Annotated in this window: 48 protein-coding genes (2 of these 48 running past the window's edge); 18 read left to right on the forward strand and 30 right to left on the reverse strand. The window is 70.2% G+C overall.

The window, feature by feature from the left end:
* From EHO50_RS18105 to EHO50_RS18150, 10 genes are all read right to left on the reverse strand, one after another.
* Window positions 1–7 carry the beginning of an aliphatic sulfonate ABC transporter substrate-binding protein gene (locus EHO50_RS18105; RefSeq protein WP_128431169.1) on the reverse strand. The gene continues 1094 nt to the left of window position 1, outside the view, so the window shows 7 of its 1101 coding nt (coding positions 1–7); the start codon lies at window positions 5–7; its stop codon lies beyond the left edge, outside the window.
* A 208-nt stretch (window positions 8–215) separates the two neighbouring features.
* Window positions 216–1550, reverse strand: coding sequence for a sulfate adenylyltransferase subunit 1 (locus EHO50_RS18115; RefSeq protein ID WP_128431171.1), 1335 nt, complete (start codon window positions 1548–1550; stop codon window positions 216–218).
* Between the two features lie 2 nt (window positions 1551–1552).
* The gene (cysD, locus tag EHO50_RS18120) at window positions 1553–2500 is read right to left on the reverse strand and encodes a sulfate adenylyltransferase subunit CysD (RefSeq protein ID WP_128431172.1); all 948 of its coding nucleotides are present in this window, start codon (window positions 2498–2500) and stop codon (window positions 1553–1555) included.
* Window positions 2497–3033, reverse strand: a complete 537-nt coding sequence (cysC, locus tag EHO50_RS18125; protein WP_128431173.1) for an adenylyl-sulfate kinase — start codon at window positions 3031–3033, stop codon at window positions 2497–2499. The genes cysD and cysC overlap by 4 nt, the downstream gene beginning before the upstream one ends.
* 51 nt (window positions 3034–3084) lie before the next feature.
* Entirely contained in the window at window positions 3085–3795 is a 711-nt protein-coding gene (locus EHO50_RS18130; protein WP_128431174.1) for a phosphoadenylyl-sulfate reductase, read from the reverse strand.
* Window positions 3792–3980 carry a hypothetical protein gene (locus tag EHO50_RS18135; protein ID WP_128431175.1) on the reverse strand — a complete coding sequence of 63 codons (189 nt, stop codon included), beginning with the start codon at window positions 3978–3980 and terminating at the stop codon, window positions 3792–3794. The genes EHO50_RS18130 and EHO50_RS18135 overlap by 4 nt, the downstream gene beginning before the upstream one ends.
* Window positions 3977–5674: a nitrite/sulfite reductase gene (locus EHO50_RS18140; protein ID WP_128431176.1), complete on the reverse strand. Its 1698-nt coding sequence runs from the start codon at window positions 5672–5674 to the stop codon at window positions 3977–3979. The genes EHO50_RS18135 and EHO50_RS18140 overlap by 4 nt, the downstream gene beginning before the upstream one ends.
* A gap of 129 nt (window positions 5675–5803) precedes the next feature.
* Complete coding sequence (locus EHO50_RS45860) at window positions 5804–5887, reverse strand: putative leader peptide (RefSeq protein WP_310591794.1); 84 nt, start codon at window positions 5885–5887, stop codon at window positions 5804–5806.
* A 126-nt stretch (window positions 5888–6013) separates the two neighbouring features.
* The gene (locus EHO50_RS18145; protein WP_128431177.1) at window positions 6014–6586 is read right to left on the reverse strand and encodes a GNAT family N-acetyltransferase; all 573 of its coding nucleotides are present in this window, start codon (window positions 6584–6586) and stop codon (window positions 6014–6016) included.
* A 72-nt stretch (window positions 6587–6658) separates the two neighbouring features.
* Window positions 6659–7993, reverse strand: coding sequence for a hypothetical protein (locus tag EHO50_RS18150; protein WP_128431178.1), 1335 nt, complete (start codon window positions 7991–7993; stop codon window positions 6659–6661).
* 320 nt (window positions 7994–8313) lie between these two features.
* Between EHO50_RS18150 and EHO50_RS18155 the strand changes: the two genes are divergently transcribed.
* The gene (locus tag EHO50_RS18155) at window positions 8314–8919 is read left to right on the forward strand and encodes a dihydrofolate reductase family protein (protein ID WP_128431179.1); all 606 of its coding nucleotides are present in this window, start codon (window positions 8314–8316) and stop codon (window positions 8917–8919) included.
* A gap of 161 nt (window positions 8920–9080) precedes the next feature.
* Here the strand turns inward: EHO50_RS18155 and EHO50_RS18160 are convergent, their stop codons facing one another.
* Together EHO50_RS18160 and EHO50_RS18165 are read right to left on the reverse strand one after the other, a co-directional pair.
* A complete protein-coding gene (locus EHO50_RS18160) occupies window positions 9081–10370 on the reverse strand; it encodes a GAF domain-containing protein (RefSeq protein WP_128431293.1) in 1290 nt (429 codons plus the stop codon).
* A gap of 351 nt (window positions 10371–10721) precedes the next feature.
* The gene (locus EHO50_RS18165; protein ID WP_128431180.1) at window positions 10722–12356 is read right to left on the reverse strand and encodes an acyl-CoA dehydrogenase family protein; all 1635 of its coding nucleotides are present in this window, start codon (window positions 12354–12356) and stop codon (window positions 10722–10724) included.
* Between the two features lie 136 nt (window positions 12357–12492).
* Here EHO50_RS18165 and EHO50_RS18170 point away from each other — a divergent pair, with 136 nt between their 5' ends.
* On the forward strand, window positions 12493–13653 hold the full coding sequence (locus EHO50_RS18170; RefSeq protein WP_128431181.1) for a YihY/virulence factor BrkB family protein: 1161 nt from the start codon (window positions 12493–12495) through the stop codon (window positions 13651–13653).
* Window positions 13654–13789: 136 nt separating this feature from the next.
* On the opposite strand, the gene EHO50_RS18175 is transcribed toward EHO50_RS18170, so the two are convergent.
* The gene (locus EHO50_RS18175) at window positions 13790–14641 is read right to left on the reverse strand and encodes a Rossmann-fold NAD(P)-binding domain-containing protein (RefSeq protein ID WP_128431182.1); all 852 of its coding nucleotides are present in this window, start codon (window positions 14639–14641) and stop codon (window positions 13790–13792) included.
* Between the two features lie 80 nt (window positions 14642–14721).
* Between EHO50_RS18175 and EHO50_RS18180 the strand changes: the two genes are divergently transcribed.
* Together EHO50_RS18180 and EHO50_RS18185 are read left to right on the forward strand one after the other, a co-directional pair.
* Window positions 14722–15702 carry a helix-turn-helix transcriptional regulator gene (locus tag EHO50_RS18180; RefSeq protein WP_128431183.1) on the forward strand — a complete coding sequence of 327 codons (981 nt, stop codon included), beginning with the start codon at window positions 14722–14724 and terminating at the stop codon, window positions 15700–15702.
* A gap of 10 nt (window positions 15703–15712) precedes the next feature.
* The gene (locus EHO50_RS18185) at window positions 15713–16405 is read left to right on the forward strand and encodes a helix-turn-helix transcriptional regulator (protein ID WP_128431184.1); all 693 of its coding nucleotides are present in this window, start codon (window positions 15713–15715) and stop codon (window positions 16403–16405) included.
* Here EHO50_RS18185 and EHO50_RS18190 read toward each other — a convergent pair.
* From EHO50_RS18190 to EHO50_RS18200, 3 genes are all read right to left on the reverse strand, one after another.
* The gene (locus EHO50_RS18190) at window positions 16382–16789 is read right to left on the reverse strand and encodes a VOC family protein (protein WP_128431185.1); all 408 of its coding nucleotides are present in this window, start codon (window positions 16787–16789) and stop codon (window positions 16382–16384) included. The two genes, EHO50_RS18185 and EHO50_RS18190, sit on opposite strands and share 24 nt — an antisense overlap.
* 137 nt (window positions 16790–16926) lie before the next feature.
* Entirely contained in the window at window positions 16927–17559 is a 633-nt protein-coding gene (locus tag EHO50_RS18195; protein WP_128431186.1) for a VOC family protein, read from the reverse strand.
* Window positions 17560–17626: 67 nt separating this feature from the next.
* Window positions 17627–18652 (reverse strand): DUF5954 family protein, encoded by a 1026-nt coding sequence (locus EHO50_RS18200; protein WP_128431187.1) that lies wholly within the window; start codon window positions 18650–18652, stop codon window positions 17627–17629.
* Window positions 18653–18795: 143 nt separating this feature from the next.
* Here EHO50_RS18200 and EHO50_RS18205 point away from each other — a divergent pair, with 143 nt between their 5' ends.
* The gene (locus tag EHO50_RS18205; protein ID WP_128431188.1) at window positions 18796–19449 is read left to right on the forward strand and encodes a ThuA domain-containing protein; all 654 of its coding nucleotides are present in this window, start codon (window positions 18796–18798) and stop codon (window positions 19447–19449) included.
* Window positions 19449–20258, forward strand: coding sequence for a class I SAM-dependent methyltransferase (locus EHO50_RS18210; RefSeq protein ID WP_128431189.1), 810 nt, complete (start codon window positions 19449–19451; stop codon window positions 20256–20258). Before EHO50_RS18205 ends, EHO50_RS18210 begins: the two co-directional genes overlap by 1 nt.
* A gap of 93 nt (window positions 20259–20351) precedes the next feature.
* Here EHO50_RS18210 and EHO50_RS18215 read toward each other — a convergent pair whose 3' ends face one another.
* The 9 genes from EHO50_RS18215 to EHO50_RS18260 form a co-directional block, all read right to left on the reverse strand.
* On the reverse strand, window positions 20352–21503 hold the full coding sequence (locus EHO50_RS18215; RefSeq protein ID WP_128431190.1) for a ferritin-like domain-containing protein: 1152 nt from the start codon (window positions 21501–21503) through the stop codon (window positions 20352–20354).
* Window positions 21504–21667: 164 nt separating this feature from the next.
* Window positions 21668–22582, reverse strand: a complete 915-nt coding sequence (locus EHO50_RS18220; RefSeq protein WP_128431191.1) for a hypothetical protein — start codon at window positions 22580–22582, stop codon at window positions 21668–21670.
* 609 nt (window positions 22583–23191) lie between these two features.
* Window positions 23192–24247 carry a LacI family DNA-binding transcriptional regulator gene (locus EHO50_RS18230; protein ID WP_128431192.1) on the reverse strand — a complete coding sequence of 352 codons (1056 nt, stop codon included), beginning with the start codon at window positions 24245–24247 and terminating at the stop codon, window positions 23192–23194.
* Between the two features lie 191 nt (window positions 24248–24438).
* Window positions 24439–26028, reverse strand: a complete 1590-nt coding sequence (locus tag EHO50_RS18235) for a glycoside hydrolase family 43 protein (protein ID WP_128431193.1) — start codon at window positions 26026–26028, stop codon at window positions 24439–24441.
* Window positions 26029–26050: 22 nt separating this feature from the next.
* Window positions 26051–26989 carry a carbohydrate ABC transporter permease gene (locus EHO50_RS18240; protein WP_246101215.1) on the reverse strand — a complete coding sequence of 313 codons (939 nt, stop codon included), beginning with the start codon at window positions 26987–26989 and terminating at the stop codon, window positions 26051–26053.
* Window positions 26989–27873, reverse strand: a complete 885-nt coding sequence (locus EHO50_RS18245) for a carbohydrate ABC transporter permease (RefSeq protein WP_128431194.1) — start codon at window positions 27871–27873, stop codon at window positions 26989–26991. The genes EHO50_RS18240 and EHO50_RS18245 overlap by 1 nt, the downstream gene beginning before the upstream one ends.
* Window positions 27874–27883: 10 nt before the next feature.
* Window positions 27884–29227, reverse strand: a complete 1344-nt coding sequence (locus EHO50_RS18250) for an ABC transporter substrate-binding protein (protein WP_128431195.1) — start codon at window positions 29225–29227, stop codon at window positions 27884–27886.
* 434 nt (window positions 29228–29661) lie between these two features.
* Window positions 29662–30750 carry a LacI family DNA-binding transcriptional regulator gene (locus tag EHO50_RS18255; protein ID WP_128431196.1) on the reverse strand — a complete coding sequence of 363 codons (1089 nt, stop codon included), beginning with the start codon at window positions 30748–30750 and terminating at the stop codon, window positions 29662–29664.
* A gap of 426 nt (window positions 30751–31176) precedes the next feature.
* Entirely contained in the window at window positions 31177–32190 is a 1014-nt protein-coding gene (locus tag EHO50_RS18260; protein ID WP_181449644.1) for a hydroxyacid dehydrogenase, read from the reverse strand.
* A 632-nt stretch (window positions 32191–32822) separates the two neighbouring features.
* On the opposite strand from EHO50_RS18260, the gene EHO50_RS18265 reads away from it, so the two are divergent.
* The 7 genes from EHO50_RS18265 to EHO50_RS18295 all read left to right on the forward strand — a co-directional run bounded on the left by EHO50_RS18265 (window position 32823) and on the right by EHO50_RS18295 (window position 44242).
* Window positions 32823–34172: an extracellular solute-binding protein gene (locus EHO50_RS18265; protein WP_128431197.1), complete on the forward strand. Its 1350-nt coding sequence runs from the start codon at window positions 32823–32825 to the stop codon at window positions 34170–34172.
* Window positions 34169–35161, forward strand: coding sequence for a carbohydrate ABC transporter permease (locus EHO50_RS18270; protein WP_128431198.1), 993 nt, complete (start codon window positions 34169–34171; stop codon window positions 35159–35161). Before EHO50_RS18265 ends, EHO50_RS18270 begins: the two co-directional genes overlap by 4 nt.
* The gene (locus EHO50_RS18275; protein WP_128431199.1) at window positions 35158–36015 is read left to right on the forward strand and encodes a carbohydrate ABC transporter permease; all 858 of its coding nucleotides are present in this window, start codon (window positions 35158–35160) and stop codon (window positions 36013–36015) included. The genes EHO50_RS18270 and EHO50_RS18275 overlap by 4 nt, the downstream gene beginning before the upstream one ends.
* A 74-nt stretch (window positions 36016–36089) precedes the next feature.
* Window positions 36090–37874 (forward strand): Ig domain-containing protein, encoded by a 1785-nt coding sequence (locus EHO50_RS18280; RefSeq protein WP_128431200.1) that lies wholly within the window; start codon window positions 36090–36092, stop codon window positions 37872–37874.
* A gap of 18 nt (window positions 37875–37892) precedes the next feature.
* Window positions 37893–41234: an alginate lyase family protein gene (locus EHO50_RS18285; protein WP_128431201.1), complete on the forward strand. Its 3342-nt coding sequence runs from the start codon at window positions 37893–37895 to the stop codon at window positions 41232–41234.
* A gap of 27 nt (window positions 41235–41261) precedes the next feature.
* Window positions 41262–42536, forward strand: coding sequence for an alginate lyase family protein (locus EHO50_RS18290; RefSeq protein ID WP_128431202.1), 1275 nt, complete (start codon window positions 41262–41264; stop codon window positions 42534–42536).
* A 110-nt stretch (window positions 42537–42646) separates the two neighbouring features.
* Entirely contained in the window at window positions 42647–44242 is a 1596-nt protein-coding gene (locus tag EHO50_RS18295) for a carboxylesterase/lipase family protein (protein ID WP_181449645.1), read from the forward strand.
* 55 nt (window positions 44243–44297) lie between these two features.
* Here the strand turns inward: EHO50_RS18295 and EHO50_RS18300 are convergent, their stop codons facing one another.
* The 3 genes from EHO50_RS18300 to mmuM all read right to left on the reverse strand — a co-directional run bounded on the left by EHO50_RS18300 (window position 44298) and on the right by mmuM (window position 47069).
* Window positions 44298–45353 (reverse strand): LacI family DNA-binding transcriptional regulator, encoded by a 1056-nt coding sequence (locus tag EHO50_RS18300; protein ID WP_128431203.1) that lies wholly within the window; start codon window positions 45351–45353, stop codon window positions 44298–44300.
* Window positions 45354–45509: 156 nt separating this feature from the next.
* Entirely contained in the window at window positions 45510–46058 is a 549-nt protein-coding gene (locus EHO50_RS18305; protein WP_128431204.1) for a GNAT family N-acetyltransferase, read from the reverse strand.
* Between the two features lie 87 nt (window positions 46059–46145).
* Complete coding sequence (gene mmuM / locus EHO50_RS18310) at window positions 46146–47069, reverse strand: homocysteine S-methyltransferase (protein WP_128431205.1); 924 nt, start codon at window positions 47067–47069, stop codon at window positions 46146–46148.
* A gap of 147 nt (window positions 47070–47216) precedes the next feature.
* Here mmuM and EHO50_RS18315 point away from each other — a divergent pair, with 147 nt between their 5' ends.
* The gene (locus EHO50_RS18315) at window positions 47217–48329 is read left to right on the forward strand and encodes an aminoglycoside phosphotransferase (RefSeq protein WP_128431206.1); all 1113 of its coding nucleotides are present in this window, start codon (window positions 47217–47219) and stop codon (window positions 48327–48329) included.
* Between the two features lie 15 nt (window positions 48330–48344).
* Here the strand turns inward: EHO50_RS18315 and EHO50_RS18320 are convergent, their stop codons facing one another.
* Window positions 48345–50459 (reverse strand): autotransporter-associated beta strand repeat-containing protein, encoded by a 2115-nt coding sequence (locus EHO50_RS18320; protein ID WP_128431207.1) that lies wholly within the window; start codon window positions 50457–50459, stop codon window positions 48345–48347.
* A 188-nt stretch (window positions 50460–50647) separates the two neighbouring features.
* On the opposite strand from EHO50_RS18320, the gene EHO50_RS18325 reads away from it, so the two are divergent.
* Entirely contained in the window at window positions 50648–51769 is a 1122-nt protein-coding gene (locus EHO50_RS18325; protein ID WP_128431208.1) for a glycoside hydrolase family 43 protein, read from the forward strand.
* A gap of 2 nt (window positions 51770–51771) precedes the next feature.
* On the forward strand, window positions 51772–53184 hold the full coding sequence (locus EHO50_RS18330; protein WP_128431298.1) for an RICIN domain-containing protein: 1413 nt from the start codon (window positions 51772–51774) through the stop codon (window positions 53182–53184).
* Between the two features lie 7 nt (window positions 53185–53191).
* Here the strand turns inward: EHO50_RS18330 and EHO50_RS18335 are convergent, their stop codons facing one another.
* Window positions 53192–54856, reverse strand: a complete 1665-nt coding sequence (locus tag EHO50_RS18335; protein ID WP_128431209.1) for a rhamnogalacturonan lyase B N-terminal domain-containing protein — start codon at window positions 54854–54856, stop codon at window positions 53192–53194.
* Between the two features lie 196 nt (window positions 54857–55052).
* Between EHO50_RS18335 and EHO50_RS18340 the strand changes: the two genes are divergently transcribed.
* Together EHO50_RS18340 and EHO50_RS18345 are read left to right on the forward strand one after the other, a co-directional pair.
* Window positions 55053–56114 (forward strand): rhamnogalacturonan acetylesterase, encoded by a 1062-nt coding sequence (locus EHO50_RS18340; protein WP_128431210.1) that lies wholly within the window; start codon window positions 55053–55055, stop codon window positions 56112–56114.
* A gap of 69 nt (window positions 56115–56183) precedes the next feature.
* Window positions 56184–57671, forward strand: the 5' portion of a protein-coding gene (locus EHO50_RS18345) for a DUF2264 domain-containing protein (protein ID WP_128431211.1). It continues 225 nt past the right edge of the window; only the first 1488 of its 1713 coding nucleotides appear in the window; it begins with the start codon at window positions 56184–56186; its stop codon lies beyond the right edge, outside the window.

Below are 57671 nucleotides of genomic sequence, written 5' to 3' on the forward strand. Positions count from 1 at the left end.
CAGGCACGGGAGGGGTTCCTCTCGGTGGCCCGGCGCTCACGCCCGTGTCAGGTCGTGGCCGGGGAGTCGGCGGATTCGTGCGGAACGGCACGCATGCGGTGCGCGCAGGTCAGCGCACACATCGCGCCACTCCGCCCTGCCCGCTACCCACGGCGCCGCTGCCGACGCGGCCACCCTCCTTCGCGAACGTGGAGAAGTAGTCCCGGGTCTTCATGTCAGAAGTCCCACCCGTCGTCCTCGGCCTCGTCCTTGACAGGCTCCGGCGAGGCGAAGGACTCGCCGACCATGCCCGCGGTGAGCGTGGTGCCGTCGTTCGGGTCGATCAGGATGAAGGAGCCCGTGCGGCGCGAGTCGGCGTAGGAGTCGACCGGCAGCGGCTCGGCGGTGCGGATCTTCACCCGGCCGATGTCGTTGGCGACGAGCTGTCCCGGGTGCGGGTGCAGGGACAGGTCGTCGAGCGTGAGCCGGGAGGGGATGTCCTTGACGATCGCCTTGACCGTGCGGGTGCCGTGCTTGAGCAGCACACGGTGGCCGACGGTCAGCGGGGCGTCGGCGACATGGCAGACGGTGGCCTCGATGTCCTGCGTGGTCGCGGGCGCGTCCTTGGTCGGCACGATCAGGTCGCCGCGCGAGATGTCGATGTCGTCCTCGAGGAGGACGGTCACCGACTGGGTGGTCCACGCGATGCCGACCGGCTCGCCCAGCAGGTCGATGCCGGAGATCTTCGACGTACGGCCCGACGGCAGCACGGTGATCGACTCGCCGACGCGGAAGGAACCGGCGGCGATCTGGCCGGCGTAACCCCGGTAGTCGGGGTGCTCGGCGGTCTGCGGGCGGATCACGTACTGCACGGGCAGCCGGGCGTGGCAGTGGCTCAGGTCGTGGGTGACCGGGACCGTCTCCAGGTGCTCCAGGAAGGTCGGGCCGCCGTACCAGTCCATGTTCGCGGACGGGTCCACCACGTTGTCGCCGGCCAGCGCCGAGATCGGGATCGCGGTGATCTCCGGGACGCCCAGCTCCAGCGCGTACGCCGTGAACTCCTCGGCGATGGCGGCGAACACGGACTCCTGGTAGTCGACCAGGTCCATCTTGTTCACGGCCAGCACCACGTGCGGGACCCGCAGCAGGGCCGCGATGGCCGCGTGCCGGCGGGTCTGCTCGACGACGCCGTTGCGGGCGTCGACCAGGATCACCGTCAGCTCGGCCGTCGAAGCGCCCGTGACCATGTTGCGGGTGTACTGCACATGGCCGGGCGTGTCGGCGAGGATGAAGCGGCGCCGGGGCGTGGCGAAGTAACGGTACGCCACGTCGATCGTGATGCCCTGCTCGCGCTCGGCACGCAGGCCGTCCGTCAGCAGCGCCAGGTCCGGGGCCTCCTGGCCACGGCTCGCCGAGGCGCGCTCGACGGCCTCCAGCTGGTCGGTGAGGATCGACTTGGAGTCGTGCAGCAGCCGGCCGACGAGGGTGGACTTGCCGTCGTCGACGGAGCCCGCGGTGGCGAACCGCAGCAGGGTGGTGGCCGAGAGCTCCTCGGTCGTGGTCGTGCTCATGCTTAGAAGTACCCCTCGCGCTTGCGGTCTTCCATCGCGGCCTCGGACATCTTGTCGTCGGCGCGGGTCGCGCCGCGCTCGGTGAGCCGGGAGGCGGCGATCTCGGTGATGACCTGCTCCAGGCTCACCGCGTCCGAGTCGACGGCACCGGTGCAGGACATGTCGCCCACGGTCCGGTAGCGGACGAGCCGCTTCTCGACCGTCTCGCCGTCCTTCGGCCCGCCCCACTCACCTGCGGTCAGCCACATGCCGGCCCGCTTGAAGACCTCGCGCTCGTGCGCGAAGTAGATCTCCGGCAGCTCGATGCCCTCGCGGGCGATGTACTGCCAGACGTCCAGCTCGGTCCAGTTGGACAGCGGGAACACGCGGACGTGCTCGCCGGGCGCGTGGCGGCCGTTGTAGAGGTTCCACAGCTCGGGCCGCTGCCGGCGCGGATCCCACTGCGAGAACTCGTCCCGCAGCGAGAAGACGCGCTCCTTGGCCCGCGCCTTCTCCTCGTCCCGGCGCCCACCGCCGAACACCGCGTCGAACTTCTCGCTCTGGATCTTCTCCGTCAGCGGCAGCGTCTGCAGCGGGTTACGGGTACCGTCCGGGCGCTCCTTGAGCACACCCCGGTCGATGTAGTCCTGCACCGACGCGACATGCAGCCGCAGCCCGTGCTTGGCGACCGTGCGGTCCCGGTACTCGAGGACCTCGGGGAAGTTGTGCCCGGTGTCCACGTGCAGCAGCGAGAAGGGGATCGCGGCCGGGGCGAACGCCTTCAGCGCCAGGTGCAGCATGACGATGGAGTCCTTGCCGCCGGAGAACAGGATCACCGGCCGCTCGAACTCGCCCGCCACCTCGCGGAAGATGTGCACCGCCTCGGACTCCAGCGCGTCCAGGTGGGAGAGGGCGTACGGGGAATCCGTACCGTCCTCGCCCCCCTTCACCGTGGCGACGGTCGTCGTCATGCCAGTCCCCTTTCGCTGAGCAGGGCGTACACCGACGCCGCGGACTCCTGCACGGTCTGGTTCTGGGACTCGATGCGCAGATCGGGCGACTCGGGCTGCTCGTACGGGTCGTCGACCCCGGTCAGTCCGGTCAGCTCGCCCGCGGCCTGCTTGGCGTACAGACCCTTCACATCGCGTACGGAGCACACCTCGACCGGAGTCGCCACATGGATCTCCAGGTACGGCGCCCCGCTCTCCTGGTGGCGCTTGCGCACCGCGTCACGGCTGTCGGCGTAGGGCGCGATCACCGGGACGAGCGCCTTGACGCCGTTACGGGCGAGCAGTTCGGCCAGGAAGCCGATGCGCTGCACGTTGGTGTGCCGGTCCTCGCGGCTGAAGCCGAGGCCCGCCGAGATGAACTCGCGGATCTCGTCGCCGTCGAGCACCTCGACGCGGTGGCCCTCCTCGCGGAGCCGGCCGGCCAGCTCGTAGGCGATGGTGGTCTTGCCGGCGCTCGGCAGACCCGTGAGCCAGACGGTGGCTCCGCTCGTCACGTGGTTCTCCAAATTCGCAGACGCGGGAAACGTAGAAGACTCGGTCATGGGTCAGCCGTGCAGCCCGCACTCGGTCTTGGCGCGGCCCGCCCAACGGCCGGCGCGCGCGTCCTCGCCCTCCAGTACCCGGCGGGTGCAGGGCGCGCAGCCGACGGAGGCGTAGCCGTCCATCAGCAGCGGGTTGGTGAGGACGCCGTGCTCGGCGACGTAGGCGTCCACGTCGTCCTGGGTCCAGCGGGCGATCGGGGAGACCTTGACCTTCTGGCGCTTGTCGTCCCAGCCGACGACCGGGGTGTTCGCCCGGGTCGGGGACTCGTCACGGCGCAGACCCGTCGCCCAGGCCACATAGCCCTTGAGGCCCCGCTCCAGCGGCTCGACCTTGCGCAGCTTGCAGCACAGGTCGGGGTCGCGGTCGTGCAGCTTCGGGCCGTACTCGGCGTCCTGCTCGGCGACCGTCTGGCGCGGGGTGAGCGTGATGACGTTGACGTCCATCACGGCCTCGACCGCGTCGCGGGTGCCGATGGTCTCCTCGAAGTGGTAGCCGGTGTCCAGGAACACGACGTCCACGCCGGGCATCGCCCGGGAGGCGAGGTGGGCGACCACCGCGTCCTCCATCGACGAGGTCACGCAGAAGCGCTTGCCGAACGTGTCGGTCGCCCACTGGAGGATCTCCAGCGCGGAGGCGTCCTCCAGGTCACGGCCCGCCTGCTCGGCGAGCGCCTTCAGGTCCTCGGTCGTGCGCTCTTCCTGAATCGCAGTCATATCCGGTCTCCCCCTGCGTCGTTTTGCTGAAGGCCCCGGGCGAGCAGCCCGAGGAACTTCAACTGGAATGCGCGGTTGCACGCCGCGCATTCCCATGCGCCGTGGCTGCCCTCCGAGGCTTCACTGGGCCGGAGGTCCTCGTCGCCGCAGTAGGGGCAGTAGAAGGGGGCGGCCCGCTCGCTCATGAGAGGGCCTCCTCGGATGCGCGCGCGGCCCAGGTGGCGAACCGCTCGCCGTCCTCGCGCTCCTCCTGGAACCGCTTGAGGACCCGCTCGACGTAGTCGGGCAGCTCGTCGGAGGTGACCTTCAGGCCACGCACCTTGCGGCCGAACCCGGCCTCCAGGCCGAGCGCGCCGCCCAGGTGCACCTGGTAGCCCTCGACCTGCTCGCCCTGGTCGTTGAGGACCAGCTGGCCCTTGAGACCGATGTCCGCCACCTGGATACGGGCGCAGGCGTTCGGGCAGCCGTTGAGGTTGATGGTGATCGGCTCGTCGAAGTCCGGGATCCGGCGCTCCAGCTCGTCGATCAGCGAGGCGCCGCGCGCCTTGGTCTCGACGATGGCGAGCTTGCAGTACTCGATGCCGGTGCAGGCCATGGTGCCGCGCCGGAACGGGGAGGGCTTGGCGGTCAGGTCCAGCGCCTCGAGGGCCTCGACCAGCGACTCGACCTGCGCCTCCTCGACATCGAGGACGATCATCTTCTGCTCGACGGTGGTACGGACCCGGCCCGAGCCGTGCGCCTCGGCCAGCTCCGCGATCTTCGTGAGGGTGGCGCCGTCGACGCGGCCGACGCGCGGGGCGAAACCGACGTAGAAACGGCCGTCGTTCTGCCGGTGCACACCGACGTGGTCGCGCCAGCGCTCCACGGGCTGGGCGGGCGCGGGGCCGTCGACGAGCTTCCGCTTGAGGTACTCGTCCTCGAGCACCTGACGGAACTTTTCTGCACCCCAGTCGGCGACGAGGAACTTCAGGCGGGCGCGGGTGCGCAGCCGCCGGTAGCCGTAGTCGCGGAAGATCGAGATGACGCCCTCGTAGACGTCGGGGACCTCGTCCAGCGGCACCCAGGCGCCGAGCCGGACGCCGATCTTGGGGTTGGTGGACAGGCCGCCGCCGACCCACAGGTCGAAGCCGGGGCCGTGCTCGGGGTGGTTCACACCGACGAAGGCCACGTCGTTGATCTCGTGCGCCACGTCCAGCAGCGGCGAGCCGGAGATCGCGGACTTGAACTTGCGGGGCAGGTTCGAGAACGCCTTGTTGCCGATGATGCGGCGCTGGATCTCGTCGATGGCGGGGGTGCCGTCGATGATCTCGTCCGCGGCGATCCCGGCGACGGGCGAGCCGAGGACCACGCGGGGCGTGTCACCGCAGGCCTCGGTGGTGGACAGCCCGACGGCCTCCAGGCGGTTCCAGATCTCGGGCACGTCCTCGATCCGGATCCAGTGGTACTGGACGTTCTGCCGGTCGGTGATGTCCGCGGTGCCGCGCGCGAACTCCTGCGAGATCTCGCCGATGACACGCAGCTGCTGGGTGGTCAGCCGACCGCCGTCGATCCGCACCCGCAGCATGAAGTAGGAGTCGTCGAGCTCCTCCGGCTCCAGGATCGCGGTCTTGCCGCCGTCGATCCCGGGCTTGCGCTGGGTGTAGAGCCCCCACCAGCGCATACGGCCACGGAGATCGTTCGGGTCGATGGAGTCGAAGCCGCGCTTGGAGTAGATCGTCTCAATGCGTGTCCGCACATTGAGACCGTCGTCGTCCTTCTTGAACTGTTCGTTGCCGTTGAGCGGGGTGAAGTGCCCCGCGGCCCACTGACCCTCACCGCGGTGACGGCTCACCTTGCGGCGGGGAGTCGCGGCGGCAGGCTTCTGCGGGGTGGCGGCCATGGTTGATACGTCCTTCGGGACAGGCGGGAAAGCGGCTCTGACCTGCGCATACGCGCGCGCGGGCAGACCTGCGCGTCCTTGCGCGGGAATGAAGCGAAAAGAGGGGGGATGTCGGGCGCTGCGGGGCTGTCAGCGCGCCGGACAGATGGCGCTGGACATGCGGCCGAGGTCGACGTGGCGTCGACTCACCAAGGCAATTCCAGTTCCAGACATGACGGAAGCGTGTCACGGCGATCTGGACACAGTCCAGCTTCGTCCATTATGCGGACACCCTTGTCTCGTAGAGCAAGACAAGGGTGTTGTCGGTCACATGGCCCATTTGGGCCGTTTCTGTCCAGGTCAGCCAGGGTACGCCCCTGGCCACGGACCGGTCGGCGCCGCCGCGGCCTCCTCCTCGACCTTGGTGTCGAAGAGCTTGAAGCCACGGCGCAGATAGTTGTCCATGGCGTGCTCCCCGTCCTTGCTGCACGTGTGCAGCCACACCCGCTTCGTCCGCCCCAGCCCCGGCCAGCGCTCCGCGAGGTCCCAGGCGCGGGCGGCGCCGTACGCCAGCAGGTGCCCGCCGATCCGGCGTCCGCGGAAGGCCGGAATCAGGCCGAAGTAGACGATCTCCACGACCCCGTCGTCCTGCGGCTCCAGCTCCACATACCCCGCCGGCGTCCCCCGGTCGTAGGCGACCCATGTCTCGACACCCGGACGCGCCAGGTGCTCCTGCCACTGCGCGTACGTCCAGCCGAGCCGGTCCAGCCAGAGGATGTCCCCGCCCACGGAGGCGTACAGGAACCGGCTGAACTCGGGCGAGGGCACCTCGGCCCGCACGATCCGCACGTCCCCCTCCGGGGCGGCGGCCGGCAGGGCGTCGGTGGGGGAGGTCTGCTCCAGGGACCAGGTGGTCACGGGGATGTTGGTCATGGCGGCCAGGGAATCATCCGAGTGGCCGATCTGTCGATCGGTGTCCGTGACCGCCGGCCCGGCGCCCCGCTGTCAGTCCAGCGCCCTGTCGATCGACTCCAGCGGCACGGCGAACAGCATCTGGCCCGACTGGGACCAGACCTCGCCGGTCGCCTCCCAGTACGACAGGGGGCCGGCCTGGAGGCCCCAGCAGCGTGGGGCGTTCTCCGAGCCGCAGCGGGTCGCCTCGGCGCCCTCGGTGTCCTGGCGCCAGAGGCTGCCGTGCCGGTCGGTGGCGCCCGGGGCGCGGCCGAGGTACCAGTCGGAGCGGTCCGTCCCGGTCGTCCGGTGCGACAGCAGGCCCCTGATGCCGGACGCCTCCGTCTCGTACGCCTCGACCGCGTGCGCGGAGCCGGTGGCGTCGGTGGCCGGCAGGCCGGGGCGGGCCGGGTCCGTGTCGAAGTCGTAGCGCCACAGCCGGGCATGCCGGTCACTGTCGGCCGCGGTCCGTTCGCCCGCCACCAGGCTGTCGGGTGCCGTGCTGCGGTCGAGGGAGATGGTGCCGAGTCGGGGAGCGGCGCTCCCGCCGGTCAGGCGGTACGAGCCGACGGCCGGCAGGACGAAGCGGTGGCCGTGCGCCGACCAGCCGTCCGCGACGCGGCCCACCGCGGCGCTGTCGACGGTGGTGCGCTGGACGCGGTTCATGTCGTAGACGTACAGGCCGTCGGCGGTGGTGACCAGCAGCTTGTCCTGGTACCAGACCATGCCGGAGAGGCGGGAGGACAGGGCGCGGTAGTCGCGTCCGCCGTCCACCGGGACGACGAGGAGGGCCGAGGCGTACCTGAGGCGGGTCAGGTCGTTCGCGTCGACGAAGGAGACCCGGGCGAGGCCGCGGTCGGCGGTGCTCTGGGCGCTGGTGCTCCGGTCGGCGGTGCTCTGGTCGGTGGTGCCCCGGCTCCAGCCGGCCAGGAGTACCCGGTTGTCCTTCCACCAGCCGTCGTCGTCGGCGTCCCCCGAGGTGGTGACCGCCCCCGCCTGCCAGCCCCGGGTGTCGGCGGCGTCCCAGCAGTACGCGCGCGTGGCGGCCGGGGCGACCGGCAGCGCGGTGCGCTCGGTGGCCGTACAGCCGGCCGCGCCACGCAGGCTGCGGTCGGCGCTCTGCAGGACGGCACTGACACCGACCGGCTTGCCCATCCCGGATGCGAGTTCGTCGAGCGTGGCCTGCGGGACCAGCTGCTCGTGGAGGCTGAGCGCACCGGTGTCGGCGGCCCTGGTGAGAGGCTCCAGCGCCCCGGGGTTGTCGCCGACCGTGGCCTGCGAGGCGCTGATCATCGTGGCGGCCGCGGTGAGCGCGAGGGCGGTTCCGGCCAGGAACGCGCGCACGGCGCGGCCCTGCTTACGTCGACGGTGTCTGCCGCGGTGCTTCATCAAACCTCCCGAGGCGAGCCAACTGCGGCTATTGGTCTGCGTGTTGACCAAAAGAGCAGGTGGGGTGGCTCGTAGAGGGATGCTACGGCAGTGAGGCACGCTTGCGGACGAAGACCCTGCAAATATGCGGAAGATGCCACTCGGGCAGGGCGGACTCAGAACCCGTCTTTGCACCGGCCCTCCGGGCCCTCCGAAGCAGTGCCGCTCCGCCGACCTGATCGGCTGCAGCGTCATGGCTTTCTCGTTACTCCACAGCGCGGCCGATGAGTTTGTGGCTCCCGGCGGGTCCAAACTCATGACACCTAGGAAAGGACACCGCCATGTCGGAGCTTCTCGTCGACTTCATCACCTCCCTCGATGGCTACGCATCGGGAGAGGGATGGCCCGGGTTCTGGGGCCTCGAGGGCCCGGAGTACCTCGCATGGCTCGGCGAACAGCCCGAGGCCACCTACCTGATGGGAGCGAACACCTACCGCCTGATGTCGGGCTTCGCCGCAGGCGAGGTCCCGGATGGCCAAGACGAGTTCAGGCCCGAAGAAGAGGCGTCCGTCGACGAGCTCACGCAAGCGTCCAAGGTGGTGTTCTCCTCCTCACTCGAGGAGCCACTGACGTGGGCCAACTCCACGCTCGTCCGCGACGACGCCGTCGAGGCGGTCCGCGCCATGAAGTCGAGTGGCTCGGGGCTCCTCAGCACGATCGGCAGCCTCAGCCTGTGCCGGTCCCTGCTACGAGCCGGACTCGTCGACCGCTTCCGGGTCGTGATGTTCCCGGTGATCACCGGGGCCACGGGCGAAGAACGCATCTACGACGGCTATCCGGACGTTGCCCTCGAGATGATCGAGCACCGCACCTTCGACGGCCGCATCCAGCTGGTCGAGTACAAGCCCCGCGTGCTCGAGCACCCGCCGCTCGTCGTCCCTGCGTGACGTCGCCCGATCCGCCGGTCTGGACGGCCGCCAGGCCGGCGCCGGCGGGCGCGGAGCATGACCTGATAGGGGGCGAACGGCCAACGTCAGGACGCCCGGTCCATGTCGTGGCGCGGTTGAGGGAGACAGGGTTCCTTTCGCACCCGGAGAAAGATGGGTTCTCAGGGCAGATCGGCCGAGATCCGCCCCCGCACCACCGCCGGTGCCGTCGAATGCGGCAGCAAGTCGCGCGGGTCGCCCGGCAGCAGCACCTCGACCTCCGCGTCCTCGCGGAAGCGGTACGGCCGATGCTCCAGGAACACCCCGAGATAGCGCCGTACCCGCGACATCTCGGCGCGCACCGTCACCGTGCGCCCCGCGTCGCCGAACATGTCCTCGGCCAGCCCTGCCGCGCTGCGGCCGGTGCGGTGCACGGCCAGCAGATACAGCAACTCGGCGTGCCGAGGGCTCAGTTCATGGCTCCAGGAGCCCGCGCTGCCGGACACCGTCACCGACCAGCGGCGCGCCTGCGTCAGGTCCAGCGCGATCCGCGTCGCCCCGGCCGGCACCGGTTCGTCGGCGGCCCGCAGCAGCCAGCCGCCGGCCAGCGGCTCCACCGAGCACACGCCGAGCGGGGGCAGCCACCGTCGGCCCGGCGACAGGGACTTGGGCAGCGCGATCCGGTGTGCGTACGGCATCCCGGTCACCGCGGCCGTCCAGCCGTCCCGGTCCACCACCAGGGCCCGTCCCGACAGCCGGGCCAGCACCGGCGCCGCCACCGCGCGCAGCCGCTCCAGCGAGGTCAGATGCAGCTCCCGCAGCCGGGCCTCGGCGAGCTTGGCCACCGAGTCGACCCAGGCGAGCGTGGCCGGGTGCATGGTCTCCAGCGGTCCGCTGATGTCCACCACGCCGACCAGCCGGCCGTCCCGCGGATCCGTGATGGGGGCGCCGGTGCAGGTCCAGGAGGTCTGCGAGCGCTGGAAGTGCTCGGAGGCGAAGACCTGCACCGGCCGGCGCACCACCGCCGGAGTGCCCACCCCGTTCGTGCCGACCACGCTCTCCCGCCAGTCGGCGCCGAGTTCGAAGCCGAGGCCGTCGGCCTTGCGCAGCACGGAGGAGTTGCCCTCCCGCCACAGCACCCGGCCCTCGTCGTCGGCGACGACCATGATGTGGTGGGCGATGTCCGCGACCGACAGCAGGCCCTCGCGCAACACCGGCAGCACATGTCTGAGCGTGGTGGTCTCCCGGCGCCGCTGCACCTCCTCGCGGGACAGCAGCCCGGACCGGAAGTCGTGGTCCGGATCGACACCGCTGCGCAGCATGCGTGACCAGGACTGCTCGATCACCGGGCGCGGCGCCACGGGCGCGCGTCGGCCGGAGAGCGTGGCGGAGCGGACGTCGCTGAGTACACGCGCCGCCCGCGCCGAGTCCACGGCGGCGAGCTGCGTCACGTCCGTCGGCGAGAGCGCCACGGGTTCCTCCCGGTTCGACTCGTACAGACCGTGCGTCTCATAGTGCCGTCCGTCGCTCGCGGAGGGATGCACTCCGCACTCAGACGCCAACAAGTTGCAACCCCTTGCAACCCTGGTGGACCGTCCTGACCTGATTGAAACTTGAGCAACGCCGTCCCGAGCGGCGTTCGCGGCCTCGAACGGGCCATGGCGGGGGTGGTGCCGTGTCGGCGCAGCACCACCCCCTGCCTCCGGCGGTTGGGCCGCTTGCGCGACGGGGGTGCCGATTGATGTTTCGTCGGCGACTGCGGGCCGGTTGTGGCTGGTCGCGCAGTTCCCCGCGCCCCTAGGTCGGCCGGTGTGCTGGACGTGTCAGGGCACCGGGCGGGCCCGGTCCACGATCGACGCCAGGTCCAGACTGTGGGGCAGGGTGCCGAAGGCCGCGCCCCCGTCGCCTCCCAATCGTGAGGCGCAGAACGCGTCCGCGACCTCCGGGGGCGCGAAGCGGACGAGCAGCGATCCCTGTAGGACCAGCGCGAGCCGCTCCGTCAGGCGTCGGGCCCGGGCCTCGATGCCCTCCAGGTCGGCCAGTTCGGTCAGCAGGCCCTTGATCGCCGCGTCCAGGCGGTGGTCGGCGCCGCGGGCCTTGCCGACCTCCTGCAGATAGGCGTTGAGCGCCAGGGGCTCCCGCTGCAACACCCGCAACACGTCCAGCGCCTGGACGTTGCCCGCGCCCTCCCAGATCGAGTTCAGCGGTGACTCGCGCACCAGGCGGGGCATCCCGGACTCCTCGACGTACCCGTTGCCGCCCAGGCACTCGGCCGCCTCGACCGTCAGCGGCGCACACCGCTTGGTCACCCAGTACTTGGCGGCCGGCACCGCGATCCGCAGCAGTGCCCGCTCCTGCTCGCCGCCGTCGTCGTAGGCGGCCGCGAGCCGCAGTGCGAGGGTGGCGGCCGCCTCGGACTCGACGGCCAGGTCGGCCAGGACGTTGCGCATGAGCGGCTTGTCGACGAGCTTCCCGCCGAACGCCTCGCGGTGGTCACAGTGGTGGATCGCCTGCGCGACCGCCTGCCGCATCAGACCCGCAGAGCCCAGCACACAGTCGAGCCTGGTCGCGGCCACCATCTCGATGATGGTGCGCACCCCGTGCCCCTGGTCACCGACCCGGCGCGCCCACGTCCCGTCGAACTCGACCTCACTGGAGGCGTTCGAGCGGTTGCCCAGCTTGTCCTTGAGCCGCTGGATCAGGAACACGTTGCGGGTGCCGTCCTCCAGCACGCGCGGCACGAGGAAACAGGAGAGCCCGCCCGGAGCCTGCGCCAGCACGAGGAACCCGTCCGACATGGGTGCCGAGCAGAACCACTTGTGCCCGGTCAGCTCGTACGACTCGCCGTCGGGGAGCGGGCGCGCGACCGTCGCGTTGGCGCGTACGTCGCTGCCGCCCTGCTTCTCCGTCATGCCCATTCCGAACAGGGCCCCGGCCTTGAGCCGCGCGGGCCGCAGCTCATGTTCGTAGATCATGGATGTCAGCCGCGGCTCCCACTCGGCGGCGAGGTCGGGCTCCGTGCGCAGGGCGGGTACGGCCGCATGGGTCATGGAGAGCGGGCAGCCGATGCCGGCCTCGACCTGCGTCCACATGAGGAAGGCCGCGGCCCGCCGCACATGCCCGCCCGGCCGTACCCAGGCCGCGGTGAGCCCCGCCGCGACGCCCTTGCCGAGCAGCCGGTGCCAGGACGGATGGAACTCGACCTCGTCGATACGGTGGCCGTAGCGGTCGTGCGTGCGCAGCCGCGGCGGATTCGCGTTCGCCAGCGCCCCCCACTCTTGCACCTGCGCCGATCCGCAGGTCCGCCCGAGCCCCGACAGCTCGCTTCGGACCTCGTCCAGCAGCTCCGGGGCGAGGTGACGTTCGACGGCTGCGGTCAGGGCCCGGTCGGCGGTGTAGACGTCGTATCCGACCAGGGGCGGGGGCTGGTTGGTCACGGTGTGCGTGCTGCCTGCCATACCTGTGAACCTATCCCTGAGTGGGGCGGTGGTCTCCACCCTGACACGGCACCGGCGCGGGGGATCGGGCAGGTCGCGAGGGTGCGCACCCGGCGCCGCGATGAGTGCGCCCCCGCACGGCGGATACCTTTAGGTCGTGCAGCCAGTAAGTGAATCCCCCCAGCGGCCCTCCGGCCGTCTCCACCGCGCGCGTGTCCTCTACCGGAACGTCTCGAAGCGCAGGACCGCCTGGCTGTTGCTCAAGGACACCGTCAACTCCTGCATCGAGTACCGCATCCTGGGCCTCGCCGCCGAGGCCGCGTTCTTCACGCTGCTGTCCGTGCCGCCGCTGCTGCTCAGCATGATCGGCCTCCTCGGCTACGTCGACGACTGGACCGGCACCGACACCATCAGCAGCCTGGAGGCCAACCTCATCGAGGCCTCGCGCACCGTCCTGTCCGACAAGGGGGTGCGCCAGATCGCCCAGCCGATCCTGGACGACGTGATGCACGGCGGCCGCCCCGACGTCATCTCCGTCGGCTTCCTGTTCGCCCTGTGGTCGGGGTCGCGGGCGGTGAACGTCTTCATAGACACCATCACCGTGATGTACGGCCTCGACGGCGTCCGGGGCATCGTCAAGACCCGGCTGGTGGCGTTCCTGCTGTTCATCGCCGCCCTGCTGATCGGCTCGGTGGCACTGCCGCTGATGGTGGCCGGGCCGGACGCGGTCGTACGGATCGTGCCGTGGTCGGAGACCCTGGTGCAGGTCCTGTACTGGCCCGTCGTGATCGTCCTGTCGATCGCGTTCCTGACCACGCTCTACCACGTGTCCGTGCCGGTCCGCTCCCCCTGGATCGAGGACGTGCCCGGCGCGCTGGTCGCCCTCGGCATGTGGGTGCTGGGCAGCTTCCTGCTGCGCATCTACCTGACGAACACGATCGAGGGCGCGTCGATCTACGGCTCCCTCGCCGCCGCCGTCGCCGTGATGCTGTGGATCGGTGTGTCCGCGTTCGCCGTGCTCGTCGGGGCCGCGGTCAACGCGGCGATCGACCGGGTCTGGCCGGCCGCCGCGACGGCCGCGGCCCGCGCCGCCAACGAGCGGTTGCGCGAGGCCCAGGTCGCCGAGTACGTCGCCCGCCACGCCGCCGGCCGCGAGCCCGGGCTCGACGACCCCGACGACCCCGACATGCCGTCGGAGTTCCCCGAGCGGTGGTCCCGCTTCCTGCCGCCGGAGGACGTGTCGTCCCGGCTGCGGACCCATGTGAAGAGCACGCACACGCACCCCCCGCACAAGCCGGAGGACCACGGCAGGGACTGAGAGGGCCGACGGCCGGCGCGGCCCTGACGGCCGAGGGCTCTGGCGTTCGGCACTGTCCGACTCCGCCGTCGAGGCCGGGTGGCGTAGCCTGCGAGCCGTCGGCCTCGGTCCACACCGGGCGACAGAGGCCGACCGCTCACGCCTTCCACGCCCCCGCCGCCGCAGCCTCCCGCGCGAAGTCGCCGAAGTCACGCGGCTCCCGGCCCAGCACCTCGCGGACGTCGTCGGTGACGTGGGCGTTGCGGCCGTCCATCAGGGCTTCGAAGACCTCCATCAAGAGGTCCACCTCCTCGGGCGGGACGCCGAAGCCGGTCAGCGCCTCGCCGTAGGCACGCACCGGGACGGGCGTGTACGTGATCGTGCCGCCCGTCGCCTCGGAGATCTCCGCGACCGCCGAACGCCAGGACAGCAGCCGCGGCCCGGTCAGCTCCAGCGTCCGGCCCACATGGCGATCCCCGGCCGTCAGCACGGCCACCACGACGTCCGCGATGTCCCGCACGTCGACGAACGGCTCCTCCACCTCACCCGCAGGAAACACCAGCTCTCCGTGGACCATCCCCTCCACCAGCGGCCCCTCGCTGAAATTCTGCGAGAACCACGCCGCCCGTACGATCGTCCAGTCCGCGCCGGACGACTTCAGCGCCTCCTCGGCCGGCCGCGCCTGGTCCTCACCGCGCGCCGACAGCAGCACCAGCCACCGTACGCCGAGCCCGACCGCCTCCCGGGCGAGCGCGCCGATGCCCTCGGCCGCCGCCGGGGAGCCGATGTCGGACGGGTACATCAGATACGCCGCGTCCGCGTCCCGCAGGCTCTGCGCCCATGTCGTCGGGTCCTCCCAGTCGAAGCCCCGCGCCCGGGACGCGGCCCGCACCGCGAGGCCCGCCCCGCGCGCGGCCTGGGCCACCCGGCTCCCCGTACGACCGGAGGCACCGGTCACCACTACCGTCATCCGCTGCGTGTTCGCCGTGTCGGCTGCGTTTTCCGTCATGCCTCCAGTCAACGGTCGCGCGCCCCAACAGCCCATCGCTGAACGGCTCATTCCCATGCGCGGACGTCTACGCTGACGGCATGGACGCCCTTGCAGGCCTGTTGGAGGGTCCACGCGCGCGTGGCGCCTTCATGATCCGCGCGTGTTTCGAGCCGCCGTGGTCGATTCGCGTCGAGGACCGCGCCCCACTCACGGTCATGGTCATGGTCCGCGGCGACGCCTGGGTGATCCCGGACCAGGGCGAGCGAAGCGAGACGGGGGTCCCCCCGGCCGAAGGCCGGGGGAGGATCCGGCTGCGCCCCGGCGACCTCGCCATCGCCCGCGGCCCCGACCCCTACACCTGCGCCGACGACCCCGCCACCGCCCCCCAGGCCCTGATCCTGCCGGGCGCCGAGTGCCGCTACCCCGACGGCCGCTCCCTCAACGGCTCGATGGACCTGGGCGTGCGCACCTGGGGCGACCGGCTCGACGGCTCGGCCGTGATGCTGATCGGCACATATCTGTGGCAGGGCGAGATCAGCGGGCGGCTGCTGAACGCGTTGCCGCCGCTGCTGCTGCTCACGGCCGATGTGTGGGACTGTCCGCTGACGCCGTATCTGATGGAGGAGATCGTCCGCGACGAACCCGGCCAGGAGGTCGTCCTGGACCGCCTGCTCGACCTGCTCGTCATCGCCGCGCTCAGGGCCTGGTTCTCCCGCCCGGAGGCGGAGGCCCCGGCCTGGTACCGGGCGCTGGCGGACCCGGTCGTCGGCCGTGTCCTGCGCCTGGTCCAGGACGACCCCGCGCACCCCTGGACGGTGGCCTCGCTGGCCGCCAAGGCGGGGGTGTCCCGGGCCGCACTGGGGCGTCGCTTCACCGAGCTGGTGGGGGAGCCGCCGATGACGTACCTCACGGGGTGGCGGCTCGCACTGGCGGCGGATGCGCTGCGCGACACCGACGACACGTTGGATGCCATTGCGCGGCAGGTGGGTTATGGCAGCGCCTTTGCTCTGTCCAGTGCGTTCAAGCGGGTCTATGGGGTGAGTCCGCAGGAGCATCGGGCGCGGGTGGTGGTGGCGTAGCCTCGTCTGTATGTACGCCGAGCGGGTCTCGCGGCTTCCTGGTGCCGTGGTGTGGGCGAACACCCTTGATGGGTCCGGCGTCGGGCCTGTCCTGCCCGACGGGTGCATGGATCTGCTCTGGAACGAGGGGCGGCTGCTCGTCGCCGGGCCCGACACGCACGCGTACGTCGCCGAAGGCGCGCCCAGCACCTGGGTCGGCGTCCGTTTCTACCCCGGCACCGCGCCCGGCCTGCTCGGCGTGCCGGCGCATGAGCTGCGCGACCGGCGGGTCGAGCTCGCGGAGCTGTGGCCGGCCTCGGAGGTGCGGCGGCTGTGCGGGCGTGTCGGTGCCGCGGCCGATCCCGTGACCGCGCTCGAAGACGTGGCGCTGGAGCGGGCCGCCGATGCCGAGCCACCCGACCCACTGCTACGAGGGGTCGTCACCGCCCTCGACTCGGGTCGCCCCGTCGCCGCCACCGCCGACGAACTCGGCCTCGGCGCACGGCAGTTGCACCGCCGCTGCCTGACCGCCTTCGGCTACGGCCCAAAGACGCTGGCCCGGATCCTGCGGCTGCAACGGGCCCTCGCCCTGGCACGGGACGGCGTGGCCTTCGCGGACACGGCCGCGCTGGCCGGGTTCGCCGATCAGGCTCATCTGGCGCGGGACGTCAAGGAGTTGGCGGGCATGCCGCTCGGTGAGCTACTCGGCCGACGCGGCGGCTAGCGGCGCGAACAGGTCGACGCCGTTTCCGTCCGGGTCCTGGACGCAGGCGTACCGCTGGCCCCAGAAGGCGTCCCACGGCTTGAGCTCGCCGTGGTAGCCGGCGCCGACCAGTTCCTCGTACACCGCGTCCACCTCACCCGGATCCGCGCACCGCAGCGCCAGCGAGTGCCGGCCGCTGCCCGTGGGCGGCTGCCACTCGGGGAGGAAGGAACGCACGGTCGCCTCCGTGTCGAGCAGCAACCGCAGCCCGCCCGGCAGTTCCGCCTCGGCGTGCGGCTCGTTCTCGGCACCGTCGGGGAAGGCGAAGCCGAGGCGACGGTAGAAGACGACGGAGGCGGCCATGTCCGAGACGACGAGGCCGATGGCATCGAATCGTGGAGTCATGCGGCCACCGTAGGCAGCCCGGCGACGGCCGGTCTTGAAGGAATCGGACGTCCCGCTCGGACGCCCCGCTCGGACACCCTGTCGGACGCCCCGGTGGACACCCTGTCGGACGCCCCGGTGGACACCCTGTCGGACGTCTAGTGGAAGGTCACCGGTCCCAGAGGCGTGTCCACCGTGAACGACATTCCCACCGGGCCCGCCGTGAGGTCGAGGTCCGTGCCGAGGGCCGCCAGCAGGGGCCGGATCTCGTCCGGCTCGGGGGCGCTCGCGGACAGGGAGAGCAGCGGGGTGGTGGGCAGGTCCGAGGCGGTGGGGTGGACCGTGGCGCTCCAGTCGATGAGGAAGGGGACCAGGCCGGAGGGGTGGGCGTCGTCGCCGTCGGTGAGCCGCCATTCCAGCAGGGTGCCGTCGGGTCTGCGGCGGCTCATCGGCTGCGCCGGGCCGGGGTCGTACCCCTGGGCCCGGGCGGCCGCGATCGCCGCGTCCAGGTCGGGTGGGCTGATCGCCCAGGTGACCGTGCGCGGGGCGGTGAGCCCGTCGACCTCGAAGGGGCGGGGCTGCCCGGGCGCGGACTGCTCGGGGTCCGGGCCGATGATCTCCAGGTAACTGGCCCCGCCCAGGGACACCAGGTAGTTGCGGGTGCCGAGTCCGACGTGCACGCCGCCGGGGGCCGGGGTGACGCCGGTGCGTCGGGCGAAGTCGGCGACCGTGGCGGCCAGGTCCGGGGTCGCGAGGACGAGATGGTCCAGGAGCGCGGGGATGGCGTTCATCGCAGCCGAGGCTACGCAGAGCGGCCTGCGTTATGGAACACCTGTGCGCAAGGACGGGGCTGGTGTCTCACTCCTCGAAGACGACGGTGCCGTCCTCCAGCAGCGTCGGGTGGATCTTCATCGGGCCGTACTCGTCGATGTCCGACGGGCGCGGGGTCTCCGGACCGTCGGGGCCCATGCGCAGCAGGCGCTCGGCTCGGCAGATCCGGAACACCCGGCCCGCCACACGGGCCTCGTCGGCGCGCTCGAGCGCCCGGAACTCCTCGGCCGCCTTCTCGTACACGGCCTTCTTCTCGTCGTCGAACTTGTACAGCATGGGCCACATCTCGCTCATCGCGTCGTAGAGCACGCGTCGGGCGTCGTGCGGGGTGGACTGGAGGGCGAGGGCCGGCTCCCAGCCGGTCCGTTCGCGCTCGACCACGGCGAAGCAGGTGGGCAACAGCACGACCTGCGGGTGCGAGTGCACCGCCCGCTCCGACTCCCTGCGCAGGCCGACGGGGAAGCGCACGCCCCGGTACGCGAAGTCCCGCAGCGCCGCCAGCAGGGCGCCCGCCATCGGGCCGCCCTCCACACGGTCCGGGTCGAGGACGAAGTCCAGGTCGGGGGAGGGGGTGTGGTCGGCACGCCGGTCCCAGGTCCGCTCCGCGGGCTCCGGGTCGGTGGGGCGGGGCGGCTCCAGCCGGTTGTTGTCGTCGCAGCGCGTGAACTCGTCCCCGCGCACGATCCGGTACCGCACCCCGCACGCCTCGACCTCGTTCACCGACTCCCGCTCCAACACGCCCACGGCGGCGAGCAGTTCACGCCGTACGGCCGGATCGTCGGTGTCGTCCTTCGCGCGGAACCAGAGATAGGAGTTCAGCGAGTCCCGGCACATCTGCGGCATCCCGTTCACGACCGGCTTCAGCACCCGCCACTCGGGCCCCACCGCCGGATCCTGCACGGCGACCCCGAACACCGGCCCACGCAGGGCGAACCCGGGATAGCGCAGAGAGGCGTCCACCGCGTCGGCCTCCCGCACCCAGGCGGCGGGGTCGTCACGGCGGATCAACTCGTCGTGCAGGGTGCGGATCTGTTGCTGCCAGTCATGGGTCATACACGCATTGTTTCCGGGGCGGGGGTGCACGCGGGGGTGAAGCGACCCAACAACCCGGGTTGTTGGGGTGCCCCGGTGATCCGAAATTTTCGGATCACCGGCAGCAGCAGGACCGAACCCTCAGCTCCCCTAGGCTCGCCCGCATGGCCGCACGACTCCTCGTCCACACCCGCACCACCGGCTACCGGCACGACTCCATCCCCGCCGGCGTCGAGGCCGTCCGCACCATCGGCGACTTCGACGTGGACCACACCGAGGACCCCGAGGCCTTCGACAAGCCCCTCGACGCTTACGCGGCCGTCGTCTTCCTCTCCACCAGCGGCGAGGTACTCACCCCCGCCGGGCGCGAACGGCTCGCCGCGTACATCGAGTCGGGCGGCGGCTTCGTCGGCGTGCACGCGGCGGCCTGCACCGAGTACGACTGGCCGTACTACGGCGAGCTGTTGGGCGCGCGGTTCGACCGGCACCCCGAGTACCAGCCCGGCAAGGTGGTCGTGGAGGACCACGGCCACCCGGCCACCCGGCACCTGTCCGCCGTATGGGACTTCGTCGACGAGTGGTACGACTTCCGCACCAACCCACGGGGCGCGGTACGGGTGTTGGCCCGCGCCGACGAGTCGTCGTACGACGGCGGCGGCATGGGCGAGGACCATCCGCTGGTGTGGTGCCGTGAGCAGGGATCCGGCCGCGTCTTCTACACGGCGCTCGGGCACGCCTCCGAGGCGTACGAGGACCCGGACTTCCGCGCCCACCTCCTCGGCGGGATCAACTGGGCGGCGAAACAGGTCAGGTGTTGATGACGAGTTTCGATGCGAGTGAGCGGCTGATGTGGGCGGGCCGGGCGGCCGCCTATGCCGGAAGCTTTGCCAGGCTGTGCGGCCATCCGGTGCCGCGGTTGCTCGATGCCGCTGAAGTCCGGCCAGGCGTGCGGGTCCTGGATGCGGGAACCGGGCCGGGGACAGTCGCCGCCGCCGCGTGTGCCCGGGGCGCGAGGGTGACGGCCGTGGATGCGGAACCGACCATGGTCCAGCTGGCCATGCAGGCCGCGCCCGAGGCCGACGTGCGAGTGGCTGCGCTTCCGGAGCTTCCCTTCGGCGACGGGGAGTTCGATGCCGTCGTGGCCAACTTCGTGCTGAACCATGTCGGCCGGCCCAGGCTCGCCCTCGCCGAGCTGCGCCGCGTCGTCAGGCCGAACGGCTGGATCGCGCTGACGATCTGGGCGGCGCCACCGGCCCCGGGGCAGGCTCTCCTCGGCCGCGCGATCCAAGCCGCGGGTGCGGTGCGTCCTCGGCACCTGCCCGCAGGACTGGCCCCCGAGGACGACTTTCCCCGTGACGAGAGCGGCCTGGCCGGTCTGATGCACGCGGCGGGGCTGCGCGAGGCGATGTGCGAGACCCTGCGCTGGGATCACCGGGCCGGCGCCGAGGAGTGGTGGAGCGGTCCCGCGGCCGGCGTGGCGTTCGGCGGTCAGATGGTGCAGAGCCAGACCCCTGAGGTCCGGGCCGAGATCAAGCGCCACTTCGACCTCTTCAGCGCGGAGTTCGCCGACGAAGCCGGTGTGCTGACATTGCCCCATGCGGCGCTGCTCGCCCGCGCGCGCCGCTGAACACCTACCGCTGCCCGGCTTTGATCTCGCCGGCTCTCCGATCGAACCCCGGCGCGTTCGTCTCGCGCCGGGGTTCGCCTCGCCGTTACGGCGTCACGCTCGGCGACGCGGCTTGCGGAGCGCGCGGAACTGGGGGCCGTAGGTGCCCGGGGCGTAGCGGAGCGCCGTCTCCATCAGTTCCACGGCAGGATCCTCCAGCGCGCGCATGGCGTGCATGGCCGCGCTCAGGGCGCGGTGGCCGCCGCCGGACCAGGCCGCGTCAAGGCCGTCCAGCACGGTGCTGTAGGTGGCGTCGAAACGGAACAGGAGCTGCCCGACGTGGACGGGTGGGTGGGGCCAGCCACCGACCGGGACCCGGGCCATGGGGCGCACGTCGGGGAAGGGCACGGGCGCGCCGACGTACCTCCAGCCGTCGTCGGTCTGGCGCAGCTCCCGACCGTGGTAGATCTCGCCGAAGGCGTAGTAGTGCGCCGGGTAGTCGTCCTCGAACGAATCGGACGGTGAGCTGCCGGTGCCCTCGCCCTGCTCCCTGATGATCTCGATGGCGTGCTCGACGTCGTCGAGGGTCTCGACCGGATGCAGTTCGTCGGAAAAGACGTACTGGGACAGCTGCCCCCGCACCGACAGTTCCGGCTGCACCGTCCGGAACGCCCTCACCATCTCGGCGTAGAACTCGCCGACGGTGGGCGAGGTGCCCGCGCTCCGCACGAGCGATTCCTCGGGAGCCTCGATCGCCATCATCACGTCGCGCACGAAGGGCTTGGTCAGGCCCGACAGGTAGACGGTCACGCCGGCACGCACACCGCCGGGCAGCGGGCCGGGGAAGACGGGCGCGGCAGCCTTGATCTGTGGCTTTCCGCCCACGGCCACGAGCAGGTTGCTGACGATGCCCAGGTGGTACATCTCGTCGCCGACGATGCGCTTGATCATTCGTGCGACCTCACTGCGGCGGTCCTTGACGGACCACCAGCCGCACAAGTACGGAGGGATGGTGGCGAGTTCGAGCCCTACGGCGACCTGGAGGGCCGACCTGATCCAGTCGACTCCGCGGCCCTCCTGCGGAACGGCCAGCAGACGCGCCACGGATCCGAGACCGGGCGCGGCAAGCGGCGCGCCCTCCGGCAGCGCGGCAGCCTGCGCGGGACCGGCGACCGCGGCCGGTGCGCCTGCCGCCACGGCAGCCGACGCCAGGAAACTCCTGCGCCTCAACGGAGACACTGCCGACTCGTCCGGCTCTTCGCCCATAACCCGTCACCCTCGCCTCAGCTCATGGCTACGGCCCCGCTCTGCGCGATGCGCCCGGGACCCCTCGACAGCTCGCGAAGCTAGCAGCCGTCACCGCCGCCACCAGGGCAGACGAGCCGAGCGGCGCATCGACCACCCTGTCGGTCCAACGTGAGGGCGAGAGATCACTTCCAGGAATCGCTGCACCCGGGGACCCAACGCTGCGAGCAATCCACGAATGATTTGTCCGGGATGCTGAAGACGAGCTCCTGCTCCGGGCGCTCAGGGACGGACTCGGAGACGAAGGGCTTTCCGTTGTTCGTGATGACGGTCGAGTGCGTCTCGTCCGTGTATGTGAAGGTGGCTTTGAGATTGAATGAGCAGCGCGGCTTTCCTGTCGCTGCCTCCAGTCGCACCAGACCCGGGGACTCGGACCCGCCGACCGTGATGGCGTGGCGTGAGAAATAGGACTTTCCCTGATCCGACGAGTCCCGGTCGACGTTGATCGGGTCCCGCGGGTGGGAATCCAGATCCAGAAGCATCCCGGCCGCGGTGATCTCGCCCTGGCTCGGGAACTTGATCAGGGTTTTCGCGGCGAAGGTGTCGGCGCAGCGCAGGTCTGTTGCTTCAAGGCCGGTGATTGTCAGGGCATTGTCTCTCTCGCTGTGAATGTCCAGTTGGTAGACGCTCACTTGAGTCGGCATATCGGTGGGAAATGACGGGGGTTTCACGTACCGAACCTGCCGTGCCGCCATGATCGAGTCGAACTTGTCGATATCTTCCCTGTCCTGCAGGTCCAGTGCGAGTAGTTCGTCCAGTTCATTCGGTGTAAACGGTCGGTCGATGACGTGCACAGGGTTGTCCTCGGGCTCCTCAAGTCTCTTCACGACCGTGGTGAACGGCACCCTCGCCTCGTCCACTTCGAACTGGACAGCGTCGTCCTGAACGGCGTGGGCTTTGGCCCTCCACCGGTCGTAGACGTCCGCGCCGACGAAACCGGCCACGGCGAACAGTGCTGAGACTGCGAGCGAGGCGCCGACCAACACCCAGCGGCTCCGGCCGGACCGCGCGCCGGCGCCCGGGACGTACACGTCAGCCAAGTCGCCAATGACGGTGGGCGGAGCGGGCGTTGGCGCCGGGGGCAGCGGTGCTATCGGGGCGTGGGATGCCATTGGTGTGGGGAGGCTGTCAGAGACGAAGGTCGCCCCCGCGTCCGGCGAATCCCCTTGCGAGGGAATCCGTTCGAGACGCCATTCGAGACCGTGGCACCATGTACCGCATGACGACGAACCGAAAGGTCCATGCCGCGTAGACGGCCAGGACAGATCCGTGCCGGCGCCTCCGGCAGCCACCGGACAACAGGTGCAAGGCCAGTCATCGACGGCCTGTCTTCGCGTGCACTGTCCGAGATCATCCGTCTCGAGCACACGCGCAACTATCTGCAGCCAGGCGACGTCAGCGCGGCTGTGGGCCTGTGGAAGGACTACGTCCACCAGCCCGAGCGTGATCTGTGGCACGACTACGAGTGGGACAACGGGCACTGGTACTGCTGCGGCAACCCTCTCGAAGCCCGAGCCCTCCTCGACACCGTGATGCAGGCTATGTCGCCACGAAGCGCCCGCGAACTTCGAAAGATCGTCAGTCGGTCTGACGCCGTCTGGAACCTTCCGTCCCCGCCCTACGACGTGGGCGGAAGTTAAAGAACAAGCTCAGTAAGAGGACCGATCGCGCGGCTCGGCCGTGCTCGATCGCTCCACCAAGCGCGTCGACAGCTCCGTCCGCGTACTCTCCGGCCGGTCCCCGTCCATCATCCGCACCAGCAGACGCAGCGCCGTCGCCGCCATCTCCGACAGCGGCTGGCGGATCGTGGTGAGGGCCGGGGCGATCCAGCGGGCCTCCGGGAGATCGTCGAAGCCTACGACGCTGATGTCGTCCGGCACGCTCAACTCCCGTTCCGCCAGCGCCTCGTAGACCCCGAGGGCCATCCGGTCCGAGCAGACGAAGACGGCCGTCGGCGGCTCGGGCAGGTCGAGGAGGTCCAGCATGCGGCGGCGGGCCACCCCCTCGTCGAAGCTCGCGTGCCGGACGTACTCGGGACGGTGCCGCACCCCGGCCGAGGCGAGCGCGGAGCGGTAGCCGGCCACCCGGGCGGTGCTGCACATCTTGCGCTGATGACCGGCGATGACGGCGATGCGTTCGTGACCGAGCGAGAGGAGATGCTCGGTCGCCGTCACCCCGCCGTGCCAGTTCGCCGCCCCCACCGACACCACACCCGGCGGCGGTTCCAGCACCGGGTCGATCATCACGAACGGTATGCGGTGCTGCTCCAGCCACGCGTACTGCGACGCCGTCAGCTCGGCCAGGTTGAACAGCACCCCGGACGAGCCGCGCGCGATGAGCTTGTCCAGCCAGCCGCGCTCCGGGCGCCCGCCCCGCGTCCGGGTCAGCCCGGCCGAGACCACCACCTCCAGTCCCGCGTCGTGGGCCGCCTCCTCCACGCCGTGCAGCACAGCGCCCGACCACGAGGTGTCCAAGGAGTGCACGACGAGGTCGACCAGGCCCGGCGTCTTCGCCGCGTCGAAGCGGGGTCTGCGCACATAACCGAGCCGGTCCAGCGCCTCGGTGACCCGGCGCCGGGTCTCGGGAGCCACGTCCTCGCGGCCGTTGACCACCTTGGACGCGGTCGGCACGGACACCCCTGCCTCGCGGGCCACGACCGCCAGAGTCGGCCCGGCCGCCACGCTCGCAACTCCCGTACGGACCATCGGGAACCACCTCTCCGGCCCGCCCGAGGGCCATGAAAAGTTTCGACCAGCCGGAAACAGTAAGCGCTTCCTACCCTAGATTCGCCGCGAGGAGTCCGGAAGAGGCCGGAGTTCGCAGGAATCCACGGGTCGCGACTTTCGAAACTTCGAACATGCTCAGAGGGCTTGGGCCACCGGCTCAGGCGCTCGGGCTACCAGCAGGTGAGCCGGAATCCCGTGAAGTCGGCCGTGAAGGCCGAGTCGACCAGGTCCACGGCGTGCACGCCGGCCATCGCCCCGGTGAAGCGCAGCTTGGAGCCGTAGTCGTCGGAGAGCTTGGTGAAGTCCAGCGGCGGACCGACCGGCGTGCGGACGCCCTCGCGGACGTACCAGAACCGGGCCCGGCCGTCGTCGACCGTCACGCCCAAGGTCAACGGCACGCTCGCGTCCACCTCCACGACGGCCGCCTGCCGGGTGCCGAACTCCTCACGCTCCACGAGGCTGAGCACCGTACGGCCCTCACCTCGCCACTGCTGCCCGTGCTGTCCTTCGCCGTCGGGCTCCGCCCAGGTGAGGTCGAGGCTCAGATACGCCTCCGCGTTGTACCGGAGGACGAGCCCGGCGGCCTGCGTGAAGGTGCGCGGCCGCGCCTCGACGGTGACCTCGGCCTCGGCGCGGTGCTCGGTGATGCGCTGGGCGAGCAGACTGTGCGCCCACCGCGACTCGGGACCGTGCCGGCCGCGCAGCCGGATCCAGCCGGGGCGGGTGGTCGCGTCGGCCCAGCTCGGGTCGGCGTAGCCGCGCAGGGTGCTCCAGGGCCAGCCCAGCGGATCCTGGGAGTCGGCGAGGTGAGGCTCCGGCTCGGTGGGACGCGTCGGTACGTCGACCTCGACCGCCGGGTGCCAGCCCCCGTGCCGCAGCCGGGGCCAGCCCGCCTTGTCCCACGTCACCGCCTGGATGGCGGTCTCCCGCCCGAGGGGGCAGCGCGGGCCGTCCGGCGTCCGCAACGGCCGTGCCGTGAGGTGGCTCATCACCCACTCGCCGTCCGGCATCTCGACCAGCTCCGCGTGCCCGGCCTTCTGCAACGGCACTGACGGATCGTCGCGCGTCGTCAACAGGGGTTGGCTGTCGAGCTCGTACGGGCCGGTGATCGCACGACTGCGTGCCACCAGTACCCCGTGCTCGATCCCCGTGCCGCCCTCCGCGAGCACGAGATGGAACCAGCCGTCGCGGAGCAGCAACTTCGGCCCCTCGATGAGCCGTTCGTGCTGAAGCAGCAGATGCGTGTCGCCGACCGGCGCCAGGCTCTCACGGTCCAGCTCGGTCAGGACGATCCCGGCGAAACGCTGACCGCTCGGCCGGTGGTCGCTCTGCATGTTGAGCAGCCACAGCCGGCCCTCGTGATGGAAGAGCGCGGGGTCGAAGCCGTGGCTCGCGATGCGACGCGGGGCACTCCACTTGGCGTCGACGTCCGCGGCCGTGGTGACGTACGTGTCCAGGTCGAAGTACGGCGTCCCGACCGAGCGCACGACCGCGTACACCACCCAGAACCGCTCCCCGTCCCAGCTCAGCGACGGCGCCCAGATGCCACCCGAGTCGGGGACACCTGCGAGCGAGTCACCGGGGACCGCGCCCCGGACATGGCCCGCGTACTCCCAGTGGGCCAGGTCCCGGGAGCGGTGGATCGGGATCGTGGGGAACCACTCGAACGAACTGGTCGCCACGTAGTACCAGTCGCCGACCCGGACCAGGGAGGGGTCCGGGGCGAAACCGCGGAGGACGGGATTGTGCAGCAGGGTCACTCGAACACTCCCAGGGCGACGGTCACTTGAGGGCCCCCAATGTCACGCCGGTCCGCCAGTAGCGCCGCATCGCGACCATCATGATCGCCATCGGGACGATGGACAGCAGCGCGCCCGTCAGGACGAGGCTGGTCACGTCGATGCCCGACTCCAGGCGTTTGCCGGACCAGTTGTACAGACCCAGGTTGAGCGTCCAGTTCTCCTCGCCACGCAGCACGGTCAGCGGGAGGAAGAACGCGTTCCAGGTGTTGACGAAGGCGAGCAGGAAGACCGTCGCGCCGCCCGTCGTCATCATCCGCAGCACGATGCTGAAGAAGATCCGCAGCTCACCGGCGCCGTCGAGACGGGCCGCCTCCAGCAGCTCGAACGGGATGGTGGCCTCGGTGTAGACCTTGGCCAGATACACGCTGAACGGGTTGATCAGACAGGGGATCAGCATCGCCCAGGGGGTGTCGACCATGCCGATCGCCGAGAACAGCAGATACAGCGGCAGGGTCAGCAGCGCGATCGGGATCAGGAAGGAGCCGACCACGCACGCGAACACCGCCCCCCGCCCGGGAAAGTCGAAGCGGGCGAGGCCGTAGCCCGTCGCCAGTGCGATCAGCGTGCCGCCGAGGGAGCCGACACCGGCGTACAGGAACGAGTTGGCGGTCCAGCGCAGGAAGATGCCGTCCTCGTAGGTGAAGACCTGCTGGAGGTTGTCCCACAGATGCCAGCCCGAGAACCACAGCCCGTTGCTCTGGTACAGCCCCACGCGGTCCTTCGTCGCGGCGATCATCAGCCAGTACACCGGGAAGAGGCTGTAGGCGCTGGCCAGGATCAGCCCGAGCAGCACGAAGCGCTGGCCGCCCTTGGAACGTGAGGCCGCATCCGGGTTGGTGAGCCGGCGGACGGTACGCCCGCGAGGGGGCACGGCGGCCGTTTCCGCTCCGTTTTCCTTGACGTTTTCCGTCAGCGCCATCAGTCCGCCTCCCTCGAGGTCAGCCGGTAGAAGAGGAAGGACGCCAGACCGAGGATCAGGGCGAGCAGCACCGACAGGGCCGCGGCGTAGTGGTAGTTGGCGGCATTGAACGCCTGGTTGTAGATGATCATGATCGGGGTGAAGCTGTCGCTGACCGTCTCCGGAGTCACGTTCCGGAACAGCGCGGGCTCGTTGAAGATCTGCAGCATCTGGATGATCGACAGCAGAGCGGTCAGCACCAACGCCCCGCGCACGAACGGGATCTTGATGCTCAGTGCGATCCGTAGCTCCGAGGCACCGTCCAGCCGCGCGGCCTCGAACAGCTCGCGGGGCACGCCCTGGAGGGCGGCGTAGATGATCACCATGTTGTAGCCGATGCCGTGCCAGGTCAGCAGGTTGCCGATGGCGGGCCACACCATGGAGGGCGAGAAGAAGTTCCAGTCGAAGCCGAAGAGTTCACCGAGCGGGGTCAGCGGACCCACCGCGGGGCTGTACAGATTGATCCACACGAGGGCGGCGACGACGCCCGGGATCATGTACGGCACCAGCAGCAGGATCCGGAACCGGCCGGCCGCCTTCGCCGTGACCGCGTCCAGGAGGAGCGCCAGCAGCAGGCTGATGAGCAGCATGAACGGGATCTGGACGCAGGCGAACAGCACCACCCGCAGGATGGAGGTCATGAACGCCGAGTCGGTCAGGCCCTTGCCGTAGTTGTCCAGGCCGACGAACTCCGTGGTCGCGCCGCCGAGCCCCAGCCCGGACGACTTCTCCAGGAACAGTGACTGGTAGACCGCGTAACCGATCGGAAGCAGATAGAGGAAGACGAAGCCGAGCTGGAAGGGCACCGTGAACGCGGCGCCCTTCCAGCGCTGGGAGCGAATCATCGAGTCTGCCTCAGCCCTTGACGCTGATGCCGCGCTGCTTGAGGTCGTCGACCGTCCACTCCTGCATGTGCGCCAGGAGGTCGGTGACCTTCTGCTTCTTGCTGACGACCTTGGCCCACTCGGCCTGCATCTCGGTGAACATCGCGGTCCAGTTCGGGCCGAAGGTCCAGCCGGTGCGGACGGTACCCAGGCTGTCCGTGACGACCTTCTTGGCCGGCTCGTAGTTCTTGCCGAGCAGCTTCTCGGAGATCGCCTCGGAGACATACGCATCGCTGTCGGCCAGCGCCGGCATCACACCGCTGCCGGTCTCCGGGCTCGCCATGGTCTTGACCGCACCGGTGTCGGTGGACATCCACAGCGCCGCCTCGGCGGCCTGCTCCTTGTTCTTGCACTGCTCGCTGACCAGGGTCAGGTTGCCGCTCTGGTTGGTGCCGGCCGGCGTCCGGGCCGCCTCGCCCGCGAAGGTCGGCCACGGGGCGAGCGCCCAGTCGCCGAAGGACTTGGTGAAGTTCTGCACCATGCCGGACATCTGCCAGGTGGAGATCTGCCGGGTCGCGGTGGCGCCGGTGTCGAAGCTGCGCTGCACGGCCGCGTAGTCGGCGAAGGACAGCTTGGCGTTCAGGTCGTTGTCGATGATCTCCTGGATCACCTTGGCGGCCTTCAGCGTGCCCTCGTCCTGGAAGTCGACCTTCCACGAGTCGCCGTCGATGCTGTACCAGTTCGCCCCGGCCTGCATGGCCAGCACCTCCAGGGTGCTCGGGTCCTCACCGGCGTAGTTGGTGATCTCGATGCCGTGCTTCTTCAGTTCCTTGCCGGCGGCGATGAAGTCGTCCCAGGTCGCCGGGGCCTTCAGGCCGTACTTCTGGAAGATGTCGGTGCGGTAGATGGTGAAGGCCGGCGCCGAGGCGGTGGGCACGCCGTAGACCTTGCCCTGGACCTGGCCGGTGGCCCACGAGCCGGGGTTGAACTTGTCCTTGTCGGCCTCGACGTACTTCGTGATGTCGGCGAGCGCACCCTGCGCGACCCAACTGGTCACGTACTCACCGGTGTTCTGCAGCAGACAGGGCGCGTTGCCCGCCTTGACGGCGTTGGTCAGCTGCTTCTGCATGGTCAGCTGGTCGGTGACCTTGGTGTACTTGAGCTGGATGTCCTTGTGGCCGGCGTTGAACGCCTTGACGACGGCCTCCTGGCCGTTGGCCCAGCCCCAGAAGTCGAGGGTGACGGGGCCGGAGGCGTTGGAACCGGAGTCCGAGTCTCCGGAGCCGGATCCGCCACAGGCGGCGAGCAGACCTGTCAGAGCGATTCCCGCAACGGCGGCGGAGGCGAACCTTCTCCGGGGGCTGGTGAAGTTCATCTGACCGTGATCCTTCGGAATGAGTGCGTTCTATCGGAACGGCGGCGGCTCGGTGGTGCTGGCCAGGAACGGCGGCCGGAAACCATCGGCTCGCGGTTGCGGGGGGTCGGCCAAGCAGAAGCTGTAGTAAGCGGTTGCAGGGACGGTAGGCCGACGCCTTCGTCCATAGCAAGAGGTGCGCGGCAATTTGTTACTTCGGTTTGTCGGCGGGATCACCCTGCGATGACGCGTCGACAGCTCCCAGCAACTCCCACATACCCGCAGGTCAAGCACGTCGGGCCGAGAGCCGCGACGACCGAGGACAAGGCTCTGGGCAACCCGGAGAGGGGCCGAAAAACCCGAAGAAACCGATTACGTAACGCATGCTCAGCCACGCGTAACAGCGATGCGCGGGAGGGGCCTCTCCGACTGGCCCCTCCGACTGGCCTCTCCGACTAGCCCCTCCGGCTCGGCGGCCGTACGGAGTTGCGTACGACGACATGGGTGCCCAGCACCAGATGGTCGCCGTCACTGCCCTTGCGGCGGCCCGCGCCGCCCTCCCGCCGGTCGGCCACGGCACGCAGCGCGACCCGGCCCATCTCCTCGTACGGCACGTGGACGGTGGTGAGTTGGGGGGTGAGCTGGGAGGCGAGCGGAATGTCGTCGTAGCCGACGATCGACACGTCCTCGGGCACCCGCAACCCCGCCGCGCGCAGCGCCTGCATGGCCCCGGCGGCGACCACATCCGTCCCGGCGAGGACGGCGGTGAAGTCCGGCGTCTCCTCCAGGGCGGCCTCGACGGCCTCGTACCCGTGCTCGTAGTCGTACGGACCATGCCGTACCAGCCCAGGTTCGAACGGTACGCCGTACGCCTCGAAGGCACGCTGGGCGCCTCTCAAACGGCCCTGGGCGGTGGTGAGTTCGGCGTGCCCCGGCAGCACCAGGACCCGACGGTGCCCGGCCGACAGCAAATGGCTGGCCATGGCATAGGCGCCGCCTTCGTTGTCGTAGTCCACCGTCGTCGCCGGCACATCACCCTCCAGCGGCGGCCTGCCCACCAGCACCAGATGCGACCCGGCGGCATCGAGGGAGCGGGCGAACCGGGCCATGCGCAGCTGGTACTCGTCGTAGTCGTAGGCCCCGCCCAGCAGCACCACCGCAGCGACACCCTGCTGGCGCATCAGGTTGACCAGCGCGAGCTCCCGCTCCGGGTCGTCCCCGGTGGTCCCCACCAGCGAAAGCCAGCCCCGCAGCGTGGCCGCACCCTCCACACCCTTGGCCACATGGGCGAACGCGGCGCCGGTGATGTTGTTGATGAGGATGGCCACGGTGGGCGTACCGCCGCCGGCCAGGGAGCGGGCGTGGGCGTTGGTGACGTAGTCCAGGTCCCGGACGACCTTCATCACCCGGCGGCGCAGATCCTCCGACACCGGGTAGTTGCCGGACAGGACGCGCGACACGCTGGCGACGGAGACGCCCGCGCGCTCCGCGACGTCCCGGATGGTGGCCCGACCGGCGTCACCGGCCACCTTGCGCTGACTCACCCTTGCGGCTCCTTCACCGTCGCCCCTGCCTCACAGAAACCGTATCCCATACACTCTCCGGCCCCCTGTGCCCGCGTAACACCAAGCACCGCCCACTGGAGCCCTCCAACGCCGGGCAAGTGCCCACCAACCTGCACTGGGCCGACGACACCGGCCGCGAGGGAGCCGAAGGGCGCGCCGGTGTCGAGACGGCTGGGGGTACCCCCTCTGGGGGAGCGCGGAGGCGCGAAGCGCTGAGCACGATCGCCGTCTCGACACCGGCTGAAAGCGCCCGTAGGCGACCGAGCCAAACATTCGGCACACCAGCTGCAGGGCTCTCGGCTCCAGCGCTCTCAGCTGCAGGGCTCTCGGCCCCAGTGCTCCCAGCTGCAGGACTCGCAGCCCCAGCGCCCTCAGCCCCACCGCCCCACACCTCCCACCTCACCCTCAAGCCACCCGAGCCAAATCAGCATGCTGCACCTCATGCACCAACGCCCCGCCCGCCACCACCCGCTCCAACTCCTCCACCACGATCCGCCCGAGCCGCTCCAGCTCGTTCCCGAGCGACCCGGCGATATGAGGCGTGAGGATGACGTTCGGCAGGTGGTACAGCGGCGACCCCGCAGGCAACGGTTCCGGCTCGGTCACGTCGAGAATCGCGTGCAGTCGCCCGGAGACGAGCTCGTCCGTGAGCGCCGCGGGATCGACGAGCGCACCCCGCGAGGTGTTGATCAGCACGCCGCCGTCCCGGATCAGGCTCAGCCGTTCCCCGTCGAGCATCCGGTACGTCTCGGGGATGTCCGGCGCGTGCAGGCTGACGATGTCGCTGTGCCGCAGGAGGTCCTCCAGCGACAGGAGTTCGGCGCCGAGTTCGGCGGCTTCGGCGGGGCTGACGTACGGGTCGTGCAACAGCACCGTGAAGTCGAACGGCCGCAGCAGTTCCAGCAGCCGTCTGCCGACTCGGGACGCCCCGATGACGCCGACGCGGCGTCCGACGTTGCCGATCGGGGCGGTCTCGGTATGGGTCGGGTAGGCGTGCGTGGAGCGGAAGCGCTCCCGGAAGGAGAAGGTGTCCTTCCCGGCGAGCAGGATCATGGCGAGCGTGTACTCGGCGACCGGCAGTGCGTTGGCGGTGACCGCGCTGGAGACGGTGATCCCGGCCTTCCACAGCGCGTCGCCGACGAGTGAGCGGACCGAGCCGGCGGCGTGCAGCACGGCGCGTAGCTGGGGCGCGGCGGCGAGGACGTCGGCGTCGAGCCGGGGGCAGCCCCAGCCGGTGATCAGTACCTCGGTGCGGGCGAGGACCTCGGCGGCTGCCGGGTCGGTGAAGTCCTGTACGACGAGCGCCGGGTCGAGCTGGGACGCCTGCGTCAGGCGGGCCATCAGCGGCGGCGGGAAGAGCAGGGGGAGGTGCACCGGATCCATCGCGAACACGGCCCTCGGTGGGAGCGGGCTGGGCATGGCTCTCCTGAGACACTGAGTGGAAACATTTTCAGAAAGCGCCTTCTACCGTAGATCTGGCGGAAGGGCCGGTCAATCACCCGGATGAGGAGCGGAGTTCCGGGGGTCGTGCGGGTGGCGTTCTGGGCTGGCTTGCACCGCGAGCAGATCTCACCGAAATCGGTTTCCTGGTGTTCCTGTGCGTTCCCGCGTCGTCGCCCCGTTCCCGGGTGCCGCAAGGTGGTGTCGCAAGGTGGTGTCGCGAGGTCGCGACTGTCTCAGCGGTTGGTATGGCTTTCGGTGGTCTGTCGGCGCCTGTCGGCAGCTGCCGGTAGCCGTCGCCCAACCCGCCAGCAACCGGTTCCCGCCAGCCCGCCCCACCTCGCCACCCAAATCCCCACCGACTGCGCTGATCAGCCCGTGTTTCCGAGGCCGCGCAGTTCCCCGGCGACCATGAAGCCGAGGTTACACAGTCTTTTCGAAAGTTCGTCAAGGCTCTTGACGCCGTTTCCGGACCGGAAGAAGCTCTGCCCCAACGTACGACAACCGGTTGTCAATCTGGCCGGTTCTCGACCGTCGAGTCGCTCCATGGTCGATGTCGAGTCGCTCCATGGTCGACATAGCGAACGAACAGAGCAGGAGGTGGTGCGCTCATGCGCCCACATGCCGGTGCCGCGCTGAGCCGCCGCCGATTCCTCAGCCTCTCCGCGGGCGGCGCCGCGGCCGGTGCGGCGGCGCTGAGCGGCTGTGCGATGCAGGTGTCGAACGCCGTCAGCGGCTCCGGTGAGACCGTCACGGTGATGGCCAAGGCCGACGACATCTCGCCGGAGCTGATCAAGCAGGCCCAGAAGGACATCGGCGTCAAGATCAACACGGTGCTGTACAGCACCAGCAAGCTGATCGCGATGATGACCAACGGCAACCCGCCCGACCTGGTGCGCGGCGTCGGTGCCGTGGACGCCCCGTACTACGCGGCCCGGGGTGTGATGGAGGACCTGGACCCGTACTTCGCCAAGAGCAGCGTGCTCAAGCTCGACGACCTGGACCCGGTCAACGACCTGTGGCGCTACGACGGCCGCACCCAGGGCAAGGGCCCGCGCTACGGCATGGCGAAGGACTTCTCCCAGGACTCCATGTTCTGGTACAACACCGGGCTCTTCGACGAGGCAGGCGTGGACTACCCGGCGGAGCTGGAGCCGGTCACCTACGAAGAGTGGCTGGACAAGGCCAAGCGGCTGACCCGGCGCAAGAACGGCCAGACGACCGTCTTCGGCGGCAGCTACAACGGCGTGCTCACCCCCAATCTCCTGGCGAGCCTCACGGTGGCCGCCGGCGGGAACCTCTTCACCGACGACTTCTCCCGGGTCGACTTCACCGCGCCGGAGGCCCGCAAGGCGCTCGGCTGGTACATCGACTACTGCCGGACCAAGGTCGGGCCCAGCATCATCCAGCCCGACCCCAACACCTGGGACGGGCCCACCTTCCAGGCGAACCGGCTGGCCATGTCGAACTCGGGCTACTGGCTCGGCGGCCTGATCAACGCCGACAAGAAGCTGGCGCCCCTGTCCCGGCTGGCCCCCGCCCCGTTCTTCGAGGGCGGCACCCGGGTCAGTCCCTGCCAGGCCGGCACCGGTTTCTGGATACCGAGCAAGTCGCACAACAAGGACGCCGCTTGGCGGGTCTTCGAGTGGTTCTTCGGTGAGGCGCCGGCCAAGGCGCGTGCCTCCGGCGGCTGGGGCATTCCGACCCTGAAGTCCCTGCGCTCGCTGATGCCGGCCCAGGAGGACTACCAGAAGCGCGTGTTGAAGGTGCAGGAGGCCGAGCTGAAGCACTACTCGGTGATCGCCTTCACGCCGTACGCCACCGCGGACTCGCTTCTCGGCCTCTTCAACCAGATCGCCCCGGCCGCCATGAACGGCGAGATGTCCGTCGACACCCTCGCCCGGCGCCTGAACTCGGCCATGAACGAGCAGCTCAAGCGTGGTAAGGAGCAGGTGGGATGACGGTCGATCAGATCCCTTCGGTCGTGGACCGGTGCGGTTCCGCCCCGGCCGCGGGGCAGTCCCGGCCCCGGCCGCACACCTCCATCGCCACCCGCAGGCACCGGGCGTTCTACATGTTCGCCTCGCCCTGGATCATCGGGTTCGCGCTGCTGACCATCGCGCCGATGGCGTACGCGCTGTGGCTGAGCTTCACCACCTTCGACGGCCTCTCGCCCAACTGGCATTACGTCGGTCTCGGTAACTACCGCGAGCTGTTCTCCGACTCCCAGACCTGGAACTCCCTGGGCCGCACCGGTCTGTTCGCGATCACCTCGGTGCCGCTGTCGATCATCGCGGGGCTCGGGCTCGCCGTACTGGTCAACCGGCCGCTCAAGGCACGCGGCCTGTTCCGCACCCTGCTGTACCTGCCCGCGGTGGTGCCGCCGGTGGGCGCGGGCCTGGCGTTCAAGCAGCTCTTCGACCAGAACTCGGGTGCCGCCAACGGTGCGTTGAACCTCTTCGGCGTCGACGCCCTCGGCTGGCTCGCCGACCCCTACGCCCGCTACGTACTGATCATGACGGTGCTCTGGACGGCCGGAAACATCATGATCATCTCGCTGGCCGGGCTCCAGGACATCCCCCGCGAGCTCCTCGAAGCGGCCCGCCTCGACGGCGCGAGCGCCTGGCGGAGCTTTCGCAGCATCACCGTACCGCTGCTGTCGCCGGTGCTGCTCTTCCAGACCGTGACCGGCGTCATCGCCTCGGTGCAGACCATCATGCCGCTGCTGCTGGCGCCCGACCCCACCCCGGCCGGTATCACCGCGCTCCCGCAGTCCAACTACCTCTACATGATGCACGTGTTCGCGGAGTACTTCGCGTTCGGCCGCTACGGCTACGCCTCCGCGCTGCTGTGGGTGCTCTTCGTCCTGATCCTCGTCGCGACCGGACTGATCTTCAAGGCCACGTCCGGCGTGGTGTTCTACAACGTCGACCCGGAGGCGAAGAAGTGACCGCCACGAGCCTGACCCCCAAGTCCGCACCCCGGATACGTGTGAACCGTCTCGTCCTCTACACGGTCCTCGTCGCGATCACCGGCCTGTTCCTGGGCCCTTTCGGCTGGCTGGTCATCTCCGGCCTGAAGACCCCGGCCGAGCTTGCGGCCTCTCCCGTGCACTGGCTGCCCGACCAGGTCCAGTGGCACAACTTCGCCGACGCCTTCAACCTCATCGACTTCCTCGGCTACGCCCGCAACTCCCTGGTCATCTCGCTCATCTACGCCACCCTGGTCACCCTCAGTTCCGCCTGGGTCGGCTTCGGCTTCGCCCGCCTCGAAGCCCCCGGCAAGAAGACCCTGTTCGGCATCCTGCTCGGTTCGATGATGCTGCCCCAGATGATCACCCTGCTGCCGACCTACCTGATCTTCGCCAAGCTCGGCATGGTCGACACATACTGGCCGTGGGTGCTGTGGGGCCTGTCCGCCGCCCCCTATCTGGTCTTCCTCTTCCGCCAGTTCTTCGCCGGCCTTCCTCGCGAGCTGGAGGAGGCGGCGATCGTCGACGGCTGCGGCTACACGGCCATCTTCTGGCGGATCTTCCTCCCGCAGTCCTGGCCGGTGCTGTCCGCGAGCTTCGTGATCGCCTTCACCTGGACCTGGGGCGACTACATCGCCCCCCAGCTGCTGCTGTCCACCGACCGCACCACCCTCGCGGTCGCGGTCATGTCCACCTACGTCACCTCGGCCGGCACCCCGGTCACCAACCTCCAGGCCGCCGCCTCCGTGATGTACGTCGTCCCGATCCTGCTGATCTTCCTGATCGCCCAGCGTGGGTTCGTCGCCGGGATGTCGACCTCCGGTCTCAAGTGACCGTGACCTGCCCCTGACCTGCCCCCTTTGACCTTCCGTATCTCTCATCTCCCCTTTACTGAAGGAACTTCTCCATGAACGACGCCCAGAGCACCGGCCTGTCCCGGCGCACCCTGCTCCAGGCCGCGGGTGCCACCGCCGCCGCGTACTCACTGATCGGCGCCGCGACCGGTACCGCGAGAGCGGACGACGCACCCGCGTCCGCCGACAAGCTGGTGGTGTACCCCATCCCGAGCGGGGTCCCGACCAACTCCAGCTTCTCCGTCAAGGCGCGTACGCCGGGCGGCGAATGGCAGACGGTGCCCGTCTACCGCGCCCGGGCGAAGCAGGTCGACGCGAACACGGGCAGCGGCCCGGTCTTCAACTCCTCCGTCGCCACGTTCGACTTCAGCGGCACCGTGGAAGTCTCCGTCACCTCGGCCAAGGGCGCCATCGGCGCCGCGCGGATCCGCCCCCTGTCGTACGACACCAAGTCCACGGTGGACGGCGCCACGGTGAGCTTCACCCTCACCGAGCCGCGCAACCTCTCCATCGAGATCGACGGCGAGATCTTCAACAACCTTCAGCTGCACGCCAACCCGATCGAGACGCACGCGCCCGACCCGGACGACCCCGACGTCATCTATTTCGGGCCGGGCCTGCACAAGACCACCGACAACGTGGTGAAGGTGCCCAGCGGCAAGACGGTCTATCTGGCCGGTGGCGCCGTGCTGACCTCGCGGGTGGAGTTCGTGGGCGTCGAGAACGCCCGGCTGATCGGCCGCGGTGTGCTGTACAACTCGCCGAGCGGCGTCCTGCTCCAGTACTCCAGGAACATCGAGATCGACGGCATCATGGTGCTCAACCCGAGCAGCGGCTACTCCGTCACCGTCGGCCAGTCCAAGCAGGTCACCGTCCGCAACCTGCACTCCTACAGCCACGGCCAGTGGGGCGACGGCATCGATGTCTTCTCCAGCGAGGACGTCCTCATCGAGGGCGTCTGGATGCGCAACTCCGACGACTGCATCGCGATCTACACGCACCGCTGGGACTACTACGGCGACTGCCGCAACATCACCGTCCGCGACTCCACCCTCTGGGCGGACGTCGCGCACCCGATCAACGTCGGTACGCACGGCAACACCGACAAGCCGGAGACGATCGAGAACCTCGTCTTCAGCAACATCGACATCCTCGACCACCGCGAACCGCAGATGGACTACCAGGGGTGTATCGCACTCAACCCCGGCGACAGCAACCTGGTGCGCAACGTCCGCGCCCAGGACATCCGGGTGGAGGACTTCCGCTGGGGTCAGCTGATCAACATGCGGATCATGTACAACACCAAGTACAACACCTCCATCGGCCGGGGCATCGACGGCGTGTACATCAAGAACCTGTCCTACAACGGCACGCACGCCAATCCGGCCATCATGGTCGGCTACGACGCGGACCACGCCATCAAGAACGTCACCTTCCAGAACCTGGTCATCAACGGCAAGTTCATCGGCAACGGGATGAAAAAGCCCGGCTGGTACAGGTTCGAGGACATGATGCCGGCGTACGCCAACGAGCACGTGGTGAACACCCGGTTCCTGACCTCCACCGAGGCCACGTCCACCACCAAGCCCGCGATCACCAGCCCGGACAAGGCGACGGCCACCAAGAACCAGGTCTTCAACTACCTGATCACCGCCAGCGAGTTGCCCACTTCGTTCGCCGCCGAGGGCCTGCCGAAGGGGCTGGACATCGACACCGCGACCGGTCTGATCTCCGGCACCGTCAGGGACAACGTCGGCAGCTGCACCGCCACGGTCTCGGCCACCAACAGTGTGGGCACCGCGACGCAGACCGTCACGTTCACCGTCGAGCACGCGTGACGCGGCGCCCGTAGAACCATGGAGTCACCCGTGCTTCCTCTCAGCCGACGGTCCTTCCTCGGCGCGGCGGGCCTGGTGGCCGCGGCCGGAGGCGGGCTGCTGTCCGCCTCCGCCGCGGCGGCATGGGCCCAGGACGACACCACCTCGTCCCGCGCCTTCACCCACCCCGGACTGCTGCACAGCGCCGCCGACCTCGCCCGTATGAAGGCCGCGGTCGCCGCCAAGGAATCGCCGATCTACGACGGGTACCTGGCGTTCTCCGCCCACGCCCGCTCGAAGTCGACGTACACCGTCCAGAACACCGGCCAGATCACCTCCTGGGGCCGTGGTCCCGCGAACTTCCAGAACCAGGCTCCCGCCGACGCGGCCGCCGCCTACCAGAACGCCCTGATGTGGTGCGTCACCGGCAACCGCGCCCACGCCGACAAGGCGCGCGACATCCTGGGCGCCTGGTCGGCGTCCCTGACCATGGTCACGGGTGCCGACGGCCCGCTCGGCGCGGGACTGCAGGCCTTCAAGTTCGTCAATGCCGCCGAACTGCTCCGCCACAGCGAGTACGACGGCTGGACGGCGCAGGACATCGCCCGCTGCGAGCGGTCCTTCCTCGACGTCTGGTATCCGGCGATCTCCGGCTACATGCTCTACGCCAACGGCAACTGGGACCTGACGGCCATTCAGTCCATCCTCGCCATCGGCGTGTTCTGCGAGGAGCGCACCCTCTTCGAGGACGCCCTGCGCTTCGTCGCGGCCGGCGCCGGCAACGGCAGCGTCCGGGGCCGGATCGTCACCGACGCCGGTCAGGGCCAGGAGAGCGGGCGCGACCAAGGGCACGAGCAGCTCGCCGTCGGCCTGATGGGCGACGCGGCGCAGGTCGCCTGGAACCAGGGCGTCGACCTGTGGGCCTTCGACGGCAACCGCATCCTCGCCAATGCCGAATACGCCGCCCGCTACAACCTCGGCGGCGACGTCCCCTTCACCCCCGACCTCGACCGCACCGGCAAGTACATCAAGACGACCGTCTCCGACAAGGTCCGCGGCACACTGCCGCCGATCTACGAGATGTACTACGCCCACTACGCAGGCGTCCGCGACCTCGACACCCCGTACACGAAGGCGGCCGTCTTCCGCGGCACCGGCGGCGCACGCGTCGTCGAGGGCAGCAACGACGACCTGCCCGGCTTCGGCACCTTCACCTACGCCGGCACGAAGGCCCCGACGCCGACCGCACCGACGGCTCCGGCGGGCGTCACGGCGGTGGGCGACCGCACGAAAGTCACCGTGACGTGGCTGCCGTCCGCGTGGGCGACGACGTACGCCGTGCGCCGGGCGACCCGTCCCGAGGGGCCGTACGAGGAGATCGCGACGGACGTCGACGGTACGACGTACCCGGACCGCGACGCGCGCGGCGGCCGGACCTTCTACTACACCGTCACCGCCGCCAACTCCCTGGGCAGCAGCCCCGAATCGAGCCCGGCCGCCGCCTGCGCCGGTCTCCCCGAGCCCTGGACCGGCCAGGACATCGGCGAGGTACGGATCCCCGGCTCCGCCACCTTCGACGGGGAGCGGTTCGTGCTGGAGGCGTCCGGTACCGCCGACACCTACCGCTGCGTCCATCTCCCGCTGCCCGGCGACGGCACGATCACCGCACGGATCGTGTTCCCGCTCAGCTCCCAGTACGCCAAGATCGGCGTCACCCTGCGCGACTCCCTCGACGCGGACGCCGCGCACGCCGCGATGCTGATCCAGGGGCTGCCGCTGCACACCTGGAGCGGCGTGTGGAGCGTACGGCCCAAGACGGGGGCGGCGGTCTCCGCCACCGGCAGCACGCCCGTACCGCCCACCCAGCGGCAGGCCATCACCACCTCCGCAGCCTTCCCGATCTCCGACCTCGGTGAGCTGCCCGAGTCGGCGACCCCGTTGGAGGCGCCGTACGTCGAGGGCGCGGGCGACGGCTACCGGCTGCGGGCGCCCTACTGGGTACGGGTGACCCGCAGGGGGCGCAACTGCACCGGTGCGATCTCCCCGGACGGCATCCGCTGGACCCAAGTCGGCTCCAGCGAGGTCGAGTTGGGCCGCACCGCGTACGCGGGCCTGGTCCTCACCTCCTGCCTCGGTGTCGACGCGGAGTACGCCGAGACCGGCACCGGTGCCTTCGACAACGTCGCCGTCACCTCGGCCGCGTCCGGCGAGGTCTGGTCCCCGCCCCGCCCCGCCCGCACCGCCACCGATCTGAAGGCGTCCACCGGCGCCGACGCCGTGGAGCTGGCCTGGACCGACCCCGACCTCTCCGCCCGCTACAAGGTGCTGCGCGCCACGAGCGCCGACGGCCGCTACGAGACGATCGCGACCGGCATCGGCCCCGTCGGCTTCGGCACCCGCATCCGGTACGCGGACGCCACCGGCACGCCCGGGACGACGTACCACTACGTCGTGGCGAAGACGAACTGCGGCGGCCGAGGCCCGCTCCCCGAGCCGGTCTCCGCACCGATGCCGACTCCGGGCGTGCCCCAACTCACCTCCGCCGCCGAGGCGTTCGCCAACAAGGGCGTCCCCTTCCGCCACCTCCTGCGCGGCTCGCACGAGCCCGTACGGTTCACCGCGGCCGGACTCCCCGACGGCCTCCGCCTGGACAAGCGCACCGGCCTGGTCTCCGGAACGCCCACCGAGAGCGGCGAGTTCACCGTCACCACCACCGCGGGCAACGCGGCCGGCGACGGCACCGGCACGCTCACCCTCACCGTCGGCACACCCCCGCCCGCACCCTGGACCTACGGCGACCTGGGTGACCCGGTGCTCGACGACCGCGCCTTCGGGACGCTCGGCGTGGCCGCGATCCGTACCCCGGGCAGCACGTCGTACGACGGCGGGACCTTCACCGTGCGCGGTGCGGGTGTCGATCTGAGCGTCAACAACCAGGGAATGACGGGTCAGTTCGTACGGCGGCCCGTCACCGGCGACTGCGAGATCACCGCCCGGCTCGGCTCCCGCACGGGCGCGAGCGCCGACCAGGTGGGACTGCTGATGGCCAAGTCGCTGTCACCGTTCGACCAGGCCGCCGGGGCCGTCGTCACCGGCGGGACCAACGCGCAGCTCATGCTGCGCACGACCGTCGCCGGAAAGTCGGCCTTCACCGGAAACGCAACCGCCACCCTCCCCAGCCTGCTGCGACTGAAGCGCGTCGGGACCGCCTTCACCGCAGCCCTGTCCACCGATGACGGCGCCACCTGGACCACCCTCGCCACCGGCGAGATCCCCGGGTTCGGTGACGCCCCCTACTACGTGGGCCTCGTGGTCTGCTCCCGCAACCAACTGGCCCGCTGCACCACCGAGTTCGACGAGGTGAGCATCACCACCGACTGATCCCCCCACGGATTGGAGTGCACGACAATGAGCCGCACTTCCCCCCACCAGCACCACCAGCACCACCCCACCGGTGAGTTGAGCCGCCGCGGTCTGCTGAAGACCGCCGGCGGTCTCACCGCGGCCGTCGCACTGGGTGCTGCGTCTGCCGTCACCACGGCGGTCGTCGCCCCCACGGCGGACGCGGCCCCCGCGACCTTCACCCACCCCGGCATGCTGCACAACGCCGGAGACATCAACCGAGCCAAGGTCAGGGTCGCCGCCGGCACCGACCCCTGGCTGTCCGGCTGGAACCGGCTGACCGCCAACTCCCACTCACAGTCCACCTGGGCGCCTCGCCCCACGGCCACGATCATCCGCGGCGGCGACGGCCAGAACTACCCCCAGCTCTACAACGACATCCACGCCGCCTACCAGAACGCGCTGCGCTGGCACGTGGGCGGCACCGCCGCGAACGGCGACTGCGCCGTGCGCATTCTCAACGCCTGGTCGTCCACGCTCACCAGCATCACCGGAAACGCCGACCGGTTCCTGGCCGCCGGCATCTACGGCTGGCAGTTCGCGAACGTCGCCGAGCTCATGCGCGGGTACGCCGGGTTCGACCTCAACCGGTTCAAGACGATGATGCTCAACGTCTTCTACCCGCTCAACAACCAGTTTCTGACCGGCCACAACGACGCCTGCATCACCAACTACTGGGCCAACTGGGACCTGTGCAACATGGCCTCGATCATGGCCATCGGGATCCTGTGCGACGACGGCGCAAAGTACGACCAGGCCGTCAACTACTTCAAGAACGGCGGCGGCAACGGTCAGATCAGGCGCGCGGTGCCGTTCCTGTACCCGGGCGTCGAGGGCTACGACCTCGGCCAGTGGCAGGAGTCCGGCCGCGACCAGGGCCACACCGTCATGGGCATGGGCCAGATGGGCGCCCTCTGCGAGATGGCCTGGAACCAGGGCGAGGATCTGTACTCGTACGACGGTCGCCGCTTCATGAAGGCCGCCCAGTACGTCGCCAAGTACAACCTGAACATGAACGTGCCCTACACCACCTACACCTGGGGCAGCGGCCAGAACTGCGCCCAGCAGTCACAGACGGTGATCGGCTCCGGCAGTCGTGGTCAGGTCCGCCCGGTGTGGGCCATGCTCCACTACCACTACGGCCGACGTCTGCTCCTCGACGACAAGTACATCGCCCAGATGTGCTTCTCGGTCGCCCCCGAGGGCGGAGGAGGTGACTACGGCACCACCAGCGGAGGCTTCGACCAGCTGGGCTTCGGCACACTGATGTACGCCAAGTAGCCGGATACGCCGAATAGCCCTCTCACCCTCTCGTGCACCGGAATATCGGGCCACAATGAGTTGCTCTGATCTTCACGGTGCACGAGCGCGGTGAGGAGGCTGGTGGACGTATGACAGCAGTCCAGACAGATTCCGTGACAGACCCCGTGGTGAGCACGCCCTACGGTGCCGTACGGGGCCGGTACGAAGAGGACGGCGTCGCGGTGTTCCGGGGCATCCCCTACGCAGCGCCCCCGTTCGGCCCACGACGGTTCCGGCCGCCCGAGCCACCCGAGCCCTGGGACGGTGTGCGCGACGCCGGCGCCTTCGGGCCGACCCCGCCGAAACCGCCGTACTCCGAGGCCTTCGCGCAGTACCTGTCCGATCCCGTCGTGCCCGGCGACGACTGCCTCAACCTCAACGTCTGGACCCCGGAGCCCGGACCGGGCGCCCGGCTCCCGGTCCTGGTGTGGGTGCACGGCGGCGCCCTGACCCGTGGCTCCTCGGGTATGCCCGTGTACGACGGCCGGCCCTTCGCGCGCGACGGTGTCGTCTTCGTCTCGGTCAACTACCGGCTGGGTGTCGAGGGCTACGGCTACTTCCCGGACGCCCCCGCCAACGCCGGTCTGCGTGACCAGCTCGCCGCCCTGAAGTGGGTGCACGAGTCCATCGAGGCCTTCGGCGGCGACCCCGACCGCATCACCCTGGCCGGCCAGTCCGCCGGCGCCATCAGCATCGGCGCGCTGCTCGCCGCCCCGCAGGCCCAGGGCCTTGTCCGGCGGGCCGTCCTGCAGAGCGGGCCGCCCGAGGCCGCCGAGCGGGACAAGGTACGGCGGATGGTGCGCCGTATGGCCACCCGGCTGAAGATCCCCGCGACCGCCGCCGCCTTCGCCGAGGTCGACCGCGAGCTGCTCCTGCGCACCCAGGCCGAGGTGGGCAGGCTCAGCAGCCCCGTGGTGGGCGGCCCCGCCTTCGGGATCGTCGTCGACGGCGACATCGTCCCCCGCGACCCCTTGGAGGCGCTGACGGAGGGCGACGCCGCGGCCGGCGTCGACCTGATGACCGGCTGGACCCGCGACGAGTACCGCCTGTGGCTGGTGCCCGGCGGGCTCCTGGAGCGCCTCGACCGGCTCGGCGCGGTCGCCCTGGCCGGCGCCATGGCCCGCTGCCACGTGGGCGCCGACGTGCCCCGCGGCTACCGCGCCCTGCACCCGGAGGCCGGCACCGCCGAGATCGTCGGCCAGATGGTCACCGACCACCTGCTGCGCGTCCCCCTGCACCGCCTGGCCGACGCCCGCCCCGGATCGTCGTACGTGTACGAGTTCGCCTGGCCCTCCACCCTCCCCGACCTCGGCGCCTGTCACGCGCTGGAGCTCGGCTTCGTCTTCGACACCGGGGACGTCCCCGAGTCCCGCAAACTGGCCGGCGAGGGCGCCCCGCAGGAGCTGGCGGACGAGATGCACCGGGCGTGGCTGCGGTTCGCGGTGGAGGGCGACCCGGGATGGCAGGCGTGGGACGACTCGCACCCGGTGCGGGTCTTCGGCGACGGCGAGACACATACGGCGTACGGCCCGCGCGACGCCGAACTCGCCCTGTGGGCCGCCGCCGTCACGCCCCCGGAAGCCACGCCGGCATCGGCCCTCGCCGACGGTTCGCTCACGCGCGGTACGGAACTGCGGTCAGTGGTACGGCGGTTGCGCCTGCCCGGCGCCGTCCGTCGGCACTGACGACGGCTCGGTACTGACGGGGGCTGGGTACTGACGACGGCTCGCTGACGGCTCGTCACTCGGCGAGCGGTGCGACCGAGTCCCGTACCACCACATGCGTGCCCAGCAGCAGATGCTCGTCCGGATGCTCCGGGGTCCGGCCGAGCGCGGTGCGTACCGCGAGGCGGCCCAGCTCCTCGTAGGGGACGTGGACCGTCGTCAGGGCCGGGTGCAGGTCACGGGCGAAGGGGATGTCGTCGTAGCCCGCGAGTGAGACGTCACCGGGTACGTCGAGGCCGGCCTCGTGCAGGGCGGTGAGCGCGCCGGCGGCGACCATGTCGGTGGCGGCGACCACGGCCGTGAACTCCAGCCCCTCCTTGAGGGCCTCGCGCATCAGACGGTGCCCGGCGTCGCGGGTGAAGTCGCCGTGCAGGAGCAGCGCCGGGTCGGGGTCCAGGCCACGGGCGCGGTGGGCGGCGAGATAGCCGCGCTCGCGGCCCTGTGCGGTGGTGTGGTCGGACGCGCCGCCGAGGAACAGGACCCGCTGGTGGCCCTGGGCGAGGACGTGGGCGACCAGGGCGTAGGCGCCGCCCTCGTTGTCGTACTCGATGACCGTCACGGGCGCCCCGGGGCCCAGCGGCGGCCGCCCGCACAGCACCAGCCGGGAGCCCGCCGACGCCAGCGAGTCGGCCATACGGCGGGTGCGCTCGCGGTACTCGGGCGTGTCGGCGGAGCCGCCGACCAGGATCACGGCGGCGGCGCGCTGGGCGCGCATCATCTCGACGAACTCCACCTCGTGCTGGACGTCGCCCTCCGTCGTGCACACCAGGCACAGATGCCCGAGCCGTCTGGCCTCCCGCTCCACCCCGTACGCCATGTGCGCGAACGACGGCCCGGTGATGTCCTCCAGCACGAACGCCAACGTGGGCGTGCCGACCCCGGCGATCGCCTTGGCGCGCGCGTCGGCGACGTAATCCAGGTCACGGACCGCCCGCATCACGCGCGTACGCGTCGCCGAACTCACCGGATACACCCCGCCGAGCACCCGCGACACGGTCGACGCGGACACCCCCGCACGGGCCGCCACGTCCCGGATGGTGCTGCGCCCCGCGTCCTCGCTCTTCCTGGTCATCCCTGCCTCGCCCCTCTCCGGGCACCCTCGCGCTCCCCCTGGGGAACCTGTGGCAACACGATGGCAACCGGTTCCCATGCGGAGGCTAGCAGCGGGGCGAGGGCGGGGACGAGCCCTGTGCGGGGGCGTGGGCTGCTTCGGAAGAAACGGCCGAGCTCAACCGGACGGCGTGACCGAGGACCGCACGCCGAACCACTGCTCGGCGCCGTACTCCTCGAACCGCTCCACCTCGGTGAACCCCAGCTTCGCCGCGAGGCGCATCGCGCGGGCGTTGGCGGTCTGGGTGCAGAGCACCACGGGCTCGCCGGGAAGCGCGTCGGCGAACCAGTCGAGTGCCGCTGCGCACGCCTCGGCGGCGTACCCGCATCCCCACGCCTGCGGCAGGAAAAGGTAGCCGAGCTCGGCCTCCCCGGCGTCCGGACGGACGTGACCCGGACGCTCCGCGTCGCGCCGGTCGAGCGTGATCATGCCGATCATCGCTCCGTCGAGAGCGATCACGAAGAGGCCGGGGCGCCGCCCGGGCACCTCGGGCACGGCGCGTTCGAGCTCAGCACGCGGTCGAGGGCCACCGATGTACGTGCCCACCTGTGGCGATGCGAACAGCTCGATGAACGCCGCACGGTCCCGGGCCTCGGACTCGCGGAGCACGAGCCGTTCGGTCCGTATCGGGGCAGGTGGCCAGGCGACGGGTCCGAGTTCGGTCATGGCGGGCAAACCTATCGGACGCCCGTGAGCGCTACCCGAAAGAGGAGGCCTGGTCCGTGGCCACCGCCGGCCACGTCGCCGCGCTGGCTAACCCACCGCCGCCAGCGTGCGCGCGATGGAGTCGATCGCCTCCGGGCCCACCCGGCAGCACCCGCCGATCAGCCGCGCCCCGGACTCCCGCCACCCCCGCACCTGCTCGGGCGCGAAGCTGGAGCGGCCGTCCCAGCTGCGGGACTCGGCGTTCCAGGCCTCGCCGCTGTTGGGGTAGACGACGACGGGCTTGCCCGTGACGCGGGCGGCGGTCTCGACGGCGCCCTCGACATCCTCCGGAGCGCAGCAGTTCACGCCGACCGCGATCACCTCGTCGGCGTCGGCGGCCGGCGCGAAGGCCTCCTCCAGCGGCTGGCCGGCGCGGGTGCGGTCACCGGCGACCGAGTACGACAGCCAGGCCGGGACACCCAGGCCGCGCACCGCCCGCAGCAGCGCCTCGGCCTCGTCGGCGTCCGGCACGGTCTCCAGCGCCAGCACATCGGGCCGGGCCCCGGCCAGCACCTCCAGCCGGGGCCGGTGGAAGCGCTCCAGTTCGTCGACGCTCAGCCCGTACCGACCCCGGTACTCGGAGCCGTCCGCCAGCATCGCCCCGTACGGCCCGACGGACGCGGCCACCCACAGGGGACGCGTGATCCCCTTTCGCTGCGCCTGCCGGGCCGCCTCGCGCGCCAACTCCACGCTCAGCGCGAGGAGTTCGGCGGCCCGCTCCGGTCCGATGCCGCGCCCCGCGAACCCCTCGAACGTGGCCTGGTAGCTGGATGTGATCGCCACGTCCGCCCCCGCCTCGAAATAGGCGAGATGCGCCTCGGTGATCGCCTCGGGCCGCTCCGCGAGCAGCCGCGCCGACCACAGCTCGTCGCTCAGATCGTGCCCGGCGGACTCGAGCTGGTTGGACATGCCGCCGTCGAGCACGACGGTCCCGGCGGCGAGCGCTTCGGCGAGGGTGATGGTGCTGGTCATGGTGACGACGGTAGTCGAGGAGGGGCGGGTGTCCGGCATGTGGGACAGCTCGTGGAGCCTCCGTGGGCCCGCCTGGGACCTGCGTGGGGCATCGGTGAGACCTCCGTGGGGCATCGGTGGAACCTCCTTGGGATCTAGCCTTGGCGCATGCCTGAGACCGCTTTACCGGAGGCCGAGGCCCATGAGGTTCTCGGGGCCGGCCGGGTCGCCGTCGAACCCCTCACCCACAACCCGAAGAACGGCGTCACCGCCGGCGTCTGGCGGGTCCGCGCCGGTGACCGTTCGGCCGTACTGAAGGTGCTCACCCGGAACAAGGAAGCCGCCGGCCACTGGGCGGCCTCGGACGACCCCCGGCACTGGAACTACTGGCGGCGGGAGGCCCACGTCTACGAGTCGGGGCTCGCTCGGACCTGGCAGCCGTACGGCATCCGTGCGCCCCGGCTGCTCGCGAGCGCCCCACGGGCCGACGGCGACATCGCGCTGTGGCTGGAGGACGTACCGGGCGAGGCCGGCCCGTCCTGGTCGCTCGCCCGGCACATCGAGCACGCCCGGCGCCTCGGCGCGGCCCAGGGAGCCGCCGTCCCCGGCCCGGCGCAGCCGTGGTTCTCGCACCGCTTCCTGCGTGAGTACATCGGCGGCAACACCCTCGGTCAGGAGCTGCTCGACGAGGACGAGGCCTGGGAACAGCCCCTGGTCCGAGACCACTTCCCGGCCGGTCTGCGCCACGAGATGGTCCGGCTGCACCACGACCGCGAGTGGTTCCTGCAGATCATGGAGTCCCTGCCGCGCACGCTCAGCCACCTCGACCACTGGCCTGCCAACCTCCGCGCCCACGGCCCGGACGACGTCCTGTTCGACTGGGCGTTCACCGGCGACGGCGCCCTCGGCGAGGACCTCGGCAACTATCTGCCCGACTCCGTCTTCGACCTGTTCGTCCCGGCCGCGCGGCTGCCCGAGTACGCGGCGGCGGCGTACGAGGCGTATCTGCACGGCCTGCGCGAGAGCGGTTGGCGGGGCGACGAACACCTCGTACGGCTGGCGGTGTGCGCCTCGGCCGTGAAGTACGACTGGCTCACCGCCCTGATGCTCGCCCGGGCCGGCGAGGAGCAGTTGGACTACGGCGGTCGGGGCACGGTCTCCGCCGAACTCCGTTACCGCGAACGCGGGTCGGCCCTCGCCTTCCTCGCCGGCTGGGCGGCCGAGGCGCGCGATCTCGCCCCACGTCTCGGCTTCCCGGAGCCGCCGAGCGGGCGCCACTGACCGGCTTGCCCAGCCCTACGCCGCGTGCCGTCCGCCCCGGCGCCGTCCGCTGCCCCGTCCGAACCGCATCGCCGGTATCGCGAGCCCGACCAGCAGACCCGCGGCCAGGACGTACGGCCACCAGCCGAGGCCGCTGCTCGTGGCGCTGGCGGTGCGGGTGCCGGGGGAGGCGACCGTGTCGGCCGCGGTGCGGGGGGTGTCGGCGCCGGGGGAGGGGGTGGCGGTGACGGCGGTGAGGACCACGTCGTTGCCGTCGCCGCCGCGGTAGCTCATCCGGTAGGTGGTCTCGCCCAGCTGGAGCTTCCTGCCCTCCTTGAGGCCGGTGAAGGCGCCGGTCGTCCTCGCCCGGCCCCGGTGGTCCAGGACGGTGATCTTCCGGGCGGGCTTCGTCGCGGTGGCGGCGGCCGCGAGGTCCAGATCGCCGGCCAGGCGTACCGCGCCGGTGACCTTCAACGGACCGTCCCGCAGGACGAGTTCGCCCTTCGCCGACTGTGTGTAGTCGCCGGAGACGGTCAGACCGCTCGCGACCACGCCGCCGTTCGTCACCGCTCCCTGCACGGTGCCCTTGCCGGTCAGCGTCTTCCCCTCGCCCACACGCAGTCCCGAAGTCCCCGCGTCCAGACGGGACTTCGCCGACGTGAGCCGGATCGCCCTGCTGCGGGCGAGCGTCGCGCCGCCGCGCAGGGCGAGGGTGCCCTTCTTGACCGTCGTCGTGCCGGTGTACGTCACCGCGCTCCCCGTCAGGGTCGTCGTCGCGGCCCCCGACTGCGTGAGCGACCCGCTGCCGCTCATCCGGGACAGGGACAGGGCCTTGCGCGTGTTGTTCAGCACGAGCGAGCCGTTGTTGACGATCTTGTAGAGGTCACCCCTCGTGTAGAGCCCACCGTCACCGCCGGACCTGCCGCTGCCCAGCCGCAGCACGGCGCCCTTCTCGACGGTCGTGGAGCCGTCGTAGTACTGCACGGCGGCGAAGGTGACGTCGTTGCCCTTCGTCCCCTTGATGACGATGTCCCCCGCGCCGGGCGCGGCCAGCGTGTCGTGGAAGCGGCCGCCGCCGATGGGGGCGCCCAGCGTCACCGGTCCGTTGTAGTCGAAGGTGAGTTGCGAACGGGAGCGGGCCGCGAGGAGGTTGATGTAGACGGTCTCGGCGGTCCCCGGCATGAAGATCTTGTTCGTGGTTCCGTCGCCCCACTGGACGTTGGCGCCCTTGATGTTGGTGCCGCGCTTGTTGACGTTCTTGCGCGCGGGCGTCCAGTTCAGGGACGGGTCGCTGAGGGAGGGGTTGGTGTCACCGCCCTGGTTCGACCAGCTGTACTGGCCGGTCAGGACGACCTTGCTGCCCGGCCGGGACTGGACGTTGATGTCGCTGCCGTACTCGCGCTGGTAGAAGTCCATGCCCATGGTGACGGTCTGGCCCAGCGGGGTGTCCACGGTGTACGTGCCCTGGTTGAGGATCTTGCGCACGTTCGGCAGTGACGTCGCGAACTCCGGGCGTCCGGCGTTCACCTGTGTGCCGTTGTCGATCACCCCGGAGAAGGAGTGGGCGCCCGACAGGTCCCAGGTGCCCCACAGGAAGCGCGGCTGGGTGATGAGCCCGGAGCCGCTGATCGTGCCCAGGTTGTAGGCGCTCTTCAGGGAGAGCCGCAGGGTGCCGTCGACCCGGATGTTGTCCTGGTTGAGCCGGAACGCCGGGGTGTTGTACGGGAAGTGGCCGATCAGGCCGGTGGTGCCGCCGTTGCCGTACTGCAGGGTCGCCCCGCGCTCGACCGTGATCGCCGGTGGGTCCGCGGCGGTCGTGGTGACGTACGGGTGGTTGCCGCCGAGGATGCTCACCTTCTGCCGCTGCCGGGACTTCGGCAGTGTGAAGTCGCTGTCCCTGGTCAGGATCAGCGTCCCACTGCCACGCACGGTGAGCGTGCCCTCGCCGCGGAAGACGCCGTCGTACGTCGTCGTCCCGGCCGGCACGGTGACGACCGTGTCACCGCTGAGCGTCACGTCCCGGCCCCCGAGAACGTCGGCGGTGACGTCTCGGGGACCGGCGGCCACGGCGGGGGGAGCGGTGACGGTGAGGGCGGCGACCATGGCGAGGGCGCCGACGGCCGCTGCTGTCTTGGGGGAATGGCTGCGCACGTCATGGGAGACGCGGAGGGAGGGGGGCCGATAACAAAAAATGACGCCCAAATGGAAAGCGCTCTCTCCGTCACGTCGGACCCGTTGACCTCTCAGCTGCACACCTTTACCTTTTCGGCGTTCGGAATGGCAGATGGTGTCCGGCATTTCGAACCTCCCCCCTTGAGAACCCCCGAGAGGCAGTCCGCATGAGCCGCGCAGACGACCTGCCCCACCTCCCCCCAAGCCCTCAAGTCCCCAGTCGCAGACTGCTGCTGAAGGGCGCCGCAGCCGCCGGCGCCCTGACCGCAGCCTCCGCCCTCCCCGGTGTCGCCCACGCCGCACCCCCGAAGGCAGCCCCCTTCGTGAACCCCCTCGTCCAGCAGCGAGCCGACCCGCACATCCATCGCCACACCGACGGCTTCTACTACTTCACGGCCACCGCCCCCGAGTACGACCGCATCATCCTGCGCCGCTCCCGCACCCTGAACGGCCTGTCCACGGCAGCCGAGTCGGTCATCTGGCGGGCCCACACCACCGGCGACATGGGCGCGCACATCTGGGCTCCCGAGCTCCACCGCATCGGCGGCAAGTGGTACATCTACTTCGCCTCCGCGCCCGCCGAGGACGTGTGGAAGATCCGCATCTGGGTCCTGGAGAACTCCCACCCCAACCCCTTCAAGGGCACCTGGGTGGAGAGGGGCCAGGTCAAGACGGCCTGGGAGACGTTCTCCCTCGACGCCACCACCTTCACCCACCGCGGCACCCGCTATCTGTGCTGGGCGCAGCACGAACCCGGGATGGACAACAACACCGGGCTCTTCCTGTCCGAGATGGCGAACCCATGGACGCTGACGGGGCCTCAAGTGAGGCTGTCCACCCCTGAGTTCGACTGGGAGTGCATCGGCTACAAGGTGAACGAAGGCCCCTACGCCCTCAAGCGCAACGGCCGGATCTTCCTCACCTACTCGGCCTCCGCGACCGACTACCACTACTGCGTCGGCATGCTGACCGTCGACGCCGACGCCAACCTCATGGACCCGGCCAGCTGGTCCAAGTCGCCGACCCCCGTCTTCACGAGCAACGACACCACCAAGCAGTACGGCCCCGGCCACAACTGCTTCACCGTCGCCGAGGACGGCCGCAGCGACGTCCTCGTCTACCACGCCCGCCAGTACAAGGAGATCGTCGGCGACCCGCTGAACGACCCCAACCGCCACACCCGGATCCAGAAGCTGAACTGGAACGCGGACGGCACCCCCGACTTCGGCATACCCGTGGCAGACACGGCGACGGACGCCGCCGCCGACTCGGTGAAGGAGAGTGCGTGAAGATGAGACGTGCGTACGCGGTTCTGCTCGCCCTCTGTCTGGCGCTGGCCGGCGCCCTGGCCACCGCCGGCCCCGCCCAGGCGGCAGCCCAGACCATCACCAACGGCACGCAGTTCACCGACACCTCGGGCAACCCCGTGCACGCGCACGGCGGCGGCGTCATCAAGGTCGGCTCCTACTACTACTGGTTCGGCGAGCACCGCAACGCCGACAACACCTTCCGGTACGTGGACGCCTACCGCTCCACCGACCTGAAGAACTGGGAGTTCAGGAACCACGTCCTGACCCAGTCGAGCGCCTCGGAGCTGGCCACCGCCAACATCGAGCGTCCGAAGGTCATGTACAACGCCTCCACCGGCAAGTTCGTGATGTGGATGCACAAGGAGAACGGCACCGACTACAGCGAGGCCCGCGCGGCCGTCGCCGTCTCCGACACCGTCGACGGCAACTACACCTGGCAGGGCAGCTTCCGCCCGCTCGGCCAGCACATGTCCCGCGACATCACGGTCTTCGTCGACACCGACGGCACCGGCTACATGGCCTCCGCCGCCCGCGAGAACTACGACCTGCAGATCTACCGCCTGACCAGCGACTACACGGGCATCGCGGCCCTGGTCGCGGACCCCTGGCACGGTGGCCACCGAGAGGCCCCCGCCCTGTTCAAGCGGAACGGCGTCTACTTCATGCTGACGTCGGGCGCCACCGGCTGGAACCCCAACCAGCAGCAGTACGCCACGGCCACCAGCATCGCCGGCCCCTGGACCGCGATGACGAACATCGGCGACTCCACGACGTACGGCTCGCAGACCGCGTACGTCCTTCCCGTGCAGGGCACTTCGACCACCTCGTACCTCTACCTGGGCGACCGCTGGGGCAACTCCTTCGGCGGCACCGTCAACGACTCCCGTTACGTCTGGCTGCCGCTGACCTTCCCCTCCTCGACCTCGATGTCCATGTCCTGGACCCCGGAGGTCACCATCGACACGGCCACCGGGTCGATCAGCGGGACGAGCGCCACGTACAACACGCTCGTCGCACGGCACAGCGGCAGGTGCGCCGACGTCACCAGCCAGTCGCTGTGGGCCGGCGCCCAGATCAAGCAGTACGACTGCAACGGCGGCAACAACCAGAAGTACTGGTTCAAGTCGGTGGGCAGCGGCTACTACCAGCTGATGGTCAGGAGCAGCTCCCTGTGCGTCCAGGAGAACGCGAACACGGTCACCCAGGAGAACTGCAACGCCTCCTCGACCAACCAGCAGTGGTCGCTCACCACCACCGGCTCCTACGTGAACGTCAAGTCCCGGGCGACCGGCGAGTGCCTGGACGTGAACGGGGCATCCACCGCCAACTCCGCCGCCGTCATCACGTACACGTGCAACGGCGGCACGAACCAGCAGTGGGCGCGCGGGACATGAGGTGTCGTCAGGCGAGCAGGTCGATCGCGTCGATCGCCGTGCCCGCGCTGAGATAGCCCGTCGTCCCCGAACCGCTCACCACGTCGATCTTCAGCACGTTGTACTGGCCGGTGTCCGTCAGCCAGGCGGACGCCGGCACGCTGTAGGTGAACGTGTGGTTGTTGCCCCGGTACGAACCGTTGGTCAGCGACCGGGTGTTCGGCTGGGTGGGCGGGGAGGGGATGGCGGACGTCCAGGCGCCGTTGACCGACACCTGGGGGCGTCCGTTGGCGTACGCCGTCGTCACCCCTATCCGCAGGGTGTGCGCGGCCGCCGCCTGCGCCGCCGTCAGCTTGAAGTACACGAGGATCCCGCTGTTGACGTCCTTCCAGAGGTAGCAAGGGAAGGACGCCGTCTCGTTGTTGCCGATCACCACGTTGCCGGTCCAGGAGGCCGCCCGGACGTCCGAGGGGTGCGCGTACGTCATCAGGTCGGCGTTCTTGAAGCCGCCCGGTGTGCCGTTCCAGTCGCCGATCCGCCAGATGGCGGTGGCGTTGCTCGGGTCGTTCGAGGACGGGATGGCGATGGTGTTGAGGGTGGTCGTGCCGCCGGCCGTGACGGACACCGAGGTCGTGTGGACGGCGAGTTCACCCTTGAAGACGGTGAGGGTGTACGTCCCCGGCAGCACACCCCCGATCGAGAAGTAGCCGTCCGACGACCGCGCCGAACCCCAGTACTGCGCAGCCGAGTTGGCGAGGCCCACCGTGTACGCGTACGCCGTGTTCCGCCCGGAGATCCCGACCCCGGCCACCTTGCCGCGCCCGCTCGCGCCGACGTACCCGGACATGCCGAGCGAGTCCGCCCACGACGTGGTGAGCGTGCCCGGGAACAGCGACGAGGAGGGTGCTCCGCCGTCCGTGAGGGCGATGACGTACGGGCCCTGGAGGCCGAAGCGCTGGGCCTCGGTCTGGTTCTGGCCGTAGTAAAGGATCTCGTACAGGCCACCGCCGTCCGCGCTCTGGTGCCGCAGCAGGGAGCGGTAGAACGGGCCGCCGGACGCCTTCTCGTGGTTGCTGCGCACGATCCACAGGCCGACGCTGCCGCTGGTCCAGCCGACGTAGTTGTAGTCCATCACCCGCAGCTTGGAGTAGTGCTTCGAGCGGGTCTGGCCGTCGGACTTCGCGAAGACGTCCGAGGCCTCGATGGTGCTGTTCGTGTACGTGTAGGAGTCGGGCTCGTCGTTGAGGAACAGGCCCTTCTTCACGCGCAGGATGTAGCGGGTCGCGGAGACCGACGTGTCGGCCTTGTTGGTCCACAGGTAGATGTTGTTCTCGCCGCTGCGGGCCGCGTAGTAGTGCCGCAGTGTGCCGTAGGCGACCGAGATCAGGATCGTCGTACCCGACTGCTTGATGGACACGGTGGAGCTGCCGAGGCCGGACTCGATGTGCGAGTTCATGCCGCCGTAGCCCTGGTACTCCGTGCCCCGGTAGACCAGCGAGGTCAGGTCGCCGTTGGTCTTGCTGACCTTGAAGACGAGGTTGGCGCCGGTGTCGACGACGTAGTTCGAGCCGTCGTCACTCCAGCCGAAGGCCGCGGCGGAGGCCGTGCCGCTCAGCGCGGCGGTGCCTGCCACGGCCGCGGTGCCGAGCACGAAGGTACGGCGGCGGACCGGTCTGGGGGTGGATCCGGACATGGGGGGTGCCTCCTTCGAGAGAGGTGTGGGGGTGGTGCGGGTGAGAGCGAGGGTGACAGTTGAATCAATTTCGCGAAAGGGCTTTCGCCGCTGAGAAGTTGGCAGTCTTGTGAAATCGAACCGAGGTCTAGAAAGCGCTTGCAGAAACGGGTACGGTCCAGCGCCAGGCCATGTCGTCCTGTGGAGGAGTCGACGAATGAGACGTTTCAACCGTGCCGCCCTGGCGGCGGTGACGCTGAGCACCGGCCTGTCGGTCCTGACGGCCGTACCGGCTCAGGCGCATGAGCCGTACGGCGCTCAGCGTCCCCTCGGCATCGAGAACTGCACCGCCACCGCCTGCCACTTCGACGTCCCGCCCGGCACGTACGACGTGAAGGTCCTCCTCGGCGGCGAGGCCGCGTCCAGCACGAGCGTCACCGGCGAGACGCGCCGCGCACTGCTCCCCGAGACGGTCGCCGCGGCCGGCGAGCGCGCCTCCCGCAGCTTCACCGTGAACGTCCGCACGCCCGAGGGCGAGCCGACGGGCCCCGCAGGGACCCCCGGCCTGGACCTGGTCCTCGGCGGCTCGGCGCCCGCGCTCGCCGACATCAAGGTCACCCCGGCCCGGCATGCCCGCCAGATCTTCCTCGTCGGCGACTCCACGGTCTGCGACCAGCCCGGCGACCCGTACTCCGGCTGGGGCCAGCAGCTGCCGCAGTACCTCCGCAAGGGCGTGTCCGTCGCCAACTACGCCGACTCCGGCGAGAGTACGGTCACCTACTTGGGGAACCCGCAGCTCTGGGCCACCGTCCAGCCGCAGATCCGCCGCGGCGACCTGGTCCTGATCCAGCTCGCCCACAACGACAAGACGACCGACGAGGCGACCTACCGCGCCAACCTGGAGACTCTGGTGGCAGGCGTGCGCGAGAAGGGCGGCGAGCCAGTCCTCGTCACCCCGATCGTGCGCCGCTGGTTCAACGCCGACGGCACGCTCAACAACGGCACGGCCCTGCTGGTGAACGGCCTCGGCGTGGACCACCCGGCCGTCATCCGCTCGATCGCCGCCGCCGAGGACGTCCCGCTGATCGACCTGACGGCGAAGACGAAGGCGCTGGTGGAGTCCCTGGGCGTCGAGGCCTCCAAGGCGCTGTACCTCTACAACGAGAAGCGGGACAACACCCACACCTCGGTGCACGGCGCCACGGTGTACGCGGGCCTGGTCCGCGATGAACTCGCCGCCCGGCATCTGGTGCTCGAGGGTCTGGTGCGGGTGGGATGAGCCCCTGGGGCGCTTCGACCGGAACCGGAGCGCCCCAGGTCTGAACCGAGTCGGCAAGAGAGAGAACCGATGCACCTGCCCCCCGACGACCGCACCCGCAGCCCGCGCACCGGCTACACCCGCGCCCACTGGGAGGCGGCCGCCGACGCCCTGCTCGCCGCGGTGGAGCCGTACGCCACCGAGGACCGCGCCCTGTACCACTTCCCCGGCGACCGCGAGAGCTGGTCGGGCCGCCTCTCCGACGGCCTGGAGGGCTATGCCCGCACGCTGCTCCTGGCGGCCTTCCGCCGGGACGAGACGGCGTTGGAGCGCTACGCCGACGGACTCGCGGCCGGTGTCTCGGGCGTCTGGCCCCGCATCGAGGACCGCAGCCAGCCCCTGGTCGAGGCGGCGTCGATCGCCCTCGCGCTGCGGCTGACGCGGCCACTGCTGTGGGACCGGCTGGACGACGGGGTGCGACAGCGGGCGGCGGCCTGGCTCGGCGACGCGGTGACGGCCGAAGCCTGGCCCTGCAACTGGGAGTTGTTCCCGGTGACGGTGGGCGGCTTCCTCCAAGAGATCGGCCACGAGGCCGAGGAGTCGCGCAAGGCGATCGACCGCGGACTGGAGCGCATCGAGGACTGGTACGTCGGCGGCGGCTGGTACACGGACGGCGACGGCCGGAAGTTCGACTACTACAACGGCTGGGCGATGCACCTGTACCCGGTGCTGCACGCCTGGCTGGCGCGGGACGAGCGGCTGCTGGAGCTGTACGGGGGCCGGCTCTCACGGCATCTGGAGGACTACGCCCGCCTGTTCGGCGCCGACGGCGCCCCCATGCACCAGGGCCGCTCCCTGACCTACCGTTTCGCGACCACGGCCCCGCTGTGGCTCGGCGCCCTGACGGGCCGTACGCCGCTCACGCCGGGAGAGACGAGGCGGCTGGCCTCCGGCGCGCTGAAGTACTTCCTTCAGCGGGGCGCGGTGGATGCCGACGGGCTGCTGACCCTCGGCTGGCACGGCCCCGACGAGGCCGTCCTGCAAGGCTATTCGGGCCCGGCGTCCCCGTACTGGGCGAGCAAGGCCTTCCTCGGCCTGCTCCTGCCGCCGGACCACGAGGTCTGGACGGCGCCGGAGGAACCCGCCCCGTCCGAGCGCACGAACGCGCTCACGGCGATCGCCGCCCCCAACTGGCTGCTGCAGTCCACGAGCTCGGACGGCCTGGTCCGCCTCCACAACCACGGCAGCGAGGACGTCCGCTACGACCCGTACTACACGCGCCTCGCCTACTCGACGGTGACGGCGCCTTCGTCGTCGTACGACAACAGCGTGATCGTCGGTGACGATCCGAGCCGTACCGACATCGTGCCGCTGGGGGTGGGGGAGGGCTGGGCGGCTTCCCGGCACTCGGTCGGCGACGGGATCCGGGTCGGCAGTGTGGTGCTGGCCGAGGGTGCGGTGGAGGTGCGCATCCATCAGGTCGTGGGCGCGGCTCCCGGGACGGCGGTGCGGGTGACGGGGTGGGCGGCGGGGGAGGGCGTCAAGGCCCAACTCGTGCCTGTGTACGGCCTGTTGAGC

The sequence above is a fragment of the Streptomyces cyaneus genome, from assembly GCF_004028635.1.
Classification (GTDB): Bacteria; Actinomycetota; Actinomycetes; order Streptomycetales; family Streptomycetaceae; genus Streptomyces; species Streptomyces cyaneus.

Excerpts from the sequence above, each read along its gene's own strand:
- EHO50_RS18340 (WP_128431210.1), top strand. The coding sequence starts at position 55,053 with ATGAGACGTTTCAACCGTGCCGCCCTGGCGGCGGTGACGCTGAGCACC.
- EHO50_RS18215 (WP_128431190.1), bottom strand. The coding sequence starts at position 21,503 with ATGGGCGAAGAGCCGGACGAGTCGGCAGTGTCTCCGTTGAGGCGCAGG.
- EHO50_RS18140 (WP_128431176.1), bottom strand. The coding sequence starts at position 5,674 with ATGGCCGCCACCCCGCAGAAGCCTGCCGCCGCGACTCCCCGCCGCAAG.
- EHO50_RS18285 (WP_128431201.1), top strand. The coding sequence starts at position 37,893 with ATGGAGTCACCCGTGCTTCCTCTCAGCCGACGGTCCTTCCTCGGCGCG.
- EHO50_RS18200 (WP_128431187.1), bottom strand. The coding sequence starts at position 18,652 with ATGACCCATGACTGGCAGCAACAGATCCGCACCCTGCACGACGAGTTG.
- EHO50_RS18150 (WP_128431178.1), bottom strand. The coding sequence starts at position 7,993 with ATGAAGCACCGCGGCAGACACCGTCGACGTAAGCAGGGCCGCGCCGTG.
- EHO50_RS18190 (WP_128431185.1), bottom strand. The coding sequence starts at position 16,789 with ATGACTCCACGATTCGATGCCATCGGCCTCGTCGTCTCGGACATGGCC.
- EHO50_RS18265 (WP_128431197.1), top strand. The coding sequence starts at position 32,823 with ATGCGCCCACATGCCGGTGCCGCGCTGAGCCGCCGCCGATTCCTCAGC.
- EHO50_RS18145 (WP_128431177.1), bottom strand. The coding sequence starts at position 6,586 with ATGACCAACATCCCCGTGACCACCTGGTCCCTGGAGCAGACCTCCCCC.
- EHO50_RS18335 (WP_128431209.1), bottom strand. The coding sequence starts at position 54,856 with ATGTCCGGATCCACCCCCAGACCGGTCCGCCGCCGTACCTTCGTGCTC.
- EHO50_RS18205 (WP_128431188.1), top strand. The coding sequence starts at position 18,796 with ATGGCCGCACGACTCCTCGTCCACACCCGCACCACCGGCTACCGGCAC.
- EHO50_RS18165 (WP_128431180.1), bottom strand. The coding sequence starts at position 12,356 with ATGGCAGGCAGCACGCACACCGTGACCAACCAGCCCCCGCCCCTGGTC.
- EHO50_RS18185 (WP_128431184.1), top strand. The coding sequence starts at position 15,713 with ATGTACGCCGAGCGGGTCTCGCGGCTTCCTGGTGCCGTGGTGTGGGCG.
- EHO50_RS18300 (WP_128431203.1), bottom strand. The coding sequence starts at position 45,353 with ATGACCAGGAAGAGCGAGGACGCGGGGCGCAGCACCATCCGGGACGTG.
- EHO50_RS18305 (WP_128431204.1), bottom strand. The coding sequence starts at position 46,058 with ATGACCGAACTCGGACCCGTCGCCTGGCCACCTGCCCCGATACGGACC.
- EHO50_RS18280 (WP_128431200.1), top strand. The coding sequence starts at position 36,090 with ATGAACGACGCCCAGAGCACCGGCCTGTCCCGGCGCACCCTGCTCCAG.
- cysD (WP_128431172.1), bottom strand. The coding sequence starts at position 2,500 with ATGACGACGACCGTCGCCACGGTGAAGGGGGGCGAGGACGGTACGGAT.
- EHO50_RS18260 (WP_181449644.1), bottom strand. The coding sequence starts at position 32,190 with ATGCCCAGCCCGCTCCCACCGAGGGCCGTGTTCGCGATGGATCCGGTG.
- EHO50_RS18115 (WP_128431171.1), bottom strand. The coding sequence starts at position 1,550 with ATGAGCACGACCACGACCGAGGAGCTCTCGGCCACCACCCTGCTGCGG.
- EHO50_RS18155 (WP_128431179.1), top strand. The coding sequence starts at position 8,314 with ATGTCGGAGCTTCTCGTCGACTTCATCACCTCCCTCGATGGCTACGCA.
- EHO50_RS18245 (WP_128431194.1), bottom strand. The coding sequence starts at position 27,873 with ATGATTCGCTCCCAGCGCTGGAAGGGCGCCGCGTTCACGGTGCCCTTC.
- EHO50_RS18135 (WP_128431175.1), bottom strand. The coding sequence starts at position 3,980 with ATGAGCGAGCGGGCCGCCCCCTTCTACTGCCCCTACTGCGGCGACGAG.
- EHO50_RS18175 (WP_128431182.1), bottom strand. The coding sequence starts at position 14,641 with ATGACGGAAAACGCAGCCGACACGGCGAACACGCAGCGGATGACGGTA.
- EHO50_RS18330 (WP_128431298.1), top strand. The coding sequence starts at position 51,772 with ATGAGACGTGCGTACGCGGTTCTGCTCGCCCTCTGTCTGGCGCTGGCC.
- EHO50_RS18240 (WP_246101215.1), bottom strand. The coding sequence starts at position 26,989 with ATGGCGCTGACGGAAAACGTCAAGGAAAACGGAGCGGAAACGGCCGCC.
- EHO50_RS18130 (WP_128431174.1), bottom strand. The coding sequence starts at position 3,795 with ATGACTGCGATTCAGGAAGAGCGCACGACCGAGGACCTGAAGGCGCTC.
- EHO50_RS18180 (WP_128431183.1), top strand. The coding sequence starts at position 14,722 with ATGGACGCCCTTGCAGGCCTGTTGGAGGGTCCACGCGCGCGTGGCGCC.
- EHO50_RS18230 (WP_128431192.1), bottom strand. The coding sequence starts at position 24,247 with ATGGTCCGTACGGGAGTTGCGAGCGTGGCGGCCGGGCCGACTCTGGCG.
- EHO50_RS45860 (WP_310591794.1), bottom strand. The coding sequence starts at position 5,887 with ATGTCTGGAACTGGAATTGCCTTGGTGAGTCGACGCCACGTCGACCTC.
- EHO50_RS18315 (WP_128431206.1), top strand. The coding sequence starts at position 47,217 with ATGCCTGAGACCGCTTTACCGGAGGCCGAGGCCCATGAGGTTCTCGGG.
- EHO50_RS18210 (WP_128431189.1), top strand. The coding sequence starts at position 19,449 with ATGACGAGTTTCGATGCGAGTGAGCGGCTGATGTGGGCGGGCCGGGCG.
- EHO50_RS18295 (WP_181449645.1), top strand. The coding sequence starts at position 42,647 with ATGACAGCAGTCCAGACAGATTCCGTGACAGACCCCGTGGTGAGCACG.
- EHO50_RS18250 (WP_128431195.1), bottom strand. The coding sequence starts at position 29,227 with ATGAACTTCACCAGCCCCCGGAGAAGGTTCGCCTCCGCCGCCGTTGCG.
- EHO50_RS18325 (WP_128431208.1), top strand. The coding sequence starts at position 50,648 with ATGAGCCGCGCAGACGACCTGCCCCACCTCCCCCCAAGCCCTCAAGTC.
- EHO50_RS18270 (WP_128431198.1), top strand. The coding sequence starts at position 34,169 with ATGACGGTCGATCAGATCCCTTCGGTCGTGGACCGGTGCGGTTCCGCC.
- EHO50_RS18195 (WP_128431186.1), bottom strand. The coding sequence starts at position 17,559 with ATGAACGCCATCCCCGCGCTCCTGGACCATCTCGTCCTCGCGACCCCG.
- EHO50_RS18290 (WP_128431202.1), top strand. The coding sequence starts at position 41,262 with ATGAGCCGCACTTCCCCCCACCAGCACCACCAGCACCACCCCACCGGT.
- mmuM (WP_128431205.1), bottom strand. The coding sequence starts at position 47,069 with ATGACCAGCACCATCACCCTCGCCGAAGCGCTCGCCGCCGGGACCGTC.